The organism is Pseudarthrobacter sp. NPDC059871 (genome assembly GCF_042731175.1).
Classification (GTDB): domain Bacteria; phylum Actinomycetota; class Actinomycetes; order Actinomycetales; family Micrococcaceae; genus Arthrobacter.
Window position 1 is genome coordinate 214,013 of sequence record NZ_JBHWJV010000004.1, and the last position, 57,671, is coordinate 271,683.

The window sequence follows — 57,671 nt, forward strand, 5'->3', positions numbered from 1 at the left end:
GGAGGTGCTGCACGGCGCGGAGGAAGTGTCCCCGGCGCTGCAGGTGGAAACCGAGCTGGTGCTGCGCGGTTCCAGCGGCCGGCTCCTGGCGGCGGACCACCCTGCCTGACACCCTGCGCCACTGAATGGCAATTTTTGGCAACCGGTTGACAAATGATGGTTGCCAAAACGATCATTGATCTATGTCACAGTCCATTGCTTCCCACCCCGACCGGCTCCTGCCCGCTGACCCCGGAACGCGGAGCATCGCCCGCGGCCTGCTGGAACGCGTCCAGGACCTGCCCATCATTTCCCCCCACGGCCACGTTGACGCCGCCGTCATCGAGCACAACACCGCCTTTCCTGACCCGGCAGCGCTGCTGGTCAGCCCGGACCACTACGTCACCCGCCTGATCCACGCCAGCGGTGTTGACCAGGACCTGCTGCGGCCCCAGGCGGGCGCCCAGGGCGACCCCAACGCGATGCCGGACGCCCGCACCGTGTGGCGCGAGTTCTGCAAGGCCTGGCCGCTGTTCGAAGGCACGGCCTCCGGCTACTGGCTGCGTACCCAGTTCCAGAGCGTGTTCGGCCTCCGGGAAGAGCCGAACGCCGCTGACCCCGATGCCAGCTACGACGCCATCTCCGCCCGCCTCCAGGAACCCGGCTTCCGTCCCCGCGAACTCTTCAAGGACTTCAACATCGAGGTGCTCGCCACCACCGATGACCCGCTGGACACCCTGGCCAGCCACCAGGCCATCGCCGCGGACCCGTCCTTCCACGGCCGCGTCCTGCCCACGTTCCGGCCCGACCAGTACCTGAACATCGCGCACCCGCAGTGGCAGGACAACGTGGAGCGGCTCATTGCCGCAGCGGGTGACGGCGGCACGGGCTACGGCGGGTACATCACCGCCCTCGAGAACCGCCGCCGCTACTTCGTGGACAACGGCGCCGTCTCCGCCGATCACGGCGTCCGCACGCCACGGACCCTCAAGCTCAGCGATTCCGAAGCGTCCCGCCTGTTCGACGCTGCCCGCTCCGGCAAGGCCACGGCGCAGGACCGCGAAGACTTCGAAGCGCACATGATGTACCAGATGGCCCGGATGTCCGTGGAGGACGGGCTGGTGATGACCATCCACCCCGGCTCCTTCCGCAACCACCACGAACCCACCTTCAACGCTTACGGCGCGGACAGCGGCCACGACATCCCCTTCGCCATCGACTACACCGAAGCGGTCCGGCCGCTGCTGCAGGATTTCGGCACCGCCAAGGACTTCCACCTGGTGCTGTTCACCATGGACGAGACGGTCTTTTCCCGGGAACTGGCGCCGCTGGCCGGGTTCTATCCGTCAGTGTTCCTCGGTGCACCGTGGTGGTTCCTCGATGCCCCGGACGCCATGCTCCGCTTCCGCTCTGCCGTGACCGAGACGGCCGGGTTCTCCCGCTCGTCCGGCTTCATCGATGACACGCGCGCCTTCTGCTCCATTCCCGCCCGGCATGACGCCTCGCGCCGGATCGAGGCCTCCTTCCTGGCCCGCCTGGTGGCCGAGCACCGGGTCACCGAGGAGCGCGCCCATGAGCTCATCGTCGACATCGTTGACGGCTCCCCGCGAAGGGTCTTCAAGCTGTGACCATCGAAAAGATTGCCGCCGGACCGTCCGGGGCCGCCGCTACCCATCCCGGGGCCGCGTCACCTTCCGTCCCGCAGCTCAGCCGGACCCTGCGGCCCGTGCCCAAGGCGCCCGTCAGGATCGTCCATCTGGGCCTTGGCGCTTTCCACCGCTCGCACCAGGCCTGGTACACGCAGCACGCCGGGGATGCCGCCGAGTGGGGCATTGCAGCGTTCACCGGACGCCGCCCGGACGCCGCTGATGCCCTGTCAGGGCAGGACGGCCTGTACACGGTGGTTGAGCGCGGGGACGCCGGCGACACCTTCGAAGTCGTTGGCAGCATCGTCGAAGCGGTGGACGGAGCCGACGCCGGCCGCCTCACCGCGCTGATCGCCGCCGCGGGCACCGCCGTCGTCACGCTGACCATCACCGAGGCCGCCTACGGGCTCGGGTCCGACGGCCACCTGGACAGGAAATCCCCCGGCGTCGCCGCGGACCTCCAGGAACTCGCCGCCGGCCCGGACGGCAGGCCGGCCACCCCGGTGGGCCGATTGGTCCAGGCCCTCAGTGCCCGCAAGGCTGCCGACGGCGGACCGCTCGCCGTCGTCTCCTGCGACAACCTCTCCAACAACGGCACCGTGGCCAGCACCGCGGTGGTGGGCATGGCGGAGGCGTGGGATCCGGAGCTCGCGGCCTGGATCGCGGAAAACATCAGCTTTGTCAGCACTTCCGTGGACCGCATTACCCCGCGGACCACGGACGCCGACATCGAGTCCGTCAAAGCCGCCTGCGGGTACTTCGATAACTCGCCGGTGGTGGCCGAGCCCTTCCGCAACTGGGTCCTCAGCGGCGACTTCCCGGCCGGACGCCCGCGCTGGGAGGACGCCGGGGCCGTCTTCGTCGACGAGATCGAACCTTACGAGAACCGCAAGCTCTGGCTGCTGAACGGCGCCCATTCGCTGCTGGCCTACGCCGGCCAGCTCCGCGGGCACGCAACCGTTGCCGAAGCCCTGGCAGACGCGGTGTGCCTGGCCGCCGTCGAACGTTTCTGGGACGAAGCGGAGGCCAACCTCACGGGCGCGGCAGCCCACGGTGCCGACCTGCAGATACCGGCCTACCGGGAGCAGCTGCTGGCGCGGTTCCGCAATGCGCGGATTGCGCACCACCTGAGCCAGATCGCCATGGACGGCAGCACCAAGCTGCGGATGCGTGCCGTTCCCGTCCTGACGGCAGAGCGCCACGGCGGGAGGTCCGGTGAGGGCGCGGCCGCCATGATCGCGGCGTGGGTTGCTTTCTGCGTCGACGCAGCAGGCAGCGGCCACTCTGTCCAGGACCCTCTGTCGGATGACATCGCGGCCGCCTGCGCGCTGGCCGGGGCGGACCGGGTGCAGGCCCTGCTCGCACTGCTGAGCGTCCCGCTCTCGCAGGATGGTGCCGTAGTGGAGCTCGTCGCCGGACTCGCCGCAGGCTTCGCCCGCCAAGAGGCGTAGGCCGCCCTTCACCCGCCGGCGGCCCGACAGCCGCACCACCTGCAAGCCAAGCAGAACTGCCCGGACGCCCCCAAGTGTCCGGGCAGTTTCGCGTGCGTCTGCCGGCGTCATTTCCGTAGTGCGACGTGGCCCAAGGCGCCCGCCGCGCGCAGCAAAATTCTGCAGGGCAAAAACAAATGGCAACCGCTTGCCATTACCTTGCCAAGTGACTAGGATTACAACCAGACTTAATCAATGTGCTGCCTCGCGGCAGTGGGTAAAGGAGCCCCTCGTGAAGAAGCTGAACAGGCTCAGCATCGTCGGCTATGGCGCCGGCGATGCCGCCAACAACCTGGCATTCACCACCGCCACCATGTTCCTGCTGGTCTACTACACGGACGTTGCCGGGATTTCGGCGGCAGCCGCAGGAACGCTGCTGCTGGCTGTCAGGATCTTTGACGCCTTCGCGGACGTCTTCGCCGGACGGATCGTCGACAGGACCTTCAGCAAGCGGTTCGGCAAGTTCCGTCCGTTCATCATGTTCGGCTCCATCCCGCTGCTCCTGCTGAGCGTTGCCACGTTCTCCGTGCCGCAGATCGGCGAAACCGGCACCCTCCTCTACGCGTACGTCACCTACGCTGCACTGGGCCTGGCCTACAGCCTGGTGAACATCCCCTACGGCTCTTTGGCCGGCGCCATGACCCAGGACCCGGGGGAGCGGGCCAAGCTCGGCTCCGCCCGCATGATCGGTGCGGCTCTGGTGGGCTCGTCCCTCGGCATCTTCGTAGCGCCGCTGATCAAGCCCGGAGCCAACCTGCAGGCAACTTTCACCGGCATCACCCTGGCGTTCGTAGTGATTGGCGCGGCCCTGTACTTTTTCACCGTCTTCACGGCCAAGGAACGGGTCCACCGTTCGGTGCCCAATGTGTCCCTCAAGCAGAGCATGGACACGCTCAAGGGCAACAAACCGCTGTTGATGCTGTGCCTGAGCTCTTTCCTGTTCCTCTCCGGTTACCTGGCCCTGACCTCGGTCCAGCTGTACTACCTGCGTGACGTGCTGGGCCGGCTGGACCTGTACCCGGTCCTCTCCATCGTGCAGCTGGTCCTTACCTTCGTGCTGGCGGCCATCATGCCGCGGTTGGTCCGCACCATCGGCAAGAAGAATGTCTACATCTACGCCTCGGTTGTCACCATCGCAGGCGGAATCATCATCTTCCTCGCCCCCGCCAGCCAGGCCTGGATCGGATTCGGCGGGCTGGTGGTCAGCCTGGTGGGCGTCATGGCCGTCAACATCGTGGTGTGGGCCCTTGAAGCGGACACTGTGGAATACGGCGAATGGAAGACCGGCGTCCGCACCGAGGGCATCACCTACGCACTCTTCTCCTTCACCCGCAAGACCGGGCAGGCGGTGGGCGGCGCCCTTGCGGCCTACGCCCTGGCTCTGGGCGGCTACAAATCCGGGGCGGCCCAAACCGCCGAGGCAACATTCGGAATCCAGGTGGCCGCAGGTGCAATCCCTGCCGTCCTCACTCTCCTGGCCGTGCTGGTGATGTCCCGCTACAAGCTCACCGACGACATGCATGCAGGAATCCTCCGCGACATCAAGGCTCGCCGCGCGGAGCCGGAAGGAGCAGCGGATGCCGGCTCCGTCCAGCAGGCTGCTGCCCCCGCCGCACCGAAGCCCGCAGTGCACAACAGCTAGCCCGTACCAGCATCACCCGCCACACCAGATCGCCAGACCCGGCCCCTTAGACCCCCGGCCCTCTCAACCACCCGCAGACCAGCCCAGCCCCGCTCGAAAGGACCAGCTGTGAAAATCATTGCCGCCGAAGTGTTCGTCACCAGCCCGTCGCGTAACTTCGTCACGCTCCGGATCACTACCGAGGACGGTGTGACCGGTATTGGTGATGCCACCCTGAACGGCCGTGAACTCGCCGTCGCCGCGTACCTGAAGGAGCACGTTGCCCAGCTGCTGATCGGCAAGGACCCGCACCGGATCGAGGACACCTGGCAGTTCCTGTACCGGTCCTCCTACTGGCGCCGTGGCCCCGTCACCATGGCGGCCATCGCCGCCGTCGACATGGCTTTGTGGGACATCAAGGGCAAGGTGGCCGGCATGCCGGTCTACCAGCTCCTCGGTGGTGCGTCCCGCAATGGCCTGCGTGCCTACGGCCACGCGTCGGGTGCTGACATCCCGTCACTGTTCGACTCCGTCCGTGAGCACCTGGAACTGGGCTACAAGTCCATCCGCATCCAGACCGCAGTCCCGGGCATCAAGGCCGTCTACGGTGTGGCTGCCCAGGCGCAGGCCTCGGGTGAGCGGTACGACTACGAACCTGCCGGCCGCGGCGCGTTCCCCGTGGAGGAAGACTGGGACACCCGCGCTTACCTGCGCCACCTGCCCAGCGTTTTTGAGGCGGTCCGCAACGAGTTCGGCCCGGAAATCCCGCTGCTGCACGACGGCCACCACCGGATGACGCCCATCCAGGCCGCCAAGCTCGGCAAGGCCCTGGAACCGTACGACCTGTTCTGGCTTGAGGACTGCACGCCTGCCGAGAACCAGGAGGCCCTGCGCCTGGTCCGCCAGCACACCACCACGCCGCTGGCCATCGGCGAGATCTTCAACACCGTGTACGACTACCAGACCATCATCAAGGAACAGCTGATCGACTACGTCCGCGCAGCATCCACCCACTTCGGCGGCATCTCCCCGCTGAAGAAGGTCATGGATTTCGCCGCCCAGTACCAGATCAAGTCCGGCTTCCATGGCCCCACCGATATCTCTCCGGTGGGCTTCGCCGCCCAGCTCCACGTGGGCCTGGCCATCCACAACTACGGCATCCAGGAGTACATGCAGCACTCGGACAAGACCAACGAGGTCTTCCACCAGTCCATGACCTTCAAGGACGGCTACCTGCACCCGGGCGACGAGCCGGGCATCGGCGTCGAGTTCAACGAGGAAGCCGCCGCGGCGTTCCCGTACCAGCAGGCCTACCTGCCGTACAACCGCCTAGTTGACGGCACCGTCCATGACTGGTGAGGCAGCAGCAATGACTAAGCACCGCATCATTGTCATGGGTGTTTCCGGGTGCGGAAAGACCACTATCGGCGACCTCGTGGCCCGTGAGTTGGGCGTACCGTTCCTCGACGGCGACTCGCTCCACCCCGTGGAGAACGTCGCCAAGATGGCTGCGGGAACCCCGCTCACCGACGACGACCGCTGGCCCTGGCTCGCCACGGTCGGTTCCGAGCTGGCCAAAGCCGGCGACGGGGGACTGGTCCTCGCCTGCTCGGCACTGCGCCGCAGTTATCGCGACGCCATCCGCCAGCAGGCGCCGGACACCGTCTTCCTGCACCTGCACGGCAGCAAGGACGTCCTCGCCCGCCGGCTCGAAGGCCGCTCCGGGCATTTCATGCCCACCACGCTGCTGGACTCCCAGCTCGCTACGCTCGAACCGCTGGAAGCGGACGAAGCCGGGTTCGTCGTGGACATCTCCGCGCCCGTTGACGAGGTAGTGGCGTCGGCACTCGCCAGCATTGCCGCCGTCGTACGTCCTGCCTCCGGTAGCGCAGGCACCTGGCCGCGGCAGTTCGACGTCGACCTTGCGGCCGCCCCGTTCAATCTCGACGGCGACGCGGTGGCCTGGGTGGAGGAGACGATCAGCTCAATGACGCTCGAGGAAAAGATCGGGCAGCTGTTCATCAACCACAACAACGGCTACTCGCCCGAATACCTTGACGACGTCCTGGAGAACTACCACGTGGGCGGCATGCGGTACCGCCCGGGGCCGTCCGCCGCCGTCCAGGAGCACATCCGGTACGCGCAGTCGAAGTCCCGCGTGCCGCTGCTGATCGCCTCCAACCCGGAAATGGGCGGGGCAGGAAGTTGCGACGACGGCACGTTCGTTTCTACGCACCTGCAGGCCGGTTCGCACCCGGACAAGAACATTGCGCGGCAGATGGGCCAGGTGGCCGGCGTCGAAACTGCGGCCCTGGGCTGCAACTGGGCGTTCGCGCCGATCGTGGACATCCACTACAACTGGCGGAACACAGTGATCTCCACGCGCTCGTTCGGCAACACCCCGGAGATCGTGGTGGAGCGGGCGAAGGAGTACTTCGACGGGATCAGCGAATCTCCCACCGTCTGCGCCATGAAACACTTCCCGGGCGACGGCGTGGACGAACGCGACCAGCACGTGGTCACGTCCTACAACACGTTCTCCTACGAGGAGTGGGACCGGACGTACGGGCACGCGTACCGCGAGATGATCGGGCACGGCGTGCAGTCCATCATGGTGGGCCATATTGGAGCGCCGGAGGTATCCCGGCACTTCCGTCCGGGCCTGTCCGACGCCGACATCCTGCCGGCGACGCTGGCGCCGGAGCTGCTGCAGGACCTGCTGCGCGGCGAGCTCGGCTTCAACGGGCTGGTCCTTACCGATGCGTCGCTCATGGTGGGCCTCACCCAGGCGCAGAAGCGCAAGGACCTGGTGCCGGCAACCATCGCGGCCGGCTGCGACATGTTTCTGTTCTTCCGGAACCCGGCGGAAGACTTCCAGTTCATGCTGGATGGCTACAAGTCCGGCGTGATTACGGAGCAGCGGCTGCAGGATGCGCTCCGGCGGATCCTTGGGCTGAAGGCCTCGCTGGGGCTGCACCGCAAGTCCTTGGAGGAGCTGGTACCACCGGCCTCAGCGTTGTCGGTCATAGGTTCTGACGTGCACCGTGCTGTCGCCGCCGAGGTGGCCGACAAGACCGTCACCCTGGTCAAGGACACCGCCGGAAACCTGCCCATCACGCCCGAAACGCATCCGCGGATCCGGCTCTACGGCATCTCCGGCGGGGCCGACTTTACCCGCGCCGATCCGCTGGCGTACCTGGAAACGGTCAAGGAAGAGCTGGTTGCGGCCGGCTTCGACGTGGACCTGTTCCGGACCGCGGAGCAGCGCGAGGCTGCGGGGGAGACCGGCGTGAACTTCATGTCCGTCCTGGCTGAAGAGGCCACCGCCGACTACGCGGACCGGTATGACGCTGCCTTCGTGTTCGCCAACGTCAAGGGCTTCGCGCAGGAAGCGGCCATCCGGATCAAGTGGTCCTCCCCGATGGCGGCCGAAATCCCGTGGTACGCCACGGAGGTCCCCACGGTGTTTGTCTCCCTGAACCAGCCGAACCACCTGATTGACGTGCCGATGGTGAAGACCGCCATCCACGCGCATGCCGGATCGCGCGAGGCCATCAGGGCTGCCGTGGCGAAGATCCAGGGCAAATCCGAATTCCAGGGCACGTTCAACGACAACGTGTTCTGCGATTCCTTCGACACCCGGCTGTAACAGCCGCCGGGCTCAGGGCGCCGGGCGCGGGGAGAACCCCTGCGTCCGGCGCTTTGTCTATGTCCCCTGGGCAGTCAGGTTGGCCCACGGCGGGCCATGAGCAAGCCGATCAGATTGAGGACGGCCGTGAATCCAGAAACGCAGAAGGCCCCCGATCCTCCAGAGGAACGGGGGCCTTCTTAGTGGCGGTGACGGTGGGATTTGAACCCACGTTGGCTTTTACACCAAACAACATTTCGAGTGTTGCACCTTCGGCCGCTCGGACACGTCACCAACCTCAATAGGGTACCGGAGCAAGGCGCACATCCCCAAAACGACAACACCTTGGCGCACGATGCCAGAGGCTGTAATCGGTGGTCTAACGGGTGCACTGTGAATGTCAGACCCTCGCGCGAGACTCCTTTTATGGGAAACGCGGCGGCTTCTCCGGTCGAGGAGACAGCGGTGATGGAGGGTCTTCGGGCCTCTGTCGCCGGCCTGGACGCGCTGTTCCTTGAGGACGTCGAGCTGGACCGGAGCGACCCTGATGCCGGAGCCTCCGGAGCGGTTGATGCGTTGGAGCGGAAGTCTGAGCTTCGACTACAGAGGTTGGCGTTCTGGAAGCAGTTGGAGGCCCAGGTGGCGGCGGGCAAGGCAAGGGACGTGGCGGAGTTCGCCGAGTTCCAGGAGGCGGTGACGCCGCCGGACGCCACGGGGTCGGAGCGGGCGTTTATGGAGATGTCCACGGCGGCGGAGGTCGCCGGGGTCCTGACGCTCAGCCCGGGCGCGGCGGCGGCGTTCATCAGCCAGTCCCGGAGAATCTGTGCGATGCCGGCGGTAGCGGGTGCGCTGGCTGCGGGGGTGATGTCGTGGCGGCACGCGGTAATCGTCGCCGACGAAACCGACTGCCTCGCCCCCGAAAGCGCTGCCGCGCTGGTCGCGCATTTCTTCGACCCCGACGCCCCCAACCCGGCCCGGGGGTCCGCGCCCGGTGACCTCGTGGCGCACCTGTTCCGCCGGAAAGTCAGGACCTGGCGCGAACGCACCTACCCCGCATCCGTCCAGGAACGGCACACCAGGTGTGTGGCGGAGCGGCGGATGGAATACCGCCCCGATGCTGACGGGATGGCATCGATTACCCTGGTCCTGCCCGGGGACACCGCCTGCGCCATCTGGAACAAGACCACAGCTCTCGCCCGCGGCCTCCAAGGCCCCGGCGAGACACGCACCCTCACCCAGTTGCGGCCGGACGTCGCCGCCGCGCTCCTCCTCGGCGAACCAGGCAACCACCTCTCACAACCAGCGACACCCAAAGCCGACGTGCTGGTCACCGTGCCGCTCTTCACCATGCTGGGACGCACCGACGAACCGGCAGACCTCGACGGGTACGGCCCCATCCCGGCAGCCATGGCCAGAAAACTCGTCGCCGACGGGGCGGCCTCGTTCTACCGGGTCCTCGTCGACCCCTGTGACGGAGCGCCCTTGGAGATAGGCCGGACCAGCTACCGGCTGTCGGAGGCAATGAAACGCTGGATCAGGATGCGCGATGGACACTGCACGTTCCCCGGCTGCACCAACCCCAGCACCGACAACGACACCGACCACCTCACCGCCTGGCAGCACCACGGGACAACAGGAGTCAGCAACCTGGCCCAGCTCTGTCCGAAGCATCACCGGCTCAAGCACAACAGCGGCTGGACCCCCACACCCGCCACCGAAACTGAACCACCCGGCTGGACCTCACCCACAGGCCGCCACTACCCAGCACAACACCCCGACCCCCAACCACCACACTGGCCACCCGCACTCCTCGATGCGCTGCACATGACAGGCTCACTGGAACAACAGATCCTTGCCGGCATTGCGGTCTGCCCCGACTACCTCCTTGCCGATCCACCGGATGACGAATTGCTGGACGAAGAATTCGTTTGCGGGGACCGTGTAGCCTCCGACGATCTCTCCCCGGATGATCCGCTCTGGGAAGCCTTCTACGCGGCTCCCTTCGAGTTGCCCACCGATCCGCAACGGGAACACTGGCTACAAGAGCTTTCCTTCACCTGACCTGACCTGATCTGACCGGCAAGGCTGAAGGTGCGGCGAATATCCTGCCTCCCACGCTCCCGTGCCCTCGTGGAACCCGGCAAAAGAACCAGCCAGGTGGATCTCACCAGGTGCCCTCCACCTTGCTGACGTGGACCCGCTGAAATGGCGACACCCGCCGTCGGACCTTCCTCCCGAACGCCCGTCCCGATAGATTCGACAGCAAGATGACTAATTCAGAATTGCCGCACCGCGCCACCGCCTACTGGACCACCGCGAAAGAACAGGGCGAGCTTCGGTCCGAGGACTTGCCGGCACCAGAGCCGGGGGAGGCCGTGGTCCGCGCACTGTACTCCGGTATCAGCAGGGGCACCGAGATGGTGGTCCACCGGGGCGCGGTGCCACCCAGGGTTGCTGACGGGATGCGCGCTCCGCACCAGGAAGGGGACTTTCCCGGCCCGGTGAAGTTCGGCTACCTGTCGGTCGGCGTCGTGGAGGAAGGCCCGGCCGAGTGGAAAGGACAGCGCGTCTTCTGCCTCAGCCCGCACCAGGACCGGTACGTCATCCCGGTGGCCGCCCTCACAAGAATCCCCGATGGCGTCCCGTCACAGCGAGCCGTGCTCACCGGAACGGTGGAAACGGCCATCAATGCCCTGTGGGAGGCCGAACCAAAGCTGGGGGACCGCGTCGCCGTCGTCGGGGCCGGCTTGGTGGGCGGGATGGTGGCTACCCTGCTGCGCACCTTCCCGCTTCAGCGTCTTCAACTCGTTGACGTGGATCCGGGACGGAAGAAGCTGGCAGACACCATCGGCGTCGAGTTCACGAGCCCCGAGGACGCCCTTGACGACTGCGACATCGTGATCCATTGCTCGGCCTCCCAGGAAGGCCTGGAACGCAGCCTCCAGCTTGTGGGCGACGACGGGAACGTCATCGAGATGTCCTGGTACGCGGACCGGAAGGTCACCGTGCCCCTGGGGGAGGACTTCCACGCCCGGAGGCTTTCCATCAGGGCAAGCCAGGTGGGCATGGTGGCCCGGTCCCGCCGGCACCGCCGGACCAACGCCGACCGCCTCGACCTGGCCGTCTCCCTTCTCACCGACCCCGTCTTCGACGCTTTCCTCACCGGACAGTCAGCCTTCGAGGACCTCCCGGACGTGGTCCAGGGCCTATCCGATGGAAGCCTCGAAGCCCTCTGCCACGTCATCGAGTACCCGCAGGACGCCGCCCGCCAGCCTGAAGACCCGGCCTGAAAACCCGACAGCCGGCACACGCCAAGCCCACCGATTCACCACACCAGACCGACTCCACCAAACAGAGCCAGAGGTAATCCATGTTCAGCCTGACCGTCCGCCGACACTTCATGATCGCCCACAGCCTGCCGCGTGAGGCGTTCGGACCGGCCCAGGGCCTGCACGGTGCAACCTTCGTCGCGGAGGTGGCGTTCCGCCGTCGTGCCCTGAATGACAACGCGATCGTCTTGGATATCGGCGCCGCCGGAACCGTGATCGAGGAGGTCCTTGACGGACTGAACTACAAGAACCTGGACGAGCACCCGGACTTCGAGGGCAAGCTCAGCACTACCGAGGCCCTCGCCCAGTACATTGCCCAGGCCGTGGCGGAGAAAATCAGCGATGACGACGACGGCCGCCACCTTGACGGGATCGACGTCACCCTCCGCGAGAATCCGGATGCCTGGGCCACGTTCTCGCTGGACCTCAACGCCTGATCCATGCGCGTGGTGCGGTTGCTGGTCCCCGCCAACATTCGCCACAGCTCCGGCGGTAACGTCTACAACGCCCGCCTGGCAGAGGGAATGAAAAGCCTGGGCTGGGACGTACGCCTGCTTCCGGTCGAAGGGAACTGGCCCCACGCTTCTGCCAAGGAACGACGCCGGTTCGGCAGCATTCTTGGCGCGTGGGAACCGCAACCGGAACACCAGTCAGCCGTGGTGCTGGTGGACGGACTGGTCGCCGTCGGCGCCCCGGACGAGCTCGAATTCGCGGCCAAGGCGGGCCGGCGAACTTTCGTCCTGGTGCATATGCCCGTCCCGGAAACCTCCGGCCCGGAAGCGTTGCAGAAAGAAGCAAGGGCACTCCGTGCGGCGTCGGGTGTCATCTGCACCAGCAGCAGCGCGGCCGCCATCCTCAAAGCGCGCGGCCTTCCCAACGCCCGGGTCGCCCTCCCCGGAGCCGATCCGGCCCCACCCGCCACAGGCTCCCGGCCTCCACACCTCCTCGCCGTGGCCGCACTGCTGCCCAACAAGGACCAGCTCCTCACCGTGGCGGCCCTCGCCGGCATCCAGGATTTAGAGTGGACGGCCTCGCTGGTGGGATCGGAGCAGGCAGATCCGGCCTACGCCAAGCAGGTGGAGGAAGCCATCGCCCGCAGCGGGCTGGCCGGAAGAGTGCAGCTCACGGGGGAGTTGACGGGGGATGCGCTTGAGGCGGAATGGAACCGTGCAGACCTGAGCCTTCTTGTCTCGCGCGAAGAAGCGTTTGGGATGGTGGTCACCGAGTCGCTCGCCCGCGGTGTTCCGGTAGTGGTCCGGCAGGGTACCGGTGCGGTCGAAGCGCTGGACCTTGCCTCACTGAAGGATGCCGACGGCGGCATGCGCCTTCCTGGGGCGGCGCTGACGCTGCCACGCGGGGGCGAAGCGGACGCAGCCGTACTCGGCCGGACCCTTCGGCAGTGGCTTGAGAACCACGCTGTGCAGCGGGACTGGCGCAGCCGGGCCCTGGAAGCGCGTGGCCTCCTGCCCGGCTGGGAGAAGACGGCAGGGAACGTCGTGCGTGCGCTGACCGGCGCCGGGTAGAGCCCAGCCAGGGCAAGACTAAAAAGGTCTCCGCTCACCAGCCGAAGTGGTGGCGACTACAACCGTGTCCGGTGATCCGCAAAGAAGTCCCGCAGCAGCACCGAGCTCTCGTCTTCCCGGATGCCGGGGTAGACCTCCACCCAGTGGTTGAGCCGCCGCTCACGGAGGATGTCGAACACGGACCCCGCTGCGCCAGCCTTTTCGTCCCAGGCGCCGAACACCACCCGGGGAATCCGGGCAAGAACAATGGCCCCGGCGCACATGGCGCATGGTTCCAACGTGACCACCAGCGTGCAGTCGGACAGCCGCCACCCGTCGTCCGGGCCGCCGCCGAGCCGTGCCAGTTCCCGCAGCCGCTCTGCAGCCTGGCGGATGGCCACCACCTCGGCATGGGCGGTGGGGTCTCCGAGCTCCTCCCGCTGGTTCCGCCCCGAACCCAGCACCTCGCCGTCGGGCCCCAGCACCACGGCGCCAATGGGAACATCGCCGGTAGCGAGCGCCGCGCGGGCTTCCGCCAGGGCGAGGCCCATCCACTCGTCGTAACTGTTCGATGCGGAGACCATGGCTCAATGATAGTTTCGAGGGATAGTAAGCCTGCGTACTGAATGCCGGGGAGGCGCCGTGAGTACCGTTCGGGACCGCGTGGACCGTTGGATCAAACCGTATGCCGCCTTGTGGCTGACCATGGCCGTGGGCGGAACCCTGATCGTCGCCATGGCGCTGCTGGGCGCCGAAGTGTATTCGGACGTGGTGGATGACGAAGGCCTGGCGAGCCTTGATATCCCCGCCCTGGACTACGCACAGTCACTGCGGAATCCCGGACTTGATGCGTTCGTCACGGGTTTCACCAACATTGGCGGCGGCATCGGCATGCCCATCCTCGCCACGCTCCTCACCGCGTGGCTGACCTTCCTCAGCAGGTCGTGGCGCCCGCTCCTCCTCGTTGGCGGCGCAGCTGCGGTTTCCACAGCGGCCACCACCCTGGGTAAGCGGCTGGTGGGCCGGACCCGGCCGGACCACTCCGAAGCTGTTCCGCCGTACGAAGACTCGCCGTCGTTTCCCAGCGGGCACACCCTCAACACCACGGTGGTGATCGGCGTGCTGGTGTACATCATCTGCCTGCAGTTCCAGGTCCTCAGCGTCCGCATCACGGCCATCACCGCGGGTACCGTCTTCATTGTTTCCATGGGCCTGAGCCGGGTTTTCCTGGGCCACCACTGGTTGACCGACGTCATTGCCGGCTGGACGCTGGGCCTGGCCTGGGTCGGGTTCGTCATCCTGGCCCACCGGATGTTCCATCTGATCCGGCGGAAGCAACATGCCGGGCCGGCGCCCACGTTTGAGCGTCCCGTGGTGCGCGATGTCGTAGCGGACGCCATGCACCACGACGGCGGAACGCATGGCCGCGGAACGGACCACGACGGCGGGACGCACCCCCGAGGGTAGGTTCACGACGCCGGCACGCACCCCCGAGGGTAGGTTCACGACGCCGGGGCGCACCCCCGAGGGTAGGTTCACGACGCCGGGACGCACCCCGGCAGGCGGGTCACGCGCCAAGAGCCCAAGCCAGGAACTCCGGCATGGACAGCGCCGGATGATAGTTTTGAGCAATGCGCACTCTCGTTGTGGACCACCCGCTGGTCGCCCATAAGCTCACTGTCCTCCGGGATAAGAACACCCCTTCGCCCGTGTTCCGGCAGCTGACCGAAGAGCTGGTGACACTGCTGGCGTACGAGGCCACGCGCGAGGTCCGCACCGAACCCGTCACTATCGAGACGCCGGTCAGCACCACTGTGGGCACGGCCTTCACCAAGCCCACGCCGTTGGTGGTCCCCATCCTGCGCGCCGGCCTCGGCATGCTGGAGGGTATGACCAAGCTGGTCCCCACCGCAGAAGTGGGTTTCCTGGGCATGGCCCGCGACGAGGAAACCCTGGATATCATCACCTATGCCGAGCGGCTGCCCGAGGACCTTACCGGCCGGCAGGTCTTCGTCCTGGACCCCATGCTTGCCACGGGCGGAACGCTGCGCGAGGCCATCAAGTTCCTGTTCAAGCGCGGGGCCTCGGACGTCACGTGCATCTGCCTGCTTGCGGCCCCGGAGGGCCTGGCCAAGCTGGAGGAGGAGCTGGGCGAGGCAAACGTGCACATCGTCCTCGCCTCGATTGACGAGAAGCTGAACGAAAAGTCCTACATCGTTCCGGGCCTTGGGGATGCGGGAGACCGCCTGTACGGCATCGCCGGCTAACCGCATCGACCGGGCGGAGGGCCTTCCGCAATATGGGGTCCGGCCGTAGCCTGTGGCAATGGACTGGAAACTTGAACTCGTGTTTGTCCCCGTGTCCGATGTGGACCGCGCCAAGGATTTCTACGTTAACAAGGTTGGTTTCAACGCCGACTTCGACGAACGCCCGTCGGAGTCCATCCGCTTCGTGCAGCTGACCCCGCCCGGCTCGGCATGTTCCATCTGCATCGGTGAAGGCCTCACGGACGCTCCTCCGGGTACAGGCTCCAACCTCCAGCTGGTGGTCAGTGACATCCAGGCCGCCCACGACCACCTGAAGAACAACGGCGTGGACGTCAGCGATGTGGACGTCCAGGACTGGGGTCATTTCGTGTACTTCGCAGACCCCGACGGCAACCGCTGGGCCGTCCAGTACATCCCGGGACGGTAACGGCACGTTCTGGCCCCCCGGACCACGACGCCTTCGCGGTATTTCGCCGCCACGGCGAAGCAGGTGCCAATCCGCTCGGCGGCCGGAGGGTCAACTCCAAAAACTGCTACCTCGCACGCATGGCTGCGGAGACGACGACGGCCGCCGCTGAACCGGGAAGGTTCGGCGGCGGCCGGTCGGAAGGGCCTCAGCCAGTGCGGGTTCTTAGTACCAGTTGTTACCCAAGTGGAAGTTCAGGGCGCCACACGGGGACTGGTAGCGCTCCTTGATGTAGTTCAGGCCCCAGTTGATCTGGGTGCGGTAGTTGGTCAGGTAATCGGGACCGGCGCTCGCCATCTTCTCGGCGGGCAGAGACTGCACGATCCCGTAGGCGCCGCTGCTGGCGTTGGTAGCGGTGGTGGTCCAGTCGGACTCCTTGGTCCACAGGGTGACCAGGCACTGCATCTGGTCCTGCGCCCACCCGTAGCTGGCCAGCTGGCCGGATGCGTAAGCCTGTGCGCCGGCAGGGTCGTTGACGGCGACGACGGGGGCAGGCTCGGGAGCGGGGGCCGGAGCAGGCTCGGGTGCCGGTGCCGGTGCCGGTGCAGGCGCTACAGCCGGGGCAGGTTCTGCCGCGGGTGCGGGTGCCGGTGCTGCCTCCTGGGGCTGCACCTTGAGTTCGGCGGGCGCGGACGCGGCCGGGTTCGAGCGGATTTCACTCTTCTCGATGCTCATCTGGGAATCGGCGGCAGCCGGGGACTCGGCACCGGTGGCTGCCACGCGGGAAAATCCGTCCGTGGCCTGGCCTGCGGCGCCGACGCCTACCAGCATCGCTGCGGACACGGCGAGGACCGCCGCGCGCTTGCCGAAGGCAGACTTCTTGCGGGTTTCAGGCTGCGCGCTGTGGCTGGGAGCCGATTTTGGGCGTGGTTTTACCGTGAATTTAGACATGTTTGATTCGCCTCTCACACCTGCGGAGTTAGCTGTCGGGTTCGGATGAGGGCATCCGGCCGCACGGCAAATACACGTGCTGGCTTAACCCCAAGGGCAGTACTGCGTTGCCCGGGACGTGGGTCCCCCGCCTCTGCCTCAGTTCAAGCGAAATCCGGGAAGTGGCAGAGCTTGGCGTCATCCGGATATGCGGCCCGAACGGGAACCGCACCATATCGACGGTACAGGAGAGCGGCGCTTAAGTCACATTTAGGTAACAGACATCACGACGTCGGCGCGTCGCCTTGGCGAATTCAGGGCACGGTTGGCAGACGGAGCGCGAACTCCGTCATCCCCGGCCGTGATGTGACCGTTACCCGGCCTCCGTGCGCTTCCACGATGGACTGGACGATGGAAAGGCCCAGCCCGCTGGTGCCCTCGGCAACGGCCGCGCCGGCCTGGTCGCCGCTGCCCTTGCGGGCCGCGTCTGCGCGGGCGAAGCGTGAAAAGACGTGGTCCACGAAGTCCGCCGGGATGCCCCCGCCGTCGTCCGTGACCGTTACGACAGCGGCGCCGTCCGGTGCCGTACTGACGCCGGCAACCACGGTGGTTCCGGCAGGGGTGTGTTTGCGGGCGTTGGACAGCAGGTTCATGAGCACCTGCCGCAGCTGCGCGCCGTCCCCGTGGATCAGCACCGGCTCCGCAGGAAGATCCAGCCGCCAGGTGTGGCTGGGGGCCATGACCTTTTCGTCGCTGACGCTTTCCACCACCAGCTGCGTCAGATCCACCTCGGCCAGCTTGAGCGGCTGGCCCTCATCCAGCCGCGCCAGGAGCAGCAGGTCCTCCACCAGTGCCGTCATCCGCTCGGACTGGCTCTGTACCCGGGCCAGCGATTTCTGACCGTCGGGTGTGAAGTCCTCGGTCATCCGCATCAGCTCGGTGTAACCACGGATGGCGGTCAGAGGGGTGCGGAGCTCGTGCGAGGCATCCGCCACGAACTGGCGCACCTTGGTTTCGCTCTTCTGCCGGGCTTCCAAGGCGCTGGCCACGTTGTCCAGCATGAGGTTCAGTGCATGCCCCACACTGCCCACTTCGGTGCCCGGGTTGGAGTTCGACGCCGGCACCCTGACGGCGAGCGCCACCTCACCGGCGTCAAGGGGCAGCTCAGACACCCGGGTGGCAACCTCGGAAAGTTGTTCCAGGGGTTTCATGGTGCGGCGGATCAGTACCGTCCCCACCAGGCCGATCAACAGCAAACCGCCCAACGATACGAACACGAAGGTCCACACCAGGGACCTGAGGGTACTTTCCTTGGTAGCCAGGGGGAGTCCCGTGACCAGGACATCGCCGGAGTTTGTTTGGACCGCGATCAGCCGATAGTCACCGCTGGACATTGAACGGTCCACCGGCTGGGAGTTGGCGTCGAGTGCAAGGAGCGTCTCCTTGTCCTCCGTGGACAAGGGTTGGCGGGTGGTGTCCGAGGCGAGGAAACCGCCGGAACTCACCTGGCCGTTGCGGATGCTCGCGTTCACTGTGCCGATTCTCTGGCCCCTGGCGTCCAGGGGGTCCCGTCCATTGAAGCCGCCAAACGGCGGGCGGCCGGGGTTGTCGGCAAGGTTTGCGGCCTGGCTGAGCTGGTCATCGAGCTGCCGGGTCAGGAAGGCGTCCATCGATGCGTAGCTCACGATGCCAACGGCGCCGCAGATGGCGATGAGCAGGGCCATGGCCAGGGCGATCAGCCGGGTACGCAGGTGCCAGGTTGCCGGCCTGAGCCAACTCCGGGCGTAGGGAGCTTCTGAAGTGGCCATGGCGAGCTACTCTGCCGGCTTGATGACGTAGCCGGCCCCGCGGACGGTGTGGATCATAGGCGGATGGACGGCGTCGATCTTCTTGCGGAGGTAGGAGATGTAGAGCTCCACAATGTTGGCCTGGCCGCCGAAGTCGTAGTCCCACACCCGGTCAAGGATCTGCGCCTTGCTGATGACGCGCTTGGGGTTCTCCATGAGGTAGCGGAGCAGCTCGAACTGGGTGGCCGTCAGCTGCACATCATCACCGGCGCGGGTGACTTCCCGGGTGTCGACGTTGAGCACCAGGTCGCCCACCACCAATTCGGCAGTGTCCATGGCTGCGACGCCTGAGCGCTGGACCAGCCGGTGCAGGCGGAGGATGACTTCCTCCATGCTGAACGGTTTGGTGACATAGTCGTCACCGCCGGCGGCCAGGCCGACGATACGGTCCTGGACTGCGTCCTTGGCGGTCAGGAAGAGGGCTGGCACCTCCGGCGCGAAGGCGCGGATCCTGCCCAGCAGCTCCACGCCGTCGAACCCCGGAAGCATCACGTCCAGCACCAGGACGTCGGGGCGGAAGTCCTTGGCCAGCTTCACCGCCTCGGGCCCGTCCGCTGCCACTGCCACGGACCACCCCGCCATCCGCAGGCCCATGCTCATCAGCTCGGAAAGGCTCGGTTCGTCGTCCACCACCAAGGCGCGGATAGGGGAGCCGTCCGGGTGGGAGAGCTTGGGGAGGTTGTTGGTCATGGAGTGCGAGGTGGCCATGGGACAACTCTCCGATCCTTCGATATAGGCTGGCTTTGGGCTTCCTGTGCCCCAGCTGTGAATCCCAGCCTAGCCAGCTGGGCGTCGCAGCGGGTGTGGCAGCGTCGGCGCCAAGGTCCGAATGTCACGGTCAGCACTGCCGTCCCGGGATTGGGCCGCTCCCGTTCAGCGGCCAGCCCGCCGGATGGGGGAGTACGACGGCGGACGCGGACCGGTGGCAGGAACAGCCGGCAGGGTGGGGCGCACCGCAGCCGTACCCGGCAGAGGGGGCGCCCGGGGCTTTGGACGGCCGGGCATTGGGCAGCCGGGCTTTGGATAACCGGGGCAGCGGCAGCACGGGTGGCACCTTGGGCATCTCGGAAGTCAGATCCGGGTTAACCGTCCGCGTTACCGCCCTCAAATCCTCGGACAGCTACACGGCCCAGACCATACTGCTTGCGACGGCGCCCGGTACGGCAGCAGCCGGGTGCGGGGAGCACCAGCAACTGAACGGCCGGCGCAATGTGAGACGCCGCCGCGGTGGCTTCGTTCGGGTAGTCGGGAGCCGAAAAGACCGCTAGCAGGCGGCAACGAATTGGACAGTGGAGACCCTCCGGTGGATGGATTCTATGTCAAGCGATTGAAATTCGGAGTGATTCGATAGATTGCACATTTATCGAAGATAGTTCAATCAAATGACCTACCGAAGGCTCATTCTCGGATAACGAACGTTATTATTTGACCTTCCCAGAATCGTGATCTGTCGCACATTTTGCCGCTTTGTCTCACGATGCGGACGATTCTGCCCATTGTTACTTGCAAGTTGCCATTGTTACGCTGCACACTTCCAATGTGAACAAGAACTCAACAGCACCTGCAGCCGCAGAATATTGGCCCAGCACATCAGCTGCTGCCGACATGCGCTGTTGTCGAATGCACGCCTGACCTTCCACACCCTTCGAAGTTCTTAGGCATTCGCCCCCAGCCCAGCGTCGGGCGCCCCTCCCCATTCGCAGTGCGGGGAAACCCAGCATTCGAGTGCCGCTCTGGCGGCCATTCACATTGAGGTAAGCATTCCATGTCAGTTGCATCCGGATACGTCCACATCTCCGTCCGTAACGCCGCCAAGGCCGGCCAGCCGTCTGGCCTTCGCCCCGGTTTCGGCCCCCGCCCCTCGCTTGCTCCGACGTCCGGAAACAGCTTCCCGGCTCAGGGCTACGCACCCCAGGGCTACAACCCCAACTCCTACGGCCAGCTCCGCGCCGTGCAGCCTACGGAGACCGCGGCGCCCCTCACCGCCCCCACCCCGGTGGTGGCCGGGCCCAACGCCGTCCGGCCGGTTGCCAACGAAAACGTGGCCCGCGGGTTCGTGCTGTACATGGGCATTGACGAGGAAACCGCTGCAGCTGCCGGCACCTCCATTGCCAAGCTTGCCCAGGAAATCCGCGCCTACGCCCAGTCCCTGGTGACCGGCGCCGAAAGCTACGCCGCCGTGGCGGTTGCCCCTGCCGGCACCCCCGGTTCCGCGCTCGACGTGGTCCGTTCCACCTTCGGCGACCCCACCGTCAACGCCCGGCAGCGCACCGAGGCACCCCGGCCCCAGCAGCCGCAGGAGCCCCGCCCCTCCGGCGTCCTGATCGACCTCGCCCGCCGCGAAGTCCACCTCGACGGCGAATCCCTCAACCTGACTTTCAAGGAGTTTGAACTCCTGAACTACCTGGTGGAAAACGGCACCCGCACGGTGGGCCGTGACGAACTGCTCGAAGGACTGTGGCGCAACGCCGAAGAGGTCCCCAACGAGCGCACCATCGACGTCCACATCCGCCGCCTCCGCTCCAAGCTCGGCCGGCTGGCCAACACCGTCCGCACGGTCCGCGGCCAGGGCTACCGGTTCTACGAGCACCCCGAGGTCGTCGTCTGGGCCGCTCCGGAATACTCGATCTAGTCCTTCACCGACGCACGAAAGCGGCATTTCGCCGTGCCTTCGACACCTCCTTCGTTCCGCCCCGCGGCCTCCCTCGCCTCGCAAGCTCGGCCAGGGAACCCTGGCCGCGTGGGCCCCGGCGATGCGGCACTACGCGAAACGCCGCTTTCGTGCGTTCGGGCCCGTGAGTGGGTGGCCTCCGCGGCTGGTGTTTTTGGGCGTTAGGCTTGGGCCATGAGTGAGCACCATCTTCGCCGGCTTGTGATCATGCGGCACTCCAAGGCGGACTGGCCCGGCGGGGTTGCCGACCATGAGCGGCCCCTGGAGGAGCGCGGCCACCGGGAGGCGCCGCTGGCTGGGAAGTGGCTGCTCAAGCACAACATCGTCCCTGACTTCATCCTGTGCTCGAGTGCCCTGCGTACCCGACAGACCTGCACCTGGGTGTGTTCGGAGCTGGGGGACAAGGCTCCTACGCCCAAGCTCGAGGACGGGCTGTATGCCGCTTCGGCCCTGCGCATGCTTGCCGTGGTCAACCACGTTCCGGACACGGTGACCACGTTGATGCTGATCTCGCACCTGCCGGGTGTCCAGGACCTGGCGATGCACCTGGCCTCCCGGGATTCCGACCATGACGCCTATATGGACGCCGCCACCCGGTATCCCACCAGCGCGCTGACGGTCCTGGAAACCGAAAAGTCGTGGGCCGAGCTGGACGGGCAGGACGCCCGCATCACCAGGTTCAAGGTTCCCCGGGCCCACTAGCAGCGATCTCGCGCAGCAGTTCTGACACATACCGGATGCCCGGGCTGGCCCTCATGGTCCTGCGGTGGACTATGCCCACCTGCCGCGCTTGGACCGGGTCCGTGACGGGCACGGCAACCACGTCTTCAGGCAACGCGGGACGGCCCAGCCGCGGAACCAGGGCCACCACTGCGGCCTGCTCCACGAGGGCGATGTGGGTGGCGAAGTCTGGGTCGTAGACTTTGATGCCGGGAACCCGGCCGAGGTCGGCGAAGATCCTTAGCAGGGCTTCGTTGCAGATGGCTCCTTGCGGGGTGCTGATCCACTTCTCATCCACCAGGTCCGCCGGCGTGACGCCGGAGCGCCCGGCCAGAGGATGGCTGCTGTGCACCAGGACGTCGGCGATGTCCTCGCACAGCCACTCCAAGGACAGATGCTCGGGAATCACCAGAGGCACGGAATTCCAGTTGTGCACCAGTCCCAGGTCTGCCTCGCCGTTTGCCACGCGTGCCACGGCCTCGCGTGGGTCTTCGGCCAGGACGCTGACGTCCAGGTCGCTTTCGGCCGTGGCCAGATTGCCCAGCAGGGGCCCCACCAGCCCGCGGCATGCTGTAGAAAATGCCACCACCCGCAGCTGCCCGCTGGGCTTGGCTGGATCTGCCAGCAGGGTGGACTGGAGTTCTTCGAGTTCGGCAAGGATGCGCCGCCCATAGGCTGCCAGCGCCACGCCACGTTCAGTGAGCAGCACGCCCCGTCCCCGGCGTTCCAGCACGGCAAAGCCGGCTTCCTTCTCCAGCTTCTTGACCTGCTGGGAGACGGCCGAAGGGCTGAAGCCCATGGCTTCGGAGGCTGCAATGACGGATCGATGCTGTTCAATCGCGGCCAGGGCCCGGAGTGACCCGATATCAATCATGAAGCAAAACTACACGATTGCCAGCAGAAATAAACGCTGGTGCTTCATTGGTGATTCTGCCACTCTGATGTGGTGAACCTCCGCAACTCCCTCCTTGCCGTCCTGGTAGCCATCCTGTGGGGCCTGAATTTCGTGGCCATCGACATCGGGCTGCACCCCGGGGAGGGGACGTCCCGCCGCTGCTGTTCGTGGCCATGCGCTTCGTCCTGGTGGTGATCCCGTGGATCTTCTTCATCCGCAAGCCGGATGTCAGCTGGAAGGCGATTATCGGCGTCGGCCTCTTCATGAGTGCCGGGCAATTCGGGCTCCTGTACCTGGCCATGGCGCTGGGAATGCCGGCAGGGCTCGCTTCCCTGGTGCTGCAGGCACAGGTGCTCCTGACCGTCCTGCTGGCCGCCCTCTTCCTTGGTGAACGGCCCGGACCCCGCCAGCTTGCCGGGGTGGTCCTGGGCGTGGCGGGGCTGGCCGTCGTTGCCGTGGGCCGCAGCGCCGTAGCACCCCTGCTGCCCTTCCTCATCGTCCTCGCGGCCGCACTCTCCTGGGCCGCCGGGAACGTCATTGCCCGGAAGGCGCGGGCGGCCTCGGGGCTGGGCCTGGTGGTGTGGTCCGGCGCTGTGGTGCCGCTGCCCCTGTTCTGCCTGTCACTGGTGGTGGATGGCCCCGGCGCGGTGCTGGGGACACTAGGGCACCTGCAAGCACCCACGCTGCTGAGCGCACTGTACACGGCCGTGTTCGCCTCGCTGGTGGGCTACGGAATCTGGAACCGGCTGCTGGCCAGCCACCCGTCGTCGGCCGTTGTTCCGTTCACCCTGCTGGTCCCGGTGGTGGGAATGGGCACGGCCTGGCTGGTCCTCGCGGAAATTCCCACACCAACGGAAATTGGGGGCGGGCTGCTGCTCCTTGCAGGCGTGGCGACGGCGGTGGTGACGTTCAGCCACCGGCCGCCTCAGCGGCCGGTGGCTGAGCCGTTGCCCGATTTCGGCGACGGGCGGCGGGCAGGCGTGGACGGCAACCTGGCCGGCGGCCGGGTCCCCGGGGCACGCTGAGCCGCCGAACGCTGCGATCCTGACCGCTGCACGCCCGAACCCTGCGATCCTGACCGCTGCACGCCCGAACGCTGCGCGGGGTTCGGTTCCGTTCCCCGTCCAACGGGCCGTCCGGCTGCCACCGGCCTGCGTCCGGCTGCCACCGGCCTGCGTCCCGCCGCCGCAGGCTTGCGCCCGGTGCCGGCACGACGGCGGGACGGCCACGCGGCGCCCAGGAAGAGGACCGCGAGGGTCCCCGCAGCGGCGGCCGCGGCCACCATGAAGTAGTTGTCCGGATCGTTCGTGGGCAACGGGGTGCCGATGAAGGATGACTCGCCGTCGAACGCCAGCTCCCAGGTGCTCAGGAATGCGAGCGAGCACGCGATAGTGATGCTGGTACCCGCACCCGTTGCCAGGAGGGCCAGGCGACGCCGCCGGACCAGCAGCTCCGCGACGGCGGCCACATAGGCCAGCGCCAGGACGCCAAGGAAGGCCAGGAACACCGGCTCCGCGAGCGTCAGTCCGGTCAGGACCAGCAGCCCGGCCGCGACGATGCCGCAAATGACCGCAAACTTTCCGCTGTTGCCCATGTGACGCATGTGCTCCATCATCCCCGAGCGTGCGCATCCTTCAGGACGTAGCCGCGCATGATGGCCATGATTGCTGCAACGCTTTGGTCACGGGTTCGTTCGGGGTTGTAGGTCTGCCGGTCCAGGCCCACCACGAAGCAGGCGCCGAAGATGGCCGTTTCAAGGCTCCCACGGGGTACGGACTCGTCCACCGGGTAGGCCTTCGCCACGTTGTCCACAGCCTGCCCCACCACCTCCAACAGCTCTCCGCGAAGCACCGCGAAGGTGCCCTGCCACTCGCTGGGGATACGCCAGTTCTCGCTCACCCACAGCCGGGCGAAGGACGGGTACTCGGCCATGAAATCCATGGCCTGCCCGATCATCGCCTCCATGGCCACTAGGGGATCCCCGGCCGAAACGGAGGGATCCCCGGCTGGGGCGACGGAACTCCCGGCTTCGGCACCGCCGGTCTTACCGCCCTTGCGCGGGCGTCCGGAACGGGGGCTTCCGGCGTCGGCGGCTCCCAGCAGCCTGGCCTTCAGGATGTCCACACCATGCCTCAGCAGCTGGGCGATCAGTTCGGACTTGCTGCCGAAGTTGTAGTAGACCGTACCTTTCGAAACCCCTGCGGCCGCGGCGATTTCGTCCACCGTCACGTTTGCGGCCCCGCGCTCGCCGATCAGTGCCATTGACGCGTCGAACAGCTTCTGCCGGGTGGCCGTGGTCCGGGCCGGCCGCCGCGCTTTCGCAACGTCCAACGGGTGGGTGCCCATTTCCGCCGTTTCCAGGACCGCACCTGCCGATGCCCCGTCTGCCAAGGCAGCGCCCGTATCCTCCGGGTCCTTGCTCATACGGCAATCTCCGGCTTGAGCGTCTTCAAAGTCCAGTACTTGTTCTTGCGCACTGCCAGCGTGGACATCACGGTACCCAGCAGCGTGTAGCCCAGGAGCCCGGCCACGGTGGGCAGGATCATGGACAGGTCCGCCCCGTAGATCAGGTGCCTCATTCCGGTCACCACGTACCCCATGGGAAGGATCTCGTGCACCAAATGCAGGGGCTGCGGCGTGGTTTGCCAGGGAAAGGTGCCTCCCGAGGACACGAGCTGGAGCACCAGCAGGATGAGCACCACCAGCTTGCCGGGGGAGCCCAGCAGCGCAACGATCCCCTGGATCAAGGCGCTGAACGCCATGGCCGCCGCCAGCATGAACAGCCACATCATCACCGGATGCGCGGGGTTCAGGCCCAGGGCGACGTTCACCACCAGGGTCAGCAGGGACGCCTGCACAACGGATACAGCCAGGAAGGGGAGCCAGCCGCCCAGTGCGATCTTCCAGGACGGGGCATTGGAGGCCAGCGCCCGCTGGGTGATGGGGCGCATGGCCTGCACCAGCATGAAAATGCCGATCCACAGGGCCAGCGTGAGGAAGAACGGGGCCAGCCCGGCGCCGTAGGAGTTGGCCTTGGCCTGCGAAACGTTGCTGACCGCAACCGGATCTGCCATGACCCTGGACAGGTTGTCCTTCTGGGCGTCGTCGGGGTTGGGAACCTGCCCCGCACCCTTGCCGATCTCGTCGGCCAGCGTGCGTGAACCGTCCGCGGCCGTGCCGGCACCCTCGGCCAGCTGGGCAGCACCGGAATCGAGCTTCTGGGCTCCCGCGGCCAGGCTGGAGGTACCGTCCAGCGCTGCCTGCTCGCCGGTGGCCAGGGTGGCGGCACCGGTATGGAGCTGGTCGGCGCCGCTGGAGGCCTGCCGGATGGCATCCTTCAGGGCGGGCGTGGCGGCGGCCAGCTGCGCGGCGCCCACGCTCACGGCCTCGGAGCCGTCGGCGAGCTGCTGGATCTGGGCCGCGTCCGACTGCAGCTTCGCCTTGGCGGCGGCCACCGGGCTGGACGTTGCCGCGGCATCGAAGTCGGCAAGGATGGCGTTGGCCTGCTCCTGCGTCAGGACACCCGAGGCCACCAGCCTGCTGTTCGACTCAAGTACCCGTGCCCGCAGCCCCTGGTCCGCCGCCCCCAGCTGTGTTGCCACATCCTGGACCTTGGTGTTGAGCTGGGCATTCCCGGCGGCCACCTGCGCCGCGCCGGACGCAAGCGTCTGCGAGTCGGTGGGGAGCGAACCGGTCTTGTCCTTCAATATGGACAGCCCGCTGCTTAGCTGTCCGGCGCCGTCGGTGAGCTGGTTGGCGCCGTCCCGGAGCTTCAGCTGCCCCGCCTGGAGCTGGGAGGCTCCGCTGCTCAGATCCGTGGTTCCCTGATGCAGCGTCACGGTGCCGTCGCGGAGGGTGGCGACGCCGTCCGCCAGCTGCCCCGCGCCGTCGGCCGCTTTCACCATTTGCGTGTGGATGGTTCCAAAGCCGGTGAGCAGCTGGTTGGCGGTTTCCTCACCCACCTCGGTGGCCACCGTGGTGTGAACCGCAGTGGTCAGCTTGTCCACAATCGTGCTGAGGAGGTAGTTGTTCGCATCGTTGGTGGTGACGTTGAGCATCGCCTGGCTCGCGGAGTCGAAGCTGCCCGGTGACGCCAGGTTGGCTGAGAAGTCCTTCGGGATCTTCAGGGCAAAGGCGTACTGGCCGCTGCTGACGCCCTCATCCGCTGCCGCGGAGCTTTCCACCGGGATCCAGTGGAAGACATTGCCCTCCACCAGGCTGTCCGCTACCTTCGCCCCGGCCTCTAGACGGGTACCGTCGCTGCTGCCGGCCCCCGTATCCTCCACCACCAGGGCGGCATCGAGGTTGTTCAGGTGGCCGTAGGGGTTCCAGTTGGCGTACAGGTAGACGGCCCCGTACAGGAGGGGGACCATGGTCAGCGCCAGGATGGTCAGCTTGGGCAACAGGCCGCCCGTCATGCGCTTGAGTTCGGAACGGGCCAGCCGGATGACTGTCACTTGGCAACCTCGGTTTCGAGTTCATCGGTCCGGACATGCTGCCCGGTGTGTGCAGGTGTGGCCGGGCCTTCGAGGCTGTGGGCGCCCGTGGTGAAGGCTTCCTTGTCCCTCGGATGGTCCGCCGGCGTTTCATTGTGGATGCCCGCTTCGTTGTGGGGGCCCGCTTCGTGGTGGGCAGTCTGCCCGCCATCAATCGGCTCGCCCGTTTCCGTCACGGGCGCATTTGCCGCAGCAGCGTTGCCCACAACGGCGGACGGGCCGTCCCACGACGGCGGGAGGGCGCGCACGGTGGCGATGACCGCGAGCGGCCTTCCGGCGTCGGACGCCAATTGCTGCAGGCGGGGCAGCCAGGCGGCGTTGTCCGCGCTGTGCCTGTCCGGAGAGTCCACCACGAGGAGGTCGGTATGCGGGTTGGCCAGCGCCAGGGCGGTTAGCAGCTCCAGCCGCCGGGCGGGGTCCAGCTGTTCGGTCCAGAGGCCCGCGATGTCCTCGAAGCGGTTCACCTTGAGCCAAGGGCCGCTGAGCAGCGCACCCCGGTAGCGGCGCGGCACCAGGGCAAGGTCCTCCGTCACGAGGTCGCGCACGCTCAGGTGTTCCTCCGGCTCGTTCACGCCGGGGGAGTCCACCAGGGCACTGGCCAGCCGCAGTTGCCGGGTGCGCTGCTGCCCGTCCCAGGTGACCGAGCCGCCGGTGGATTTCATCCGCCCGCTGAGGGCGAGGGCAAGGGCCGTGCGCTGGTCCTGGCGGTCACCGGCCACCAGCAGGAGCTGTCCCCGCTCCACGGCAAGCGTGGTGGGAGGGAGCAGGGGATCGCGGCGGCCTTTGACGGAAAGCTGGCGTGCTGAGAGCAAGGGGAGCCTTTCACAGAAAGTGTCTGCGTCAAGACTAACCAAACTGACCGGTCAGTTCAAATACTGGCCCCTATAGCCCGTACTTCTCCAGCAGGCGCAGCCACACCTCGCTAATGGTGGGATAGGCGGGGACCGCATGCCAGAGCCGGTGGAGCGGAACTTCACCCACGACGGCGATGGTCGCCGCGTGCAGGAGCTCGGCCACGTCCGGCCCGGCGAAAGTAGCGCCCAGGAGGACTTTCCGGTCTTCGTCGATGACCAGCTGCGCCCAGCCCTCGTAGTTCTCGGAGTGCAGTGAGGACCCCGCAACCTGGATGGGGAGCTCCACTGACGAGACGTTGTAGCCGTCCTTGCGGGCCCGCTGGAGACTGCGGCCCACCGTTGCGAGTTCCGGGTCGGTGAAGACCACACCGGGGACGGCGTGATCGTTGGCGGTCTGGGCGAAACGGCTCCAGTCCGCCGGACGTCCATCCAGTTCTCCCTGGGCGCGGGCCGCAATGGCGTCCCCGGTGGCGCGTGCCTCGTATTTGCCCTGGTGCGTATAGAGATTGCGGCCCGCGGCGTCGCCCACCGCATACAGCCAGTCCCCGTCACCCTGCGCGGCCTGGACCAGTCCGGTGTTGTCCGTTTCAAGGATCAAGCGCCCGTCCGCGCCCGCGCCGAAACCGACGCTTTCCAGGCCAAGTCCCTCAAGGGCGGGGTGCCGGCCCGTGGAGACCAGGACCTTGTCGGCCGTGATGCTGGAACCGTCGCCGAGCTCGATACTGAACGTCCCGTCGTCGTCCATGCCGATCCGCTGCGTGGCCGTGTGGAGGCGAAGGTCCACGCCGTCAGCCCGCAGGCCGGCGGCAACAAGCCCGGCGGCTTCTTCCGGGAAGCTTCCCAGCAGGCCGCTCCGCGCAACGAGCGTTACTGCCGAGCCCAGCCGGGCAAAGGCCTGGGCCAGTTCAGTTCCTGCCACGCCGCCGCCCAGCACTGCCAGCCGGGCCGGTACCTCGCTGGCCGAGGTGGCTTCCCGATTGCTCCAGACCTGAACGTCCGCCAGCCCGTCAATGGGCGGCTGGGTGGGCACCGATCCGGTGGCCAGGACCACGGCGTGCCGGGCGTTGAGGCGGTGGTCTGTTCCGTCCAGCCCTGCCACCTCAACAGTCCGGGGCCCGGTGAGGAAGGCGTGGCCGCGGATCAGGTCGATGCCGGAATCTTTGACCCAGTCCACCTGTGAGTCGTCCGTCCAGTTGGAGGTGAAGTAGTTCCTGCGGGAGAGGACGGCTTTGGCATCCAGGGTCCGGGTGACGGCCTCCTTGGCGCCGGGGGTCGTCTGCGCTCCGTGCAGTGCGGTGCCCGGCCGGAGCAGGGCCTTGGAGGGCATGCAGGCCCAGTATGAGCACTCACCGCCCACCAGTTCGGCCTCAACGAGTACGGCGGTGAGCCCGCCCTTGACCACGCGGTCCGCCACGTTTTCGCCGGCAGCTCCGGCACCGATTATTACCACGTCATACTCGCGCCCAGCAGGCTCAGGAATCATGGGGACAGCCTACGCCGGGGAGGCGGGGCAAGGGCTGGCGGGCGCGGGTGGCCTGAGAGCCTGGGGCTTAAAGCAAAAGGTCCGCACCGGCGAACCGGTGCGGACCTCATTTGTGCGCCCAAAGGGATTCGAACCCCTGACCTTCTGTTCCGTAGACAGACGCTCTATCCAGCTGAGCTATGGGCGCATCTCGTGTTCCTGGAGAAGAACCGCTCTCCTTGGAACTCGAATTACTTTACGCGAGTCTCGACGGAGTGCCAAATCGAGAGCGCTGTTATCTGCGCTACTAGACCGGTCTAGGTGACCTTCCTCACTTAATCGTAGAATTTTCCACAAATATTCCTTGAAATCTCGCGGAATCCGCATTTTGAGCAAAGTTGTAGCAAGCAAACTGCCGAAAACCGGCACTGGTCCGGACCATAGCATTTAGGACACACCGATGAACCCGAGGAAGGGAACCGCAATGGGCGATCTGGCACAGAAGCCGCTGCTTGACGAAGCACCCACCACACATGCCGGACTGCTGGCATGGGTCGAAGAAGTTGCTGAGCTGACGCAGCCGGACCGCATCTACTGGGTTGACGGGTCCGAAGAGGAGAACGCGCGCCTCACCGATGAACTCGTTGCCGCCGGCACGCTGACCAGGCTCAATCAGGACCTGTTCCCCAACTCCTTCGCAGCTTTCTCCGATCCGGCCGATGTCGCCCGGGTCGAGGAGCAGACCTTCATCTGCTCCGAGAACAAGCGCGACGCCGGCTTCACCAACAACTGGATGGCTCCGGCGGAGATGAAGGAGAAGCTGCGCGGCCTGTTCGCGGGCTCCATGCGCGGCCGCACCATGTACGTCATCCCCTTCGTCATGGGCCACCTTGACGCGGAGGACCCCAAGTTCGGCGTCGAAATCACCGACAGCGCTTACGTTGTGGCCTCGATGCGCATCATGGCCCGCATCGGCACCGATGTCCTGGACCGCATCACCGAGACCAACGCCTTCTTCGTTCCGGCCCTGCACTCCCTGGGTGCGCCGCTGGAGCAGGGCCAGGCCGACGTGCCCTGGCCGTGCAACCCGGACAAGTGGATTGTCCACTTCCCGGAAGAGCGCTCCATCTGGTCGTTCGGCTCGGGCTACGGCGGCAACGCCCTGCTCGGCAAGAAGTGCTACGCCCTGCGTATCGCTTCCGTCATGGCCCGCGACGAGGGCTGGCTGGCCGAGCACATGCTCATCCTCAAGCTCACCTCGCCCGAGCAGAAGACGTACTACGTCTCCGCTGCCTTCCCGTCCGCCTGCGGCAAGACCAACCTTGCGCTGCTTGATCCCACCATCAGCGGCTGGAAGGTCGAGACCCTCGGCGACGACATCACCTGGATGCGTTTCGGCAAGGAAGGCGAGCTCCGCGCCGTTAACCCCGAAGCCGGCCTGTTCGGTGTGGCCCCCGGTACCGGCTGGGGCACCAACCCCAACGCCATGCGCGCCATCGCCAAGGGCAACAGCATCTTCACCAACGTTGCGATGACCGACGACGGCGGCGTGTGGTGGGAGGGCATGACCGAGGAAACCCCTGCGCACCTGACGGACTGGCAGGGCAACTCCTGGACGCCCGACTCGGACAAGCCCGCTGCGCACCCGAACTCCCGCTTCTGCACCCCGATCGACCAGATCGACATGCTTGCCGAGGAATACAACAGCCCGGAGGGTGTGGAGCTGTCCGCGATCCTGTTCGGCGGTCGCCGCAAGACCACCATCCCGCTGGTGACCGAGGCCCGCAGCTGGTCCAATGGCATCTTCATGGGCTCCACCCTGTCCTCCGAAACCACTGCAGCTGCAGCCGGTGCGGTGGGCGTGGTCCGCCGCGATCCCATGGCCATGCTGCCCTTCATCGGCTACGACGCAGGCGACTACCTGAACCACTGGGTCAACCTGTCCGCCAAGGCCAACCCTGAACGGCTGCCCAAGATCTTCCTGGTCAACTGGTTCCGCCGGAACTCCGAAGGCGGCTTCGCCTGGCCCGGGTTCGGCGACAACGCCCGCGTCCTCAAGTGGGCCATTGAGCGCCTCGAGGGCAAGGCCGACGCTGTCGAAACCCCCATCGGATTCGTTCCCACGGGCGAGGCCATTGACCTCGAAGGCCTGGACATGACCCCCGCCCAGGTGGAGGAAGCCGTCAAGGTTGACCCCGCCGAATGGGCCACCGAGCTGGCCTCCATCGAGGAGTGGTTCGACAACTTCGGCGGCTCGCTCCCGCAGGCGCTGCAGTCCGAGCTGAGCGGCCTGAAGTCCCGCCTGGCCTAGCACTTCTTCGCTGAGTACGACGACGGCCCCGCACCTTTTGCAGAGAAGGTGCGGGGCCGTCGTCGTACTTTTGCTTTTAAGAAGCCTGCCAGATGTCCGGGCCGAAGACTTCATAGTGGATGCGGGTTGCCGGGATGCCGGCGTTGATGGCCTCGTTGCGGATGTTCTTCATGAACGGCAGCGGACCGCACAGGTACAGGGACGCATCGGCGGGAAGGTCCACCTCGCGCAGGGACATGAATCCTTCCTTCGCACCGTCCACCGGTTGCTCCAGCCAGAGCTGCAGCTCGGCACCTTCCAGGCGCTTCACGTCATCCGTCATCTGGCCGCGCAGGGCCCAGCTGTCCAGGGTGCTTTCCGCGTGCAGCACGAGGACCTGCCGGTCGGAGCCGGTTTCGGCGAGCGAGCGCAGGATGGAGGCCGTAGGGGTGCAGCCGATGCCTGCCGAGGCCAGGACCACCGGGCCGTCGCCTTCCTTGAGCGTGATTTCGCCGTAGGGGTTCGAGATGTCGAGGATGTCGCCCACGTGGACATTGTTGTGCAGGACGGGGGAGACCTCACCGCCGTCGTCCTTCTTGGTGGTAAAGCTGCGGCTGGTGCCGGCTTCGCCCGACAGGGAGTACTGGCGCACCTGGCGCAGGCCGTCCGGAAGCTGGACCTTGACGCTGACGTACTGGCCCGGAAGTGCTTCGGTGATGGGGGTGTCGTCGGCTGGTTCCAGGGTGAACGTCATGGATCCGACGCCGGCCGGCGTCTTGGCGGCCACTCGCCACGGCGCCCACATCCTGCCGTTGGCCTGGGCCGCGTACAGGCCCTTTTCCAGTTTGATAAGCGCGTCTGCCATGAGCCAGTAGACCTCGGTCCAGGCCTCTGCGATTTCCGGGGTAATCACTTCGGCCAGGTCCTCGGCGATCGCGGCGAACAGGTGCTCGTAGACCACCTTGTACTGCGGTTCGGTGATGCCGAGGGAGGCGTGGCGGTGGGCGATGCGGGACAGCACGGTTTCCGGCAGGGTGCCCGGGTTGTTGACCAGGTGGGTCGCAAAAGCAGCGATGCTTCCGGCCAGGGCCTGCTGTTGGCTGCCGTTCCGCTGGTTGGAGCGGCTGAAAAGGCCATCGAGGAGTTCCGGGTGTGCGGCGAACAGGCGGGCGTAGAACTTGGGGGTAATGTCGCCGATCCGTGACCCCACCAGTGGCAGTGTGGCTTCGATGACGGGGCGGGATTTATCCGAGAGCATTGCGGACTCCTGAGGTTGGGACCGGGGCCTTCGTCCGGCCTTGGCGAAATGCTTGCATTTGAAATACAAGTATTTCTGCCTTAGTTCTACACCTCGTAGAAGTTTGAAATCAAACTGGGAGAAAGCTCCCGGCTGGGGGTGGTGCGGGGGCTGGCTACTGCCCCCGCTGCACGCTCGGACGGAGCGGTTCCAGCAGTTGCGGGCGGAGGCCGATCATCTCGAAAACGGGAGCCATTTGGCGGGACCCCGGAAGGTCGGCAATGACTACCGGATCAAGCTCACGGTAGAACGCCTCGCGTGCCCGGGCCAAGGCTGCGCGCAGCTTGCATTCATTGATCAGCGGGCAATTGCCGTTGGCGGTCATGCAGTCGGCCGGGTCCGTGCGGGTATCGAGCTCACGCAGGATCTGTCCCACGGTGGCTGTCCGGCCGGCGCTGCTCAGCCGGGAACCACCGGTGCGGCCCCGCTCCACATCGATCAGCCCCATGGTGCGGAGCCTGGCCATGGCCTTGCTGACGTGGTTGTACGGCGTCCCCACGGAGTCCGCAATGTTCTGCGTGGTCAGGAGCTGGCCGCCCGGAACGGCCGCCAGCACCATCAGTGCCCGCAGGCTGACGTCGGCAAACGCGTTGATTTTCATGGCGCGGCGCCTGGTCTAGTCCACCCAGATGGCGGGCTCGCTGGAGTCGGCCTCGAGCTGGCCGAACTCCCAGGCCTGGGTGGCGGCGTTGGCCGCGTAGCGAAGCACGGCGGCGAAAACCGAGCCGTCCCGATGCTCGGCGGCAACGTGGATGGCGTCGGAGTCCTCCTCCACCAGCAGGATGTCGCACACCAGGGCAGCGGCGCGGTAATCGTCCCGGTTCTGCTTCAACAGCGCGTTCAGGTCGCTGATCATGGCGTCAGCGTCGAACTCGGCGCCGCTTCCTCCCTCGGCGTCCGCCGGGGAGACGGCCACCAGCCGTACCTCGCCGTCGTTCTGCACCGTGAGGGCGAACGGGAGGAAGCCACCGGCGCGCTGAAGCTGCTCCTGGGCGGCGCTGACGCCGGTTCCGAGGAGATTTTCAAGATCGGTCGCCGTGGCTTCGGGGACAGAGTCCCGCCAGCTTTCCTGCCCCGCCGTGGCGGGTCCGGTATGGTCAGCCACGGGTTAGGCCCGCACGAGGGCCAGGACCCGGTCCCGGACCCGTTCCATCGTGGCCTGGTCTGTCGCTTCGGCGTTGAGCCGCAGGAAAGGTTCGGTGTTGGACGGCCGCAGGTTGAACCAGTAGCTGCCGTCGTTGGCCGTGAAGGTGCTGCCGTCCAGGGTGTCGATGGTGATGTCTTCGCCGGCGAAGTCTGCACGCACGCGCTCGACGGCGGCGGGCTTGTCCTCCACCTCGGAGTTGATCTCCCCGGAGCTGACATAGGGCTCGTACTCGCGGCCGAGCTCGGACAGCGGGCCGTCCTGCTCACCCAGTGCGGCCAGGACGTGCATGGCCGCCAGCATGCCGGTGTCCGCGTTCCAGAAGTCGCGGAAATAGAAGTGTGCCGAGTGCTCGCCGCCGAACACCGCGCCTTCCTCGGCCATGACTGCCTTGATGAAGGAGTGTCCCACGCGTGTACGGACGGCCCGGCCGCCGTCGTGCTCCACCAGCTCGGCCACCGCGCGGGACGTAAGGAGGTTGTGGATGATCGTGGGGGTGGCTTCGCCCTGGGCCTTCGCTCGGGCAATTTCGCGCCGGGCCACCATGCCGGTAACGGCCGACGGCGAGACGGGCTCGCCCTTTTCGTCCACCACGAAGCAGCGGTCGGCGTCGCCGTCGAAGGCCAGCCCGATGTCCGCGCCGTGTTGGATGACAGCGGCCTGCAGGTCCCGGAGGTTTTCCGGTTCCAGCGGGTTGGCGGGGTGGTTCGGGAAGGAACCGTCCAGTTCGAAGTACAGAGGGATGATGTCGAACGGCAGCTTGGGCAGCAGGGCGTCACCCAGAACGGCGGGCGTGGTCAGCCCGGCCATGCCGTTTCCGGCATCCACCACAACCTTCAGGCGGCGGGATCCCGAGAGGTCCACGAGCTTGCGGAGGTACTCGGAGTACTCCTTCAGGACGTCGCGCACGCCAATCTGGCCGCGCTGGCCGGCAGCCGGGATGGTCCCCGTGCTGAGGTAGTGCTCGGCCAGGGACTGGATGTCCTTCAGGCCTGTTTCGGAGGAGATGGGGACAGCGCCGGCCTTGGACATCTTGATGCCGTTGTAGCCGGCAGGATTGTGGCTGGCGGTGAAGGTGGCCCCCGCCCGGTAGAGGAGGCCGCAGGCGAAGTAGAGCTCGTCGGTGGAGATCAGGTCCAGCAGTTCCACGTTGGCGCCGCGGGTGGCAGCACCGTCGGCAAAAGCCTTGCTGAACTCGGGCGAGGAGGGGCGCATGTCGCCGCCCACCAGGATGGTCTGGCCTTCGAGCTGCAGGACGTCCACGAAAGCGGCCCCCACGGCTTCGACGATTTCGGCGGTGATCGATTCGCCCACAATGCCGCGGACGTCGTAGGCCTTGAAGGATGCCGAAAGGTCAAAAGTCGTTGTCTGTTCGCTAGTCACGGGCTTTATCTTACGTGGACCCGTGCGGTGCCTGTGGAGGGGGAGACGAGGGCTGGTGATTGTGACGGAAGGGATCTGTGGGCCTTTCCACATAACTGTTGGGCGGAGGCTGGTTGTCAGGGGCGGCTGGGATACTGAATCAATGGTTGATAACCGGAACGCCACCCTTTCCCAGACCGATACTGACTCTGACGCTGATTTTGGGGCTGCCGCTTCCTTTGCGCTGCCTTCCCCTCCGGGAGGTTCCGGTACCGGCACCCACGGCCAGGCGCTGGCGGTGCTGCGCGAGCTGGTGGGAAACTCGGGGGCAGATTTCCACGATGGCCAGTACGAGGCCATAGAGGCACTGGTCGACGGCGGCCGTCGGACTTTGGTGGTCCAGCGCACCGGGTGGGGCAAATCGGCTGTCTATTTCGTGGCGTCACTCCTGCTGCGCCGCCGCGGGGCGGGGCCCACCCTGATCGTGTCGCCGTTGCTGGCATTGATGCGTGACCAGGTGGCGGCTGCCGCCAGGGCCGGTGTCCGGGCCGTCGCCATTAACTCGGCGAACCAGTTGGAGTGGGACACCGTCCGCGAACAGCTTGCGGCGGACCAGGTTGACGTTCTCCTGGTCTCGCCGGAACGTTTGACCAACCCCTCTTTCCGGGAAAACCAGCTGCCGGAACTGATCCGGCGCACCGGACTGCTGGTCATCGATGAAGCCCACTGCATCTCGGACTGGGGCCACGACTTCCGTCCCGATTACCGCCGGATCGCAGACCTCATCGAGCAGTTGCCGGAATCGGTGCCGGTGCTGGCCACCACGGCCACCGCCAACTCCCGCGTGGTCCACGACATCGAAGAGCAACTCGGTGCCGGCGTCCTCACTATCCGCGGGGCCCTAGGCCGCGATTCGCTGCGGCTCGGCGTTTTGGCGCTACCTGACGCCCGTCAGCGCCTCGGGTGGCTGCTGACCCATCTGTCGGACCTGCCCGGCAGCGGCATCATCTACACCCTGACCGTTTCCGCCGCCGAGGACACCGCCCGGCTCTTGGCTGAGGCTGGGCACGAGGTGCTGTCCTACACCGGCCGTACCGACCCCGCAGACCGGGAACGCGCCGAGCAGCTGCTCAAGGACAACCAGGTCAAGGCCTTGGTGGCCACGTCCGCACTGGGCATGGGCTTCGACAAGCCGGACCTTGGGTTCGTGGTCCACCTCGGGGCGCCGTCGTCGCCGGTTGCCTACTACCAGCAGGTGGGCCGTGCAGGGCGTGGAGCCGCCAACGCCGATGTCCTGCTGTTGCCGGGCTCCGAGGACCGAGACATCTGGCAGTACTTCGCTACCGCGTCCATGCCCTCGGAGGAGAAAGCTGCCGCTGTCCTGACGGCGCTCGCCGAGGCGGGAAATGCCGTGTCCACCGTGGCGCTGGAAGCACGCGTGGACCTGCGCCGGACCCCGCTTGAGTTGCTGCTCAAGGTCCTCTCGGTGGATGGAGCCGTGGAACGGGTAGGCGGCGGCTGGCGCTCCACCGGGCGGCCGTGGGTCTATGACGCGGAGCGGTACCAGCGCATTGCCGAGGCCCGCGTGGATGAGCAGGACTCCATGATCATCTACCAGGACACAGCCGGGTGCCGGATGGAGTACATCACGTCCGTCCTCGACGATGAGACCGCCCACGCCTGTGGCCGGTGCGACAACTGCGCCGGGCAGTGGTTCCCCGCCGACGTCGCAGCTGATGCCACGAACGCGGCCGGGCAGACGCTCAGCAGGGCCGGCGGCGTCCTTGAGCCGCGGCTGCAGTGGCCCAGCGGGATGGACCGGCTGGGCGTTCCGGTCAAGGGAAAGATCAAGCCGCCGGAGGCGCTGTCAGAGGGCCGCGTCCTGGCCAGGCTGACCGATCTTGGCTGGGGCGGCGCCCTGCGCACAATCTTCGCCTCCGGCGCGGAAGACCGTCCGGTGGACCCTGCCATGCTGCAGGCCTGCGTCCAGGTCCTGCGGGAGTGGGGAACGGGTGACCCCCGGACGGCGGGCTGGAGCGGTGGTGGCCGGCCGGCCGCGATCGTGAGCATGCCGTCGCGCGGCAAACCGCAGCTGGTGGAATCCCTCGCCCGCGGGATTTCGGACATTGGCCGCATCCCTTACCTCGGCGGCCTGCAGCTGGCCCACGGAGGCCCCACAGGAAGCCGGGGCGGCAACAGCGCATACCGGCTGGCCGGGGTCTGGGACCGGGTGGTGGTTGGCCCCGAGCTAGAAGCGGCGTTGGCTTCCGTCCAGGGGCAGAGCGTGATGCTGATCGACGACCTGGCGGACAGCCGGTGGACCCTTACTGTCGCGGGGCGTGCCCTTCGGCAGGCCGGGGCAGGGGCTGTGCTTCCGCTGGTTCTGGCGCAGGCCGGTTGACCGCTGCTCCCGCATGCCGCGGGAGCAGGACACTGTCCACGGTACTGGCCAGCATCAGGACCGCCATGGCCAGGAAGGCTCCGCGGTACGGACCGGCGTCGTCGTGGGGGAATGAACCAAGCCCGTCGAAGATGCGGATCAGCAGGGCAGCCACTGCGATTCCGGAACCCGCTGCGAGCTGCACCAGGGTTGCCGAAACGGTATTGGCCGATGTCAGCTGGGCGGGGACGATATCGGCGTACTGCACCGACGCGTAGGACGAGAACCCGATGGAGCGGAACGCCCCGCTGCAGACCAGGAGGCCAAACGTTAGTACCTGCGGAGTCTCCGGGGTCAGCAGGGCGCACAGCGCAAAAGTGGCTGCTGAGGCGAGGGATGCGAACACCAGCATGGCCTTGAACCCGAAGCGGCGGATCAGGGGAGTGGTGGCCGGTTTGATGCCGATATTGCCGATGAAGACGGCTGCCACCATGATGCCCGCGTGGATAGGGGTCCAGCCGAAACCGGCCTGGAACATCAGGGGCAGCAGGAAGGGAACCGAGCTGATGGTCAGCCGGTAAACGAATCCGCCGGTGGCCATCGCGCGGAAGGTGCGGGTCCGGAATACCTCCAAGTTGAACAGGGGGTTGCTGGCCCGGCGCATCCAGAGCACGGCCGCGAGCAGGGAGGCTGCACCTGCCGCCGCACTGATAGCCGCCCAGGGGCCGTCCGGGTGGGAGCTGGCCAGCTCAAGGCCAACCACCAGGGCACCGACGCCCAGCGTGGTGAGGAACAGCCCGGGCCAGTCCAGCCGCCGCCCTTTGTCTCCAGGAGACGATGGGACCAGGCGCAGGGCCGCAAGGAAGGCCGCCAGTCCCAGCGGGAGGTTGATCAGGAAGATCCAGTGCCAGGACAGGTACGTGGTGAGTGCGCCACCCACCAAGGGTGCGAGGACCGGCGCCAGCAGGCCGGGCCAGACGAGGAACGCCGTGGCCCGCAAAAGCTCCGATTTAGGCGTGCCGCGCAGCACCACCAGCGTTCCCACCGGAACCATCATGGCGCCCCCGGCTCCCTGTGCGATGCGGCTCAGCGTCAGCGTGGTGAGGTCCTGGCTGAGGGCACAGGCCAGTGAAGCAACGGTGAAGATGGCGACGGCCAGGCAGAAGATCCGTCGCGCCCCGAAGCGTTCGGCCAGCCAGCCGCTGATGGGAATGCCGACGGCGACGGTGAGCAGGTAGGCCGTCATGGTGATGTTCACGTCTGCCGCGGGAACACTGAAGTCGGCTGAGATATTGGGGATGGCAGTGGTGAGGATTGTCCCGTCGAGGAACTCCATGAAAAACGTTGCTGCCACCAGGAGGGCCAGCCGCGGGCTCCATACCTGCGCGGCGTCCCCCTGCGCGTGGGCCCGATTTCTTACTGCCATCCGCTTATCCTGCCACCAGGCAGCCCGCGCCAGCAGAGTGCGTCCGATCCCCGGACGGCGCCAGCAAACCTCCCCGGGTACGCAAAAGGCCCCGGTCCAGGGACCGGGGCCGAACGCGGAGACGGGGGGATTTGAACCCCCGGTGGAGTTGTGCCCCACACTTCATTAGCAGTGAAGCCCATTCGGCCGCTCTGGCACGTCTCCAATTGCTATTCCTAGCCCACCAAGGATACGCAGATCCGGCCATGCAGTGCAAAACGGCTGCGGCCCCGCGACGCGGAAGGCTGGCCGGGGCCGGTCAGCCTAGGCAGCGGGCTGGACCGGGCGCACCATCCTGATCTCGGGCAGGTCCTCCCAGTCCGCCAAAGTGTCCTCCACGCCGTCCGGCATGAAGCCGAACCGGCGGTAGAAGCCGATGGCCCGGCTGTTGGCCGCGGCCACCCACAGGCTCGCAGCCTGGGTGCCAAGGGCGGTGCTGAGCAACTGCCGTCCCAGGCCCAGGCCCTGGTGGGATGCCAACAGGTACAGCCCCCACAGTTCCAGGGGGCCGGATTCCGGCGGCGGGGGTCCTTCCGCGGAATCCGGTGCGGGAACTGAACGCACACCGGCGAAGCCCACTACAGTGTCGCCGTCGCACGCCACCCACGCTTCGGCGGGGTCCGGCCGGTCCAGCAGGTGCCGCCACAGCGCCAGCCGGCCGTCCCTGTCCGCAGCTTCCAGGAACGCATCGGACAGCATCCCGCGGTAGGTTTCCTGCCAGCAACGGATGTGCACGTCCGCTAGCCGCTCCACATCCGTGGCAACAGCCCTGCGGACCGAGACAGCAGGCAGCAGCGAGACCTCAGGCCGAGGCACCGCAGGACCGGGCACCCCAGACCCAGAAACACCCGGCGCGGGCACGGCCGTCACGACGTTCCCCCCGCCAGCGCCTTCCACAGGAAGTGCTGGCTGCGGGCCTGCAAAGCAGCCGCCTGCCGGTTGTCCGACGCTCCAGCGTGGCCGCCCTCCAACGCCTCATGGAACCAGACATTGGGGATGCCCATGGCCAGCATGCGGGCCGCCATCTTTCGTGCCTGCACGGGGCCCACGCGGTCGTCCGAGGTGGCCGTCCAGATGAACGTTTCGGGGTATTCGATGCCGTCCTTGAGCAGGTGGTACGGGGAGAACGTCCGGATGTAGTCCCACTGCTCCGCAACGTCCGGGTCCCCGTACTCCGCGATCCAGGAGTGCCCGGCGGAAAGCTTGGTGTACCGGCGCATGTCCAGCAGCGGCACGCCACAGGAGACGGCCCGGAACAGGTCGGGGTAGCGGGTCAGCATGTTGCCCACCAGCAGCCCGCCATTCGAGCCGCCCACACAGCCCAAGCGCTCGCGGGAGGTGACGCCGCGGGAGATCAGGTCCCGTGCCACCGCGGCGAAGTCCTCGTAGGCTTTGTGCCGGTTTTCCTGCAGGGCGGCGCGGTGCCACGCCGGCCCGTATTCGCCGCCGCCGCGGATGTTCGCCACCACGTAGACGCCGCCGCGCGAGTGCGGCGCCTCCCCGCCGTCGACCGGCAGCCCGGTGGTCCGCCGCTCCAGCCAGGCCCGCCCCACCGTTCCGCTGTAGGCGGGCGTCCGGGAGACCTCGAAGCCGCCATAGCCGGAGAGCTGGGTGGGGTTCTGGCCGTCGAGGGGCAGGTTGTGGGAGGAGACCTGGAAGTACGGAACCCGTGTGCCGTCGTCGGAGACCGCGAAGTGCTGCTGGACCTCGTACTCGGCGTCGGAGAAGAACGACGGCGACGACTTCACCTCCGTGTGCCGGCTCACCACGCCGGGCGCCCCGGCGTCGTCGTGGCTGGTTTCGGGTGCGCCGCGTTCCAGTGTGCCGCGCATCAGCGTGCTGGGCGTGGTGAATCCGGTGGCGATGAGCCAGAAGTCGTCGCCCGCACCGCCGTCGGCCGCTGCTTCATCCTCATCGTCCACGGCATAGGCATTGACGTCATGCAGCGGCGGGCAGGCATCCAGGAGCGTGGAGGCCCAGGCGGATCCGTCCCCGAAGGACCCATCGGCAGCGTCCGCCGGGCGGGACGGGTCCAGCACCCGGATTTCCGAGGACACGTCCCGCAGGAGATTGAGGAGCAGGAAGTTCCGCGTCCAGCTCCACGACTGCATGGACGTGTGGGCGTCCGGCGTGAACAGCACCACGAGGTCCCGTGCTCCGGCCAGATAGTCCTCGAAATTGGCGGCGAGCAATGCGCCTGCCGGATAAGTGGTGCCCTCCAGCGCCCAGTCCCGCTGCGGACGGAACAGCAGCCATTCGCGGTGGGCGCTGACGTTGACGTCGGTGGGAACGTCGATGGCCACCCATGAACCGTCGCGCAGCACCAGGTTGGTCCGGTTGAAGAAGTCGATGTAGTCCACGGCGAAGGTGCGCTCGAAACCGGGGGTGGAGTCGTGCGCCACCACGGCCATCATGTGCTGTTCGGGAACCTCGAACAGCCGGGGTGCGCCGGCCAGGGTTTCGCCGCGTCTCAGGGTGACGCCGGTCCGGGCGTAGGAGGACGCCGTCCTGGGCAGCCCGTCAGCCGTGGAGGAGACCAGTAGGGTGTCCGCGTCCAGCCAGGACACGTTGCCCTTCGCCGTCGGGAGGTCAAAACCGCCCGCCGCCGGGTCAACAAAGGTGCGGGATTCGACGTTGAATTCCCTGTACCGGTTCGCGTCGCCGCCGTCGGGGGAGAGCGCCAGCAGCGCGTGCCGGTAAGGCTCGCCCGCGGCGGGCCGGAGGAACGTGGCACCGTGGAACACCCACTCCTCGCCCTCGGCGGCGGCCAGGGCGTCCACGTCCAGCAGGACATCCCATTCGGGGGAATCCGTGCAGTAGCTTTCCCACGTGGTGCGCCGCCACAGGCCCTTGGGGTTGTCCCGGTCCTTCCAGAAGTTGTAGTACCAGTCGCCGCGTTTGCCCACCATGGCGATCCGGTCGGTGGAGTCCAGCACCTCCAGGATGCTGCCCTCGAGCTCCGCGTAGTCTGCGTCCTCCAGGAGGTCCTCGGTGCGCGAGTTCTGCTCCTTGACCCAAGCGAGCTGCTCTTCGCCGTAGATCTCCTCGAGCCACACATTTTCGTCGGTTGGCTCCGGCGCGGGGCCGCCGGGGCCCCCGGGGCCGGTGCCCGCAGGCGTGCCGTCCGTGGGGGTGTTGCCGTGGCCGGACGCTGAGTCAGCTGCAGTGGTGGTCATGCGCCCCATCCAAACAACATCCGCGCGGGGGTGGCAAGTCAAGCGGCCAGCCGGTCCTCTTCACCTCAAGCCCGTACTCTGGAAGGCGTGGAAAATACGCAGAGCACCCGGACCGCCATCATCGGTGCCGGCCCCAGGGGCACCAGCGTCCTGGAGCGCCTGCTCGCCCACGCCAGCCACCGGGCCGAACGGGAAGGCGGGGCTGCCGTCCGGCTCCACATCGACGTCGTCGACCCCTACCCCGCAGGGCCGGGGCATGTCTGGCAGCCGGGGCAGTCGCGGCTGTTCCTGATGAACACCCAGTCCTTCTACCCCACGCTGATTCCCGAGGATCCCGGGTTGCCCGCCGCCGTCGCCGGGACCACTTTCGACCGCTGGCGCGAACGGCAACGGCAGGAACCGCTCCCGTCCCTCACTGCGGATGAGCGCGCCGAACTGGCAGTGCTCGGGTCCAACGACTTCCCCAGCCGAGCGATTTACGGCAGGTACCTTCGCTCCACGCTGGCTGACCTGCTCGCCGAGGCGCCCGACGGCGTCACCATCGAATTCCACGAAACGTCCGCCCTGTCGGTGCACCCGCTGGGAGACGGAACGTTCGACGTCGGCCTGGCCACCGGCGCGGCGATCCGCGCAGATTCGGTGGTGCTGGCCCTCGGGCACATCCCGTCCAGGCTCAACCCCGAACAGCGCGAGCTGCAGGCCTCCGCGGAGCAGCTGGGCCTGCGGTACCTGCCGCCGGCCGTTCCGGCGGACGTGGACTGGGCAGTAATTCCGTCCGGTGAACCGGTCCTGGTGCGCGGCATGGGGTTGAACTTCTTCGACACGATGGTCCAGCTGACCGAGGGCCGTGGCGGCAAATTCACTGCCGGCGGCCCGGCCGGGCGGCTGGAGTATGAGCCCTCCGGCCAGGAACCGTTCATCATCGCCGCCTCCCGCCGGGGGACCCCTTACCGGGCCAAAGCGGCGCTGGAAGGCTATTACGCCTCCTCGGTCACCCTCCGTTACCTTACGGAAGCGGCGCTGGACCGGTTCGAGGCTGCCGGTATCCGCCCGGGGTTCGACCACGACCTCTGGCCCCTCCTGCACCGCGACACCCTCTGGGCCTACTACTCAACGCTGGTACGCGCACAGCCCGGCGCGGTCCCGGACAGTGCAGCGTTCCTGGCGGCCCTTGAGGAAGCCCTGCACCCGCACGCGCACAGCGCCGCCAACTGGGAAGACGCCGTGGACAGCGTACTGGCCATCCACGTGGGGCCGCGGCACCGGCTGGACCTTCAGGGGCTCGCCGCGCCCCTGGCGGGACGCACTTTCGCGTCGCGCGCCGAGCAGGACGCCGCCGTCGTCGAGTTCCTCCTCGACGACGCCCGCCGCTCCGCGCTCGGCGAGGATGACCCCGTGAAGATGGCCATCGGTGCCCTGCACCGCGGCCGCGCCGTCCTAAAGACGGCAGTGGCCGACGGCGGCATCACCGACGAATCCTGGGTGGCCGGCCTGCGTGGCTGGTTCGAGTCGTTTGTAGAAGGGCTGGCCAGCGGGCCGCCTGCGTTGCGCTCGGAGCAGCTGGCAGCGCTGGCGCGGGCCGGCGTCGTCAGCTTTGTGGGTCCGGATCCGAAATTCGGCGTGGACCGCAAAGCCGGAACCTTCACCGCGTCCTCACCTTGGGTTGATGGCCCGCCCGCCGCCGCCCGGACCATGGTGGAGGCACTCGCGCCCGGCAACCGGGTCTCGGCCAATGACTCTCCGCTCCTGCAACAGCTGCTCAAGGACGGGCTGGTCAGGTCCAGGCACATGATGACCGCCGAGGGGGCGCCGGTGCAGTCCACCGGCCTGGACGTGGAACCGCACCCGTACCGGCCGCTCGCCGCCAATGGGTCAGTCACCAGGGGGATGTACGTGCTGGGCCTGCAGCTTTCGTCAGCCCAGTGGGGAACCGCCATCGCCGCGGAGGCGCACCAGCCGGGCACCCCGGCCTACCGCAGCGGCCAGCGCACCCTCCGGGACGCAGACGAAATCGCACAGGCCATCCTGGGCCGCTGACCCCGAAACCCGCGCTCTGTTGTGGCGGTTATGCCGCCAACGCGCGCTCTGTTGTGGCGGTTATCCCGCCATTCCGCGCTCATCCGCTTCCTCCGTCTCCGGCCGTTGGGGAGGCCTGCCCGGGTAGAGAGGTGCACGGGGAACGCCGTGCCACGTAACAGGGCTTCTTTCCCGGTAGAAATATTCGATACGGATTCCTCCCGCCGGTCTGCTCCGCGGCGGCATGACTTGACGTGCCCGCAGTCGGGCACCCGGACGGGACCGCAAAAAGCGCCGGGACTGCCCGCCGTCGGCCAACTGTGCGTCCGGCTGGCCGGTCCCCATGACCACTTGTGACGCCCTCAGCGGATCTTTCCTTACGGACTATGAACGCCCGCAGTCCGAATGTGACACGGGGTTTCGCCAGTGTCCTCCGTGCTGCCCGGCAAGACTCCGGATAACCCTGCGTGGCCGCACATTTCTTGGGATTTCCTGCGGAGAACCTGCCTCTTCTGCATCCCAGTGAGCTCTGCTCTAGTGGTTGCCACACGCAAACCCAACCACCTGAACTGAGCCAAACACCCCGCAGCGAAAGGCAAGGACCACCCATGACCACCGTTACCGAAACAAAGCTCGAATTCGCCAAGCTCGGCTCCCGCATCGGCGCCGAAATCCGCGGCCTGGACCTCAGCGGAGACCTCAGCCCGGACACCGTTGCACAGATCCGCGAGGCCCTCAACGTCCACAAGGCGCTGGTCTTCCGCGAAGCGAATGTACTGACGGATGAGGACCAGGTCAGGTTCGCCAGCCGCTTCGGACCGCTCACCAACGCCCACCCCACCGTCGCCTCCGTGGAAGGCAAACCCGCCGTACTGCCGGTGGACAGCGAGAACGGCAGCGCCAACAACTGGCACACGGACGTCACTTTCGTGGTCAACCCGCCGCAGGCCTCCACCCTGCGCAGCATCACCCTTCCCGCCTACGGGGGAGAGACCCTCATCGCATCCTCCGCCGGCGCCTACCAGGACCTGCCGGACGAACTGCGCAACTTCGCCGACACCCTCTGGGCCATCCACACCAACGACTATGACTACTCGCGGCCGAAGAACCTCGAACATGCCAACGCGGAGGAGCGGCGCAAAGAATTCACCAGGATCGTCTTCGAAACAGCCCACCCCGTGGTGCGGGTGCACCCGCTGACGGGCGAGCGCGGCCTGTTCATCGGCGGGTTCGCCCAGCGGCTGCGGATCGTGGGGCTGTCCAACACCGAATCCAAGGACATCCTCCGGATCCTCCAGGCGTACATCACCCGCCCCGAGAACGTGGTGCGGGTGAACTGGGAACCCAACCAGCTGGTCCTGTTCGACAACCGCATCACCCAGCACTACGCGCCGGACAACTACGACCACCAGCCGCGCAAGCTGAACCGGGTGACCATTGCCGGTGACGTGCCGGTGGGCGTGGACGGGCGCAGCAGCACCTCCATCAAGGGTGACTCGTCCACGTACTCGGAAACCGTCGTCGTGCCTTGAGTTCCTGTCCTGGTATGCAGGCGTACCCCGCAGGGAGACGAGCTCCCGCGCAATGAAAAAGGGTGTCCCTCCCGGCCGCATGGCCGGGAGGGACACCCTTTTGCGTTCTATGACTTACCGGCGCAGTGTCAGCCGCGCAGGCACTGCTGGTACTGGAGCCAGGCGATGCCATAGCGGATCCAGCCCAGGACGTCGTACCACTTGGCCGGCTTGGTGGGTGCCGTGCACGCGGGCGGCAGCGGCGTGGTGGCTGCCACCTGAACCGCTACGGTCACCTTCGTTCCGGACTCCGCCGCGGTGAGCACCAGCGTTGCCGTGCCGGCGGCAGCACCTGCCGGAACAGCAAGGCTGACGGTGGCGGACCCTGCCGATACCGGCACGGTTCCCACCTGGGTGGCCTTGCCGGCCGCATCGGTGAAAACGGCGGCCAGTGCGGTGTTCACCGGGCTGCCCAGCGAGGTCAGGTCCAGCTTGGAGACCGCCAGGTTGACCGTTTCGCCGGGCTTGACCGTGGCCGCGGTGGTGTTGGTGACGGCCACTGAACGCCGGGCAAAGTCCGGGGACACCGGGCTGCTCTTCTGCAGGTAGCCGATCCACGCGTCCCGGTCCACGAGCCCGGAGTCCCGCGTATTGGCTCCCTGGGTGAAGACCCGGAAGTTGTCGCCGCCGGTGGCCAGGAAGCTGAACGTGCCCACCCGGTAGGACTTGGCAGGATCCAGCACTTCACCGTTGACCCGGACCGACGTAATTCTGTCACCGGCAGCGCGGGCGGCATCGTAGGTGTAGTTAACGTTCTTTGACAGGCCCAGCTGCAGGTAGGCGCGGCTGGGAACCGTGCCGTCCGCGTTGGTCTGCCATTGCTGTTCCAGCAGGGTCTTGAACTGCGCTCCGGTCAGGGAAGTGGTCCAGAGGTTGTTCACGAACGGCAGCACGGCGTTCGCTTCGGCGTAGGTGATGGTTCCGTCCGGAGCGTAGTACAGCTCGTTGCGGAGGCCGCCGGGGTTCACGACGCCGATCTCGGCCCCGCCCAGTTCGGCCGGCTTGAGCGAATCGAGCAGTGAGTCGGCCACCAGGTTGCCCAGGGTGGACTCGCTGCCGCGGTCGTCGCGCTTCGCGGTGCCGGTGGCGTCGGTGCTGAAGGCGGTGGTGATGTCCTTGGTGACCGAGCCGACGGGCTGGTTGCCCACCTCGGCTGCGGCCGCCAGGGCCTTCTGCACGATGCCGTCCACCGCTGCCACGCGCGGGTAGGCAGCGATCAGGTCTGCTGCCGCGTCCGTGGTCCGTTTGACGTTGCCGGCCTTGTAGCCGGTGACTTCCTTGGTGGCGGTGTCCACCGTCAGCTGGATCTGGCCCACGTTCTCGCCGTAGTTGCCGGTCTGCACGATGGGGCGGGTCTTGCCCTGCTCGCCGGGGACGGGGGCGTCCCAGGCATACTCCTTGTGCGTGTGGCCGGTGAAGATGGCGTCAACGTCTGCGGAGGTTTCGGTGACCAGCTTGGCGAACGGGCCGCCGGCTGCCACTTCCTGCTCCAGCGTGGACCCTTCCACCACACCGGACCCGGCGCCGTCGTGGTTTTCCACGATGATGACGTCGGCGAGGTTGCCTGCCGTGATCTTCGCCGCGGCCCGGTTGATGGCCTCCACAGGGTCACCGAAGTCGAGGTCGGCGATGCCGGCGGGTGTCACCAGGGAGGGTACTTCCTGGGTGACTGTGCCGATGACGGCCACCTTGATGCCGTTCATGTCCAGCACCGTGTACTCCGGCAGGACCGGCTCCGTGGTGCCCTTCCGGTACACGTTCGCGCCGAGGTACGGGAACTTGGCGTTGCTGCCGTCCGCGATGACGCGGTCGCGCAGGTCAGCCCAGCCGCCGTCGAACTCGTGGTTGCCCACTGCCGAGGCCTTCAGTTCAAGGGCGTTCAGCACGTCGATGGTGGGCTGGTCCTTGGCCACAGCGGAGGCAAACAGGGACGCGCCGATGTTGTCGCCGGCGGAGAGGAATGCTGTTGCTCCGGGGGCGGCGGCCGCCCGCAGCTTCTCAATGGTTCCGGCGAACTGGACGGTGTTGGTGTCGATCCGGCCGTGGAAATCGTTGATGCCCAGGAAGTTCAGGTCAACGCTGGCGGGTGCGGACTTCAGGTCCAGGCCCACCACCACGGGGTCGTGGTCGCTGGCGCGGAACTGGTCCGGTGCGTAGTAGTTGGTGACGTTGTTGTTGTAGCGGCTGTATTCCAGGGCCACTGATTCAACGGAGTTGATGTTCCAGATGTCGGCGCCGGTCACCACGCCGTTGGCCGCAGGGGAGGCCAGGATGTGGTCCAGGGATCCCACCAGGCCGCCGAAGAGGTACGAGTGCTTGGCCGATCCGTCGGCGTTCTTTGCCTTGTCGTCCTGGTTGACGTAGCCGGCGGCCGTCAGGACGTTGATGGGGTCTTCCTTGCCGTAGGAATTGAAGTCACCGATCAGGAAGACCTTGTCGGTGCCCTTCGACTGTTGCAGCGAGGTGGCGAAGTCCAGCAGGGACTTGGCCTGGGCGGTGCGGGCGAGGTTGGAGTTGCCCTGGCCCTTGTCGGTGTCGTCAGGTGTTGCGGCGGAGCCCTTGGACTTGAAGTGGTTGGCGATGGCGATGAACTCGGTGCCTGCGCCGCCGCCCACGGGCTTGAAGACCTGGGCCAGCGGCTTGCGGGCGCTGGCGAAGGCGGTGGTGTCGTTGTGGATGACGGACTCGCCGACGGGTTCTGCGACGGCCTTCTTGTAGATGAATGCGGTGCGGATCATGTCCTCGTCGGCCAGCGGGGGTGCGTTCGCGGGTGAGCGGACGTAGTCCCAGATGCCGGGCGTGGGGATGTTCAGCGACTCGACCAGCTTGGCGAGGGCGTCATCCCGGTCCTTGCCGAACTGCGCCGAGTTTTCGATCTCCATGAGCGTGACCACGTCGGCGCCGGTTTTGGTGATGGCAGCGACGATCTTGTTCTGCTGCCGCTGGAAGTTCTCCGCGTTGGCGGCACCGCGCGCGTCGCAGCCGCCGCGGACGGTGATCGGGTTGCCGGCGCGGTCTCCGTAATAGGTGCAGCCCGTGAGGGTGTCCCCGGTGGTGGGGAAGTAGTTCAGCACGTTGAACGAGGCGATCTTGACGTTGCCGCCCACTGCTGCGGGGGCTTCGGTGCGGGTGGCTCCGAACGTGGCCGGCTGGACCGCTGCCTTGTTGGCGTCGGTCAGGTGGGTCAACGGCTGCAGCTTCCAGGTGTCGTTCGCGTACCCGAGCACCACGTTGGTGGTGAACGTGGCGGGGGAGCCGACGCGGACCGGGTCCGTGGTGGTGAGGTAGGGCAGCACCTCGGCCTTGGTGGCGGCGTCCTTGAGGAAGTTGGTGCTGGCGCCGTCGTCGAGCTTGATGCCGCGGGCGGCGTTGTCAGCCACGGCCGCGTTGTATTCGGCCGAGCCATACGGCGCGACGGCGGTGGGCTGCACCAGAGGAGTGGTACCTCCGGCCAGCCCGATCTCGCCGTACTGGTTCAGGCTGTAGTTGTCCGTCACCGTCAGGGGCCCCTCCGGCGCCAGGAGCATGCCTTCCAGCGACTCGCGGAAGGCCTCCGTGGCGGGCAGGGTGAAGATGGTGGGCTTCACCTCGGGCGCCGCCTCCGTGAGCTGGGTGAGCCCGGCTGCCGCGGTGACGTTGACCTGGGTCATGCCGTAGTACTCGGTCACGGTACCGGTCACCTGGACATAGTCGCCCGCCTTGACCGATCCCACCGTGGCGGGCGAGTAAACGAAGATGCCGTCGGAGGCGGCGTGGTTGGTGCCCGCCAGGTCGCCGCCGGTGCCGGGTGTCTGGATGTAGTAGCCGTTGAGGCCGCCGGTGGGAAACGCAGCGGTGACCTTGCCCTTGGTGGTCACGGTGGTGCCAACAAGCGGGCTGGCGGTGCCGGTACCCTGGATCTCGGCGATGGTCTTGGCCACGGGATCAGGCGAGGGCGTGGGCGTCGGATCAGGGTTGGGCGCAGTCCCGCCGGAGGCTGTCGGTGTGATGGTGGAGCTGAGGCTGAAATCGGCAGCGTTGTTGTTGCTGTCCGTCCCGTTGGCCCGGTTGATGCTCTTGGCGTCGCCGTTGCTTGCCGGGCCGGGAGCTACTTGGGTCTCGAACGTGTTGGACGCCCCGTAGCCCAGGAGGTCGGCCACGCCGGCAGATTCCACTACGGAACCTGTGGGAAGGACGGCGGCGGTGGGCTGCTTGGCGAGCACGATGGTCCCCGTGGTCCCGCTGGGGCTAAGGGACGTCACCAAGTCGGGCTGGGGGAGGTCCGCACCGTTGGCCCCGTTGCTGGCGCCCTGGATCAGGTAGTGGCCCTTGGCCGGGATGGAACCGGACAGAGCCGCGAGTCCGGAGGGCGAACCCGTGCTGGTGGCTGCGCGGTACTGGACCGACCAGCCGTCCAGGGACACGGGGGCGTCCGAGGTGTTGTAGAGCTCCACGAACTTGTTCTTGTACGCGGCGCCGCTGCTTCCGCCGTTGACGTAGGCCTCGTTGATGACAACGGGCGATGTGCCTGCCGCGGCTGAGACCTGCGCGGCCGTGCTGTCCGCTGCCGCAGGCAGGGCCGTCAACGGGGCTGCGATGAGCCCCGCCGACAACGCTGTGCCCAGCGCTAATTTCCAAGGTGTTTGATGCATCCGCTCTTACTTTCATGAGATTGTCCCCGGTGGGGGACCCATTGGAGTATGTCCGGGTTGTACCGATCGGACTGGGGCCGGACCCTGCTCCTGGTCAAGTGGTTGTCCGGCACATCCCAACAGCACTGAATGAACGCAAAGTGGCCATTGCGTGCATTCGGCGGAGCGATCCCCAGCGGAGCGGCCCGCCCACCATTCCGGAGCGACCGTGGCCCCGTACCGGTGATGCCGTTGCGGTGGCCGGCACCTGATACCTGGATGTGCCGGCCATCACAAACAATACCGGCCGGTAGCAAGAAGCCCCGGCCGGTATCAGTCTGGTGTGATGAGTGCGGCTTCCGTTCGGCGCCGCCGGAGTTGGGTCTGCTAGCCGCCCTGCGGTGCCTGGCTGGAGATGATTTTGAAGGTGGCGCCGGTGGGGTCGGCGAGCAAGGCCACGCGGCCGAAGCTGCTGTCCTCCGGGCCGTCCAGCACGGTGGCGCCCATGGCGGTGGCCTGGGCGATGCTGGCGTCCGTGTCCGCCACGGCAAAGTAGACCTGCCAGTGCGAGGGGACCTCGGCCGGCAGGTATCCGGAAGCGTCCAGGATCCCGGCCTGGGCGGACATGCCCGACCCCAGGGTGGTGTAGCGGAATTCCGGCGAGTCACTCATGACCTCGGTGTCCCAGCCGAAGACCTCCTGGTAGAACCGCACGGCAGCGTCGTAGTCCTTGGCGTGCAGTTCATGCCAGGCGGCGGAACCGGGCTCGGCCACCAGCTCGTAGCCCTTCATCTCCCGGGGCTGCCAGGCGCCGATGGAGGCGCCGGACGCATCCCCGAAGATTGCCATGAAGCCCTGCTCCGGAACATCCATGGGAGGCATGTAGACCTGGCCGCCGTGGCTGCTGACGGCTTCGGCGGTGGCCGCGGCGTCCTCGCTCCGCAGGTAGGTGGACCAGACGTCTGGCATGGCCGCCATGCCGGCATCCTTCTGCATGATCCCGGCAACTGTCTTGCCGTTCTTCCTGGCGGTGGTGTAGCCGCCGTACTTCTCCTGGTCGCCCTGTTCGAATTCCCATCCGAAGAGCTCTCCATAGAACGAGCGGGCGGCGGCAACATCGGAGGTCACGAGGTCGATCCAGCAGGGGGCGCCGGGGGTGGGTATGGGGCTCGGCATAAGGGTCTCCTGTCGCGGGGGTGCGGACGGCTTGGCGGAAGCGTGTGCGGAAGTGGGTGAAGCCGGTCACCCTGACCCTATGTGCAGGCACTGACAGCGATCAATAGGCCTGAGCGCAGGAGGCCGCCAACGCATCCAGGCAGGGTCAACGGAAGAAGTCCGGACTTAAAACGAAGGACCCCCGCCAGCCGGTTTTGCCGGCGGGCGGGGGTCCTGATCGCGGAAGGTAAGAGATTCGAACTCTTGGTACGGGGTTACCGCACACTGGTTTTCAAGACCAGCTCCTTCGGCCGCTCGGACAACCTTCCTCAACGAGTAGTGTTTCATAGGCACTTGCCTGCAACAAAACAGGCCCGCAGTGCATACCCGGTGCACACTGGTTGGACCGGTATTGAGTCAGGAACAGGGAGTGGTCCATGAAAGCCGTCTACATTTCGGAACCGGGAGGACCGGAAGTACTCGAGGTACGCGAGGTCGAGGCCCCGGTGCCCGGTCCCGGCGAGGTGCTGATCGACGTCGTGGCCGCCGGCCTGAACCGTGCTGACGTGCAGCAGCGCCGCGGGTTCTACCCGCCGCCGCCCGGCGCATCGGAGATCCCCGGACTCGAAGTTTCCGGCCGCATCGCAGGGTTTGGTACGGGTGTGACCAAGCCGTTCTCGCTGGGCGACAAAGTGGTGGCGCTGCTCGCCGGCGGCGGTTACGCGCAGCAGGTTGCCGTCCCCGCGGAGCAGGTCCTGCGGCTGCCCGACGGTGTTGACCTGGTCACGGCAGCATCTCTTCCGGAGGTGGCTGCCACGGTGTACTCGAACCTGGTCATGACGGCCCAGCTGCAGGCCGGGGAAACCGTCCTCATCCATGGCGCCACCGGCGGGATCGGCACCATGGCCATCCAGCTGGCCAAGGCCTACGGCGCGAAGGTGGCCACCACGGCCGGCACCGATGAGAAGGTCAGCACCGCCAAGGCCTTCCTGGGTGCGGACATCGCCATCAACTACGCGGAAGAGGACTTTCCGGAAAGCCTCCGCCGGCAAAACGGCGGCAAGGGTGCCGACGTGATCCTCGATGTGGTGGGCGCCAAGTACCTGAAGCAAAACGTCGAGGCGCTCGCCGAATACGGGCGCCTGGTGGTCATTGGCCTGCAGGGCGGCACGAAGGGTGAACTGGACCTTGGCGAACTGCTCAGGAAGCGGGCCGCGGTGGTGGCCACCGCCCTTCGCCCCAGGCCGGTAGCCGAAAAGGGCGCCATCCTGAACGAGGTCAGGGACCACGTCTGGCCGATGGTGGCGGACGGCAGGATCCAGCCTCTGGTGGCCAAGACGTTCCCCCTGGACCAGGTCAGCGCAGCGCACGAATACTTCGACAGCGGCGACCATGTGGGCAAGGTCCTGCTGGTGATGTGACCGCCGGATAGATACCGAGTATTGCTTGATCTACATCCACGGGCTAGGCTCAGCTATACGCGGTATGCACAGGTCTTGGGGGCCTGTGCATACCGGTTAGTGACTAAGCGCGGGGGAGCACCATGTCCATACGCCACAGCCTCCTCGCCCTGCTGCAGGACCAGCCGCGCTACGGCTACCAGCTGCGGGTCGAGTTCGAAAACCGCACGGGAGCCACCTGGCCCCTGAACATCGGGCAGGTCTACACCACCCTGGACCGGCTGGAACGCGACGGCCTGGTGGCCAGGGAAGGCGACGACGGCGGCGGCCATGTGGTCTACAGCATCACCGCCGACGGCGCCGCGGAAGTGCAGGGCTGGTTCGCCGCCCCCGTGGAGCGGAACAACCCGCCCAGGAATGAACTCGCCATCAAGCTGGCGCTCGCCGTCACCCTTCCCGGCGTGGACGTCCAGGCCATCATCCAGGCCCAGCGGGTGGCCTCCATCCGGGCACTGCAGGACTACACCAAGGCCCGCCGCGACACCGCCGCCAACCAGCGCACCGCAGACACCGCCTGGCTTCTGGTGCTCGATTCCCTGATCTTCCAGACCGAGGCCGAGGTCCGCTGGCTGGATCTCTGCGAAGCCAGGATGGTCCAGCAGGCACAATCGGCCGGCCAGGGTGCCTCGCGCAAAACGTCCAACGGGGTCACGGAAGACGCCGCCCCGCTCAACGCGGACAACCGGCGGTGAGCGTCCGCGGGCCGCAGCAGGTCCTTGAACTGGCCAGGGTGAGCAGGACGTTCGGGGAAGGCGCGACGGCGGTCGCCGCGTTGAGGGACGTGGACCTCACCGTCGCAGCGGGCGAGTTCGTAGCCGTCATGGGCCCGTCCGGCTCGGGAAAATCCTCCCTGCTGGCGCTGGCCGGGGGACTGGACCGGCCGACGTCGGGCGGTGTCTTCGTGGAGTCGACGCCGCTTGCCGGACTCGGCCTGAACGAGCTTGCCAGGCTGCGCCGGCGTGCGGTGGGTTACGTGTTCCAGGACTTCAACCTGGTTCCCACACTGACCGCGGCCGAAAACGTGGCCCTTCCGCTGGAACTTGACGGGACAGCCGCCAGGAAAGCGCGCCGGCAGGCGCTGGACGCCCTCCGCCAGGTGGGCATCCCGGAACTTGCGGACCGTTTCATGGACCAGATGTCCGGCGGCCAGCAGCAGCGCGTCGCCATTGCGCGGGCCATCGTGGGCCAGCGTCGGCTGATCCTGGCAGACGAACCCACCGGTGCGCTGGACTCCACCACCGGGCATGGCGTCATGGAGGTCCTCCGCTCACGGGCGGACGCCGGTTCCGCCGTCATGCTCGTCACCCATGAAGCGCGGCACGCAGCCTGGGCGGACCGGGTGGTGTTCCTTCGCGACGGCCGGATTGTGGACCAGGCGGCGGCCATGCACGATCCCACCTTCCTCCTGACGCAGGCCGGCCTCTGATGCCCCACCGGCACCCGCCGCTGGAGCTGGCAGCGGCACCTGGTGCGCGCCGCAGCAGCTTCCGCATCGCTGTCCGGATGGCCCGTCGGGACATTGTCCGGCACAGGGGCCGGTCCTTCCTGATCGTCCTGCTGATCATGTTGCCGGTGGCCGGAATGACCGCGGCAGGCACCCTGTACCAGAGTTCGCAGCGGACACCACAGGAAATTGTGCGGTTCGAACTGGGCAACACCCAGGCACGCTTCGTCGCTTTGCCCACGCCCAATGGGGACTCCATCCAGGATCCGATGAATGACGCCTACGTGCGCTCCAGCACCGGAGAGCTGGATCCTGGTTTTGTTCCCACAGACCCGAAGGACCTGCTCCCGCCCGGCTACGGGGTGCTTCCGCTGCGGCAACTGCAGCTGACAACCTCCGTGGGGGAGGCAATGGTCACGCTGAACGGGGTGCAGGTGGACGCGCTCCACGAGGCTTTCGAGGGAAAATTCACCCTCCTGGACGGCCGGGCACCGGCAAACGGTGCAGAGGTTCTGGCCTCACGAGGGCTGCTCGAGCGGTTCGACGTGAAGCTTGGCGAGGAATTTACGACGTCGGCGGGGACCTTCGTCCCCGTGGGCACCGTACGCGACGCGGACGCTTCGGATAACAACAGCACGCTGTACCTGCAGTCCGGGCAGGTACCCGCAGGAATGGTCCCTGGGCCCGCTGCCGCGCAGGCTGTCTCCTACTATGTGACAGGCCCGGAACCGGTGACCTGGCAGCAGGTCAGGGAGGCCAACAGCAAAGGCGTGGGAGTGCTGTCCCGCAGTGTGGTGCTGGATCCGCCGCCGCCGGGTGAACTGACCGTGCCGGGGGCCAGGCCGGCGGGAGTCCCTTCGGAGACGGTAGCCACCTACGCCACCTTCGCAGTGGTGGGCGCCCTTGCCCTGCTGGAAGTCGGACTCCTGGCCGGTGCGGCGTTCGCCGTCGGGGCCAAGCACCAGGTGCGTGAACTCGCCCTTCTTGCGGCGTCCGGAGCCGAAGCACCCACCATCCGTGCAGTGGTCACCGCGAGCGGCCTGTGGCTCGGCGGCGTGGCCGTCACGGCCGGCGCCGCTGCCGGCGTGGCAGCTGCGGCCGGGGTGGTCTGGTGGGTCCGTTCCACCGGTTCCGCCCGCCTGGCGGGCGTCCACCCGGACCCGCTGCTGACCTCCCTTGCCATGCTGATGGGCTTGGCGGCCTGCATCCTTGCCGCCCTGGCGCCGGCCAACCTCGTTGCCCGGCAGGCACTGCTGGGTGCGCTCAAATCCGGACGGGCACCGGCAGCAAGCGGACGGCGGAGCACGATCATCGGGGCGGCTGTGCTGCTGGCGGCCGCCGGGCTGCTTGCCGCAGGCTGGGCCCTGGGCAGCTCTGCCAAAGATCCCGACCAGCGGGCACAGCAGGCCGCCGCAGTCTCCGCGATGCTGGCCGGGGGAGCGGTCCTGGCGGTGGTGGCCCTGGTGCTCCTGACCGGATGGCTGACCGCAGCCCTGACATCCCGCACCCGGGCCATGCCCCTGCCACTGCGCATGGCGGCCCGGGACTCCGCCAGGAACCGGAGCCGGACCGTCCCTGCGGTGGCGGCCGTCCTTGCCGCCGCCACCCTGGCGAGTGCGGCCCTGGTGCTGTCATCCAGCCAGCTGGCAGGGCAACGCCTGTCGCATTCCTGGAGCGCACTGGAGAACCAGGCGTACCTGCCGCTCAGCCTTGGGCAGCCACCGCTGGCGGACGGCACTGCCGCGCCGGCCGTGACCGTCGACCCCCAGCGGCTCTCGGCAGCCGTCTCAGGCGTCCTGGACAGCGTTTCCTGGACCAGGACAGTCACCACCCCCGCGCCGGTGGAAAATTGTGGCTTCGGGGAAGGCTCGGATCCCGGCGCGCCCGTGGCGACTGAAACGTCCAACTGCCTCCTCTACGCCCTTGCCAGGCCAAGCGGCCAGGAATGTCCGGTCACGCCACAACGGCGCGTCGTGGACCCGGACGACTGGCGATGCCGTGGGTCCATGGCCTCGGACCAGGCCTCGGACCGGTCCATCCTGGTGGGCGGCGCGGACGATATCCGTGCCATGTTCGGACGCGAGGCCGGGGCGGACATCACCGCCGCGCTGGACGCCGGGGCCATGGTGGTGACCAACCCAGCCTTTGTCCGCGACGGGAAAGCCGAGCTGCAGGGCCTGGACGTGCGCACCCAGCAGCCATCGCCGTCGGACGGGTCCATCGTCCATGACGCCGTCAGCAGTACCGTCCTGGATGCCGTCATCCTGGAACCTGCGGTGGCGGTGCCGTACTACGGCATCGTCTCGCCGGCCACGGCCGGGCGCCTGGGCCTTGCGCCGGAAACCGCGGGGCTCGCCATCCAGCTCAGCCGGTCCCCAACGGCGGCCGAGGTTGACGCGGTGACCGGTGCGGTGGCGGGCGTCGTTGGCCAGTCAGGCCTGGGATTCTGGGCGGAACCGGGGATCCCCAAAGACCAGGCATGGATGGGCTGGCTGATCGTCGCCATCAGTGCCCTGATCACGTTCAGCGCGGCCGGAGTCACCACCGGGCTTGCCCTT

General features: G+C 67.0%; 42 protein-coding genes, 4 tRNA genes, 1 pseudogene and 1 riboswitch (2 of these 48 running past the window's edge). Of the genes and pseudogenes, 24 read left to right on the forward strand and 23 right to left on the reverse strand.

Translation table 11 applies throughout. The features are described 5' to 3' along the window. The 6 genes from ACFV4R_RS07840 to ACFV4R_RS07865 all read left to right on the forward strand — a co-directional run. Window positions 1–109, forward strand: the final stretch of a protein-coding gene (locus ACFV4R_RS07840) for a LacI family DNA-binding transcriptional regulator (RefSeq protein ID WP_377201828.1). It extends 962 nt beyond the left edge of the window; 109 of the gene's 1,071 nt are visible here — the last part of the coding sequence; the start codon falls outside the window, past its left edge; it ends in the stop codon at window positions 107–109. A gap of 73 nt (window positions 110–182) precedes the next feature. Further along, window positions 183–1,607: a glucuronate isomerase gene (uxaC, locus tag ACFV4R_RS07845; protein ID WP_377201829.1), complete on the forward strand. Its 1,425-nt coding sequence runs from the start codon at window positions 183–185 to the stop codon at window positions 1,605–1,607. An 11-nt stretch (window positions 1,608–1,618) separates the two neighbouring features. Further along, window positions 1,619–3,076, forward strand: a complete 1,458-nt coding sequence (locus ACFV4R_RS07850; protein ID WP_377201878.1) for a mannitol dehydrogenase family protein — start codon at window positions 1,619–1,621, stop codon at window positions 3,074–3,076. 271 nt (window positions 3,077–3,347) lie between these two features. After that, window positions 3,348–4,757, forward strand: coding sequence for a glucuronide transporter (gene uidB / locus ACFV4R_RS07855; RefSeq protein WP_377201830.1), 1,410 nt, complete (start codon window positions 3,348–3,350; stop codon window positions 4,755–4,757). A 108-nt stretch (window positions 4,758–4,865) separates the two neighbouring features. Further along, window positions 4,866–6,095 (forward strand): D-mannonate dehydratase ManD, encoded by a 1,230-nt coding sequence (gene manD, locus ACFV4R_RS07860; RefSeq protein ID WP_056076642.1) that lies wholly within the window; start codon window positions 4,866–4,868, stop codon window positions 6,093–6,095. 10 nt (window positions 6,096–6,105) lie between these two features. Then, window positions 6,106–8,385, forward strand: a complete 2,280-nt coding sequence (locus tag ACFV4R_RS07865; RefSeq protein WP_377201831.1) for a gluconokinase, GntK/IdnK-type — start codon at window positions 6,106–6,108, stop codon at window positions 8,383–8,385. A 183-nt stretch (window positions 8,386–8,568) separates the two neighbouring features. Here the strand turns inward: ACFV4R_RS07865 and ACFV4R_RS07870 are convergent. Then, window positions 8,569–8,658 (reverse strand) — tRNA-Ser (locus ACFV4R_RS07870). A 174-nt stretch (window positions 8,659–8,832) separates the two neighbouring features. On the opposite strand from ACFV4R_RS07870, the gene ACFV4R_RS07875 reads away from it, so the two are divergent. The 4 genes from ACFV4R_RS07875 to ACFV4R_RS07890 all read left to right on the forward strand — a co-directional run bounded on the left by ACFV4R_RS07875 (window position 8,833) and on the right by ACFV4R_RS07890 (window position 13,216). Continuing rightward, window positions 8,833–10,425 (forward strand): DUF222 domain-containing protein, encoded by a 1,593-nt coding sequence (locus ACFV4R_RS07875; RefSeq protein WP_377201879.1) that lies wholly within the window; start codon window positions 8,833–8,835, stop codon window positions 10,423–10,425. Between the two features lie 206 nt (window positions 10,426–10,631). Next, window positions 10,632–11,654: a zinc-binding alcohol dehydrogenase gene (locus ACFV4R_RS07880; RefSeq protein ID WP_377201832.1), complete on the forward strand. Its 1,023-nt coding sequence runs from the start codon at window positions 10,632–10,634 to the stop codon at window positions 11,652–11,654. Between the two features lie 80 nt (window positions 11,655–11,734). Then, window positions 11,735–12,130: a 6-carboxytetrahydropterin synthase gene (locus tag ACFV4R_RS07885; protein WP_091718183.1), complete on the forward strand. Its 396-nt coding sequence runs from the start codon at window positions 11,735–11,737 to the stop codon at window positions 12,128–12,130. Between the two features lie 3 nt (window positions 12,131–12,133). After that, entirely contained in the window at window positions 12,134–13,216 is a 1,083-nt protein-coding gene (locus ACFV4R_RS07890; protein WP_377201833.1) for a glycosyltransferase family 4 protein, read from the forward strand. A gap of 56 nt (window positions 13,217–13,272) precedes the next feature. Here ACFV4R_RS07890 and ACFV4R_RS07895 read toward each other — a convergent pair whose 3' ends face one another. Next, window positions 13,273–13,779 (reverse strand): nucleoside deaminase, encoded by a 507-nt coding sequence (locus ACFV4R_RS07895; RefSeq protein ID WP_091718187.1) that lies wholly within the window; start codon window positions 13,777–13,779, stop codon window positions 13,273–13,275. Window positions 13,780–13,837: 58 nt separating this feature from the next. Between ACFV4R_RS07895 and ACFV4R_RS07900 the strand changes: the two genes are divergently transcribed. The 3 genes from ACFV4R_RS07900 to ACFV4R_RS07910 all read left to right on the forward strand — a co-directional run bounded on the left by ACFV4R_RS07900 (window position 13,838) and on the right by ACFV4R_RS07910 (window position 15,889). Further along, window positions 13,838–14,662: a phosphatase PAP2 family protein gene (locus ACFV4R_RS07900; protein ID WP_377201834.1), complete on the forward strand. Its 825-nt coding sequence runs from the start codon at window positions 13,838–13,840 to the stop codon at window positions 14,660–14,662. A 164-nt stretch (window positions 14,663–14,826) separates the two neighbouring features. Further along, window positions 14,827–15,462: a uracil phosphoribosyltransferase gene (upp, locus tag ACFV4R_RS07905; RefSeq protein WP_056076631.1), complete on the forward strand. Its 636-nt coding sequence runs from the start codon at window positions 14,827–14,829 to the stop codon at window positions 15,460–15,462. Between the two features lie 58 nt (window positions 15,463–15,520). Further along, the gene (locus ACFV4R_RS07910; protein ID WP_377201835.1) at window positions 15,521–15,889 is read left to right on the forward strand and encodes a glyoxalase superfamily protein; all 369 of its coding nucleotides are present in this window, start codon (window positions 15,521–15,523) and stop codon (window positions 15,887–15,889) included. Between the two features lie 204 nt (window positions 15,890–16,093). Here ACFV4R_RS07910 and ACFV4R_RS07915 read toward each other — a convergent pair whose 3' ends face one another. From ACFV4R_RS07915 to ACFV4R_RS07925, 3 genes are all read right to left on the reverse strand, one after another. Further along, complete coding sequence (locus ACFV4R_RS07915) at window positions 16,094–16,819, reverse strand: hypothetical protein (protein WP_377201836.1); 726 nt, start codon at window positions 16,817–16,819, stop codon at window positions 16,094–16,096. 3 nt (window positions 16,820–16,822) lie between these two features. Next, a riboswitch (cyclic di-AMP (ydaO/yuaA leader) is annotated at window positions 16,823–16,979 on the reverse strand. A 133-nt stretch (window positions 16,980–17,112) separates the two neighbouring features. Beyond that, on the reverse strand, window positions 17,113–18,606 hold the full coding sequence (locus ACFV4R_RS07920) for a sensor histidine kinase (protein WP_377201837.1): 1,494 nt from the start codon (window positions 18,604–18,606) through the stop codon (window positions 17,113–17,115). Between the two features lie 6 nt (window positions 18,607–18,612). After that, window positions 18,613–19,353: a response regulator transcription factor gene (locus tag ACFV4R_RS07925; protein WP_056076624.1), complete on the reverse strand. Its 741-nt coding sequence runs from the start codon at window positions 19,351–19,353 to the stop codon at window positions 18,613–18,615. A gap of 1,057 nt (window positions 19,354–20,410) precedes the next feature. On the opposite strand from ACFV4R_RS07925, the gene ACFV4R_RS07930 reads away from it, so the two are divergent. Continuing rightward, on the forward strand, window positions 20,411–21,277 hold the full coding sequence (locus tag ACFV4R_RS07930) for a winged helix-turn-helix domain-containing protein (RefSeq protein ID WP_377201838.1): 867 nt from the start codon (window positions 20,411–20,413) through the stop codon (window positions 21,275–21,277). Window positions 21,278–21,490: 213 nt separating this feature from the next. Further along, a complete protein-coding gene (locus ACFV4R_RS07935) occupies window positions 21,491–22,018 on the forward strand; it encodes a histidine phosphatase family protein (RefSeq protein WP_015936026.1) in 528 nt (175 codons plus the stop codon). Here ACFV4R_RS07935 and ACFV4R_RS07940 read toward each other — a convergent pair. Continuing rightward, window positions 21,996–22,910, reverse strand: coding sequence for a LysR family transcriptional regulator (locus tag ACFV4R_RS07940; protein WP_377201839.1), 915 nt, complete (start codon window positions 22,908–22,910; stop codon window positions 21,996–21,998). The two genes, ACFV4R_RS07935 and ACFV4R_RS07940, sit on opposite strands and share 23 nt — an antisense overlap. Before the next feature lie 72 nt (window positions 22,911–22,982). On the opposite strand from ACFV4R_RS07940, the pseudogene ACFV4R_RS07945 reads away from it, so the two are divergent. After that, a pseudogene (locus ACFV4R_RS07945) lies at window positions 22,983–23,956 on the forward strand (EamA family transporter). Here ACFV4R_RS07945 and ACFV4R_RS07950 read toward each other — a convergent pair. The 6 genes from ACFV4R_RS07950 to ACFV4R_RS07975 form a co-directional block, all read right to left on the reverse strand. Beyond that, the gene (locus ACFV4R_RS07950; protein ID WP_377201840.1) at window positions 23,857–24,525 is read right to left on the reverse strand and encodes a hypothetical protein; all 669 of its coding nucleotides are present in this window, start codon (window positions 24,523–24,525) and stop codon (window positions 23,857–23,859) included. The pseudogene ACFV4R_RS07945 and the gene ACFV4R_RS07950 sit on opposite strands and share 100 nt — an antisense overlap. Before the next feature lie 17 nt (window positions 24,526–24,542). Next, window positions 24,543–25,277: a TetR/AcrR family transcriptional regulator gene (locus ACFV4R_RS07955; RefSeq protein ID WP_377201880.1), complete on the reverse strand. Its 735-nt coding sequence runs from the start codon at window positions 25,275–25,277 to the stop codon at window positions 24,543–24,545. Window positions 25,278–25,351: 74 nt separating this feature from the next. Further along, the gene (locus tag ACFV4R_RS07960) at window positions 25,352–27,388 is read right to left on the reverse strand and encodes a YhgE/Pip family protein (protein ID WP_377201841.1); all 2,037 of its coding nucleotides are present in this window, start codon (window positions 27,386–27,388) and stop codon (window positions 25,352–25,354) included. Beyond that, on the reverse strand, window positions 27,385–28,239 hold the full coding sequence (locus ACFV4R_RS07965) for an ABC transporter ATP-binding protein (RefSeq protein WP_377201842.1): 855 nt from the start codon (window positions 28,237–28,239) through the stop codon (window positions 27,385–27,387). Before ACFV4R_RS07965 ends, ACFV4R_RS07960 begins: the two co-directional genes overlap by 4 nt. A gap of 70 nt (window positions 28,240–28,309) precedes the next feature. Further along, entirely contained in the window at window positions 28,310–29,764 is a 1,455-nt protein-coding gene (locus ACFV4R_RS07970; RefSeq protein WP_377201843.1) for a dihydrolipoyl dehydrogenase family protein, read from the reverse strand. A 113-nt stretch (window positions 29,765–29,877) separates the two neighbouring features. After that, a tRNA-Arg gene (locus ACFV4R_RS07975) sits at window positions 29,878–29,951 on the reverse strand. Window positions 29,952–30,227: 276 nt separating this feature from the next. Between ACFV4R_RS07975 and ACFV4R_RS07980 the strand changes: the two genes are divergently transcribed. Beyond that, window positions 30,228–32,054 carry a phosphoenolpyruvate carboxykinase (GTP) gene (locus ACFV4R_RS07980; RefSeq protein ID WP_377201844.1) on the forward strand — a complete coding sequence of 609 codons (1,827 nt, stop codon included), beginning with the start codon at window positions 30,228–30,230 and terminating at the stop codon, window positions 32,052–32,054. A gap of 76 nt (window positions 32,055–32,130) precedes the next feature. On the opposite strand, the gene ACFV4R_RS07985 is transcribed toward ACFV4R_RS07980, so the two are convergent. From ACFV4R_RS07985 to ACFV4R_RS08000, 4 genes are all read right to left on the reverse strand, one after another. Further along, window positions 32,131–33,291, reverse strand: a complete 1,161-nt coding sequence (locus ACFV4R_RS07985) for a globin domain-containing protein (RefSeq protein WP_377201845.1) — start codon at window positions 33,289–33,291, stop codon at window positions 32,131–32,133. A gap of 154 nt (window positions 33,292–33,445) precedes the next feature. Next, window positions 33,446–33,931, reverse strand: a complete 486-nt coding sequence (locus ACFV4R_RS07990) for an RrF2 family transcriptional regulator (protein WP_377201846.1) — start codon at window positions 33,929–33,931, stop codon at window positions 33,446–33,448. Window positions 33,932–33,946: 15 nt separating this feature from the next. After that, a complete protein-coding gene (locus ACFV4R_RS07995; RefSeq protein WP_377201847.1) occupies window positions 33,947–34,435 on the reverse strand; it encodes a hypothetical protein in 489 nt (162 codons plus the stop codon). 3 nt (window positions 34,436–34,438) lie between these two features. Continuing rightward, a complete protein-coding gene (locus ACFV4R_RS08000; protein ID WP_377201848.1) occupies window positions 34,439–35,857 on the reverse strand; it encodes a phosphomannomutase/phosphoglucomutase in 1,419 nt (472 codons plus the stop codon). Window positions 35,858–35,999: 142 nt separating this feature from the next. On the opposite strand from ACFV4R_RS08000, the gene ACFV4R_RS08005 reads away from it, so the two are divergent. Further along, window positions 36,000–38,237, forward strand: coding sequence for a RecQ family ATP-dependent DNA helicase (locus ACFV4R_RS08005; protein ID WP_377201849.1), 2,238 nt, complete (start codon window positions 36,000–36,002; stop codon window positions 38,235–38,237). Here the strand turns inward: ACFV4R_RS08005 and ACFV4R_RS08010 are convergent. The 4 genes from ACFV4R_RS08010 to ACFV4R_RS08025 form a co-directional block, all read right to left on the reverse strand. Continuing rightward, window positions 38,161–39,642: an MFS transporter gene (locus ACFV4R_RS08010; protein ID WP_377201850.1), complete on the reverse strand. Its 1,482-nt coding sequence runs from the start codon at window positions 39,640–39,642 to the stop codon at window positions 38,161–38,163. The genes ACFV4R_RS08005 and ACFV4R_RS08010 overlap by 77 nt on opposite strands. 116 nt (window positions 39,643–39,758) lie before the next feature. Further along, window positions 39,759–39,846: transfer RNA gene (locus tag ACFV4R_RS08015), tRNA-Ser, on the reverse strand. 99 nt (window positions 39,847–39,945) lie between these two features. Further along, a complete protein-coding gene (locus tag ACFV4R_RS08020; RefSeq protein ID WP_377201851.1) occupies window positions 39,946–40,497 on the reverse strand; it encodes a GNAT family N-acetyltransferase in 552 nt (183 codons plus the stop codon). A 50-nt stretch (window positions 40,498–40,547) separates the two neighbouring features. Next, entirely contained in the window at window positions 40,548–42,857 is a 2,310-nt protein-coding gene (locus tag ACFV4R_RS08025; RefSeq protein ID WP_377201852.1) for a prolyl oligopeptidase family protein, read from the reverse strand. A gap of 87 nt (window positions 42,858–42,944) precedes the next feature. On the opposite strand from ACFV4R_RS08025, the gene ACFV4R_RS08030 reads away from it, so the two are divergent. Both ACFV4R_RS08030 and ACFV4R_RS08035 read left to right on the forward strand, forming a co-directional pair. Continuing rightward, complete coding sequence (locus ACFV4R_RS08030) at window positions 42,945–44,894, forward strand: FAD/NAD(P)-binding protein (RefSeq protein WP_377201853.1); 1,950 nt, start codon at window positions 42,945–42,947, stop codon at window positions 44,892–44,894. Between the two features lie 587 nt (window positions 44,895–45,481). Continuing rightward, on the forward strand, window positions 45,482–46,405 hold the full coding sequence (locus ACFV4R_RS08035; protein ID WP_377201854.1) for a TauD/TfdA dioxygenase family protein: 924 nt from the start codon (window positions 45,482–45,484) through the stop codon (window positions 46,403–46,405). Between the two features lie 128 nt (window positions 46,406–46,533). On the opposite strand, the gene ACFV4R_RS08040 is transcribed toward ACFV4R_RS08035, so the two are convergent. From ACFV4R_RS08040 to ACFV4R_RS08050, 3 genes are all read right to left on the reverse strand, one after another. Beyond that, on the reverse strand, window positions 46,534–51,075 hold the full coding sequence (locus ACFV4R_RS08040) for an ExeM/NucH family extracellular endonuclease (RefSeq protein WP_377201855.1): 4,542 nt from the start codon (window positions 51,073–51,075) through the stop codon (window positions 46,534–46,536). Window positions 51,076–51,441: 366 nt separating this feature from the next. Next, window positions 51,442–52,230, reverse strand: a complete 789-nt coding sequence (locus tag ACFV4R_RS08045; RefSeq protein ID WP_377201856.1) for a VOC family protein — start codon at window positions 52,228–52,230, stop codon at window positions 51,442–51,444. 220 nt (window positions 52,231–52,450) lie between these two features. After that, a tRNA-Ser gene (locus tag ACFV4R_RS08050) sits at window positions 52,451–52,538 on the reverse strand. Between the two features lie 108 nt (window positions 52,539–52,646). Between ACFV4R_RS08050 and ACFV4R_RS08055 the strand changes: the two genes are divergently transcribed. From ACFV4R_RS08055 to ACFV4R_RS08070, 4 genes are all read left to right on the forward strand, one after another. After that, window positions 52,647–53,630 carry an NAD(P)H-quinone oxidoreductase gene (locus ACFV4R_RS08055; RefSeq protein ID WP_377201857.1) on the forward strand — a complete coding sequence of 328 codons (984 nt, stop codon included), beginning with the start codon at window positions 52,647–52,649 and terminating at the stop codon, window positions 53,628–53,630. 122 nt (window positions 53,631–53,752) lie between these two features. Then, entirely contained in the window at window positions 53,753–54,361 is a 609-nt protein-coding gene (locus ACFV4R_RS08060) for a PadR family transcriptional regulator (RefSeq protein ID WP_377201858.1), read from the forward strand. Then, on the forward strand, window positions 54,358–55,095 hold the full coding sequence (locus tag ACFV4R_RS08065) for an ABC transporter ATP-binding protein (RefSeq protein WP_377201859.1): 738 nt from the start codon (window positions 54,358–54,360) through the stop codon (window positions 55,093–55,095). Before ACFV4R_RS08060 ends, ACFV4R_RS08065 begins: the two co-directional genes overlap by 4 nt. Beyond that, window positions 55,095–57,671: the 5' portion of a hypothetical protein gene (locus ACFV4R_RS08070; protein WP_377201860.1), read on the forward strand. The gene runs 300 nt beyond the window's last position; only the first 2,577 of its 2,877 coding nucleotides appear in the window; its start codon is at window positions 55,095–55,097; the stop codon falls past the right edge of the window. The genes ACFV4R_RS08065 and ACFV4R_RS08070 overlap by 1 nt, the downstream gene beginning before the upstream one ends.

Bases quoted from the DNA above. Each gene is read 5' to 3' on its own strand.
- ACFV4R_RS07910 (WP_377201835.1), top strand. From the start codon at position 15,521: ATGGACTGGAAACTTGAACTCGTGTTTGTCCCCGTGTCCGATGTGGAC.
- ACFV4R_RS07885 (WP_091718183.1), top strand. From the start codon at position 11,735: ATGTTCAGCCTGACCGTCCGCCGACACTTCATGATCGCCCACAGCCTG.
- uxaC (WP_377201829.1), top strand. From the start codon at position 183: ATGTCACAGTCCATTGCTTCCCACCCCGACCGGCTCCTGCCCGCTGAC.
- ACFV4R_RS07895 (WP_091718187.1), bottom strand. From the start codon at position 13,779: ATGGTCTCCGCATCGAACAGTTACGACGAGTGGATGGGCCTCGCCCTG.
- ACFV4R_RS08045 (WP_377201856.1), bottom strand. From the start codon at position 52,230: ATGCCGAGCCCCATACCCACCCCCGGCGCCCCCTGCTGGATCGACCTC.
- upp (WP_056076631.1), top strand. From the start codon at position 14,827: ATGCGCACTCTCGTTGTGGACCACCCGCTGGTCGCCCATAAGCTCACT.
- ACFV4R_RS07985 (WP_377201845.1), bottom strand. From the start codon at position 33,291: ATGCTCTCGGATAAATCCCGCCCCGTCATCGAAGCCACACTGCCACTG.
- ACFV4R_RS08005 (WP_377201849.1), top strand. From the start codon at position 36,000: ATGGTTGATAACCGGAACGCCACCCTTTCCCAGACCGATACTGACTCT.
- ACFV4R_RS07950 (WP_377201840.1), bottom strand. From the start codon at position 24,525: ATGGGCAACAGCGGAAAGTTTGCGGTCATTTGCGGCATCGTCGCGGCC.
- ACFV4R_RS07955 (WP_377201880.1), bottom strand. From the start codon at position 25,277: ATGGGCACCCACCCGTTGGACGTTGCGAAAGCGCGGCGGCCGGCCCGG.
- ACFV4R_RS08035 (WP_377201854.1), top strand. From the start codon at position 45,482: ATGACCACCGTTACCGAAACAAAGCTCGAATTCGCCAAGCTCGGCTCC.
- ACFV4R_RS07880 (WP_377201832.1), top strand. From the start codon at position 10,632: ATGACTAATTCAGAATTGCCGCACCGCGCCACCGCCTACTGGACCACC.
- ACFV4R_RS07980 (WP_377201844.1), top strand. From the start codon at position 30,228: ATGGGCGATCTGGCACAGAAGCCGCTGCTTGACGAAGCACCCACCACA.
- ACFV4R_RS07915 (WP_377201836.1), bottom strand. From the start codon at position 16,819: ATGTCTAAATTCACGGTAAAACCACGCCCAAAATCGGCTCCCAGCCAC.
- ACFV4R_RS07990 (WP_377201846.1), bottom strand. From the start codon at position 33,931: ATGAAAATCAACGCGTTTGCCGACGTCAGCCTGCGGGCACTGATGGTG.
- ACFV4R_RS07925 (WP_056076624.1), bottom strand. From the start codon at position 19,353: ATGGCCACCTCGCACTCCATGACCAACAACCTCCCCAAGCTCTCCCAC.
- ACFV4R_RS07865 (WP_377201831.1), top strand. From the start codon at position 6,106: ATGACTAAGCACCGCATCATTGTCATGGGTGTTTCCGGGTGCGGAAAG.
- ACFV4R_RS08010 (WP_377201850.1), bottom strand. From the start codon at position 39,642: ATGGCAGTAAGAAATCGGGCCCACGCGCAGGGGGACGCCGCGCAGGTA.
- ACFV4R_RS07935 (WP_015936026.1), top strand. From the start codon at position 21,491: ATGAGTGAGCACCATCTTCGCCGGCTTGTGATCATGCGGCACTCCAAG.
- ACFV4R_RS08040 (WP_377201855.1), bottom strand. From the start codon at position 51,075: ATGCATCAAACACCTTGGAAATTAGCGCTGGGCACAGCGTTGTCGGCG.
- ACFV4R_RS08055 (WP_377201857.1), top strand. From the start codon at position 52,647: ATGAAAGCCGTCTACATTTCGGAACCGGGAGGACCGGAAGTACTCGAG.
- ACFV4R_RS08025 (WP_377201852.1), bottom strand. From the start codon at position 42,857: ATGACCACCACTGCAGCTGACTCAGCGTCCGGCCACGGCAACACCCCC.
- ACFV4R_RS07875 (WP_377201879.1), top strand. From the start codon at position 8,833: ATGGAGGGTCTTCGGGCCTCTGTCGCCGGCCTGGACGCGCTGTTCCTT.
- ACFV4R_RS07920 (WP_377201837.1), bottom strand. From the start codon at position 18,606: ATGGCCACTTCAGAAGCTCCCTACGCCCGGAGTTGGCTCAGGCCGGCA.
- ACFV4R_RS07930 (WP_377201838.1), top strand. From the start codon at position 20,411: ATGTCAGTTGCATCCGGATACGTCCACATCTCCGTCCGTAACGCCGCC.
- ACFV4R_RS07970 (WP_377201843.1), bottom strand. From the start codon at position 29,764: ATGATTCCTGAGCCTGCTGGGCGCGAGTATGACGTGGTAATAATCGGT.
- ACFV4R_RS08060 (WP_377201858.1), top strand. From the start codon at position 53,753: ATGTCCATACGCCACAGCCTCCTCGCCCTGCTGCAGGACCAGCCGCGC.
- ACFV4R_RS07940 (WP_377201839.1), bottom strand. From the start codon at position 22,910: ATGATTGATATCGGGTCACTCCGGGCCCTGGCCGCGATTGAACAGCAT.
- ACFV4R_RS07890 (WP_377201833.1), top strand. From the start codon at position 12,134: ATGCGCGTGGTGCGGTTGCTGGTCCCCGCCAACATTCGCCACAGCTCC.